The organism is Nostoc sp. ChiVER01 (assembly GCF_034531155.1).
Lineage (GTDB): Bacteria > Cyanobacteriota > Cyanobacteriia > Cyanobacteriales > Nostocaceae > Nostoc.
In genome coordinates this window covers 57672-115342 of sequence record NZ_JAVRBS010000022.1, presented here as the reverse complement: position 1 = coordinate 115342, position 57671 = coordinate 57672, and the positions used below count along the sequence as shown (strand labels likewise).

55 protein-coding genes, 2 pseudogenes and 1 CRISPR repeat array (2 of these 58 cut by a window edge) are annotated in these 57671 nt (G+C 41.2%); of the genes and pseudogenes, 19 read left to right on the top strand and 38 right to left on the bottom strand.

Going from position 1 to position 57671, the window contains the following annotated elements; all coding sequences use genetic code 11:
- From RMY00_RS25320 to RMY00_RS25285, 8 genes and pseudogenes are all read right to left on the bottom strand, one after another.
- Positions 1-1917 carry the 5' end (the start) of a filamentous hemagglutinin N-terminal domain-containing protein gene (locus RMY00_RS25320; protein WP_322650184.1) on the bottom strand. The gene continues 2973 nt to the left of window position 1, outside the view, so only the first 1917 of its 4890 coding nucleotides appear in the window; the start codon lies at positions 1915-1917; its stop codon lies off the left edge, out of view.
- A gap of 139 nt (positions 1918-2056) precedes the next feature.
- Positions 2057-4462 (bottom strand): CHASE2 domain-containing protein, encoded by a 2406-nt coding sequence (locus tag RMY00_RS25315; RefSeq protein ID WP_416212102.1) that lies wholly within the window; start codon positions 4460-4462, stop codon positions 2057-2059.
- 73 nt (positions 4463-4535) lie between these two features.
- Positions 4536-5720 carry a DUF1822 family protein gene (locus RMY00_RS25310; RefSeq protein WP_322650182.1) on the bottom strand — a complete coding sequence of 395 codons (1185 nt, stop codon included), beginning with the start codon at positions 5718-5720 and terminating at the stop codon, positions 4536-4538.
- Between the two features lie 19 nt (positions 5721-5739).
- Positions 5740-6936, bottom strand: a complete 1197-nt coding sequence (locus RMY00_RS25305) for a sigma-70 family RNA polymerase sigma factor (RefSeq protein ID WP_322650181.1) — start codon at positions 6934-6936, stop codon at positions 5740-5742.
- Between the two features lie 352 nt (positions 6937-7288).
- Positions 7289-7477: pseudogene (locus RMY00_RS25300) on the bottom strand (transposase); the annotation flags it as partial.
- Between the two features lie 356 nt (positions 7478-7833).
- Positions 7834-9723, bottom strand: coding sequence for a glutamine--fructose-6-phosphate transaminase (isomerizing) (gene glmS, locus RMY00_RS25295; RefSeq protein WP_322650180.1), 1890 nt, complete (start codon positions 9721-9723; stop codon positions 7834-7836).
- A 384-nt stretch (positions 9724-10107) separates the two neighbouring features.
- Positions 10108-10353, bottom strand: coding sequence for a photosystem I iron-sulfur center protein PsaC (psaC, locus tag RMY00_RS25290; protein WP_012411495.1), 246 nt, complete (start codon positions 10351-10353; stop codon positions 10108-10110).
- 728 nt (positions 10354-11081) lie between these two features.
- The gene (locus RMY00_RS25285) at positions 11082-11318 is read right to left on the bottom strand and encodes a hypothetical protein (protein WP_322650179.1); all 237 of its coding nucleotides are present in this window, start codon (positions 11316-11318) and stop codon (positions 11082-11084) included.
- Positions 11319-11528: 210 nt separating this feature from the next.
- On the opposite strand from RMY00_RS25285, the gene RMY00_RS25280 reads away from it, so the two are divergent.
- Entirely contained in the window at positions 11529-11897 is a 369-nt protein-coding gene (locus RMY00_RS25280) for a Dethiobiotin synthetase (RefSeq protein ID WP_109008224.1), read from the top strand.
- 200 nt (positions 11898-12097) lie between these two features.
- Here the strand turns inward: RMY00_RS25280 and RMY00_RS25275 are convergent, their stop codons facing one another.
- Entirely contained in the window at positions 12098-12709 is a 612-nt protein-coding gene (locus RMY00_RS25275; protein WP_322650203.1) for a hypothetical protein, read from the bottom strand.
- A gap of 233 nt (positions 12710-12942) precedes the next feature.
- Positions 12943-14460: an ABC transporter permease subunit gene (locus tag RMY00_RS25270; protein WP_322650178.1), complete on the bottom strand. Its 1518-nt coding sequence runs from the start codon at positions 14458-14460 to the stop codon at positions 12943-12945.
- A gap of 210 nt (positions 14461-14670) precedes the next feature.
- On the opposite strand from RMY00_RS25270, the gene RMY00_RS25265 reads away from it, so the two are divergent.
- Entirely contained in the window at positions 14671-15432 is a 762-nt protein-coding gene (locus tag RMY00_RS25265) for an amino acid ABC transporter ATP-binding protein (RefSeq protein WP_322650177.1), read from the top strand.
- 63 nt (positions 15433-15495) lie between these two features.
- Here RMY00_RS25265 and RMY00_RS25260 read toward each other — a convergent pair whose 3' ends face one another.
- Both RMY00_RS25260 and lipB read right to left on the bottom strand, forming a co-directional pair.
- On the bottom strand, positions 15496-15696 hold the full coding sequence (locus RMY00_RS25260; protein WP_322650176.1) for a hypothetical protein: 201 nt from the start codon (positions 15694-15696) through the stop codon (positions 15496-15498).
- A gap of 183 nt (positions 15697-15879) precedes the next feature.
- The gene (gene lipB / locus RMY00_RS25255) at positions 15880-16560 is read right to left on the bottom strand and encodes a lipoyl(octanoyl) transferase LipB (RefSeq protein WP_416212100.1); all 681 of its coding nucleotides are present in this window, start codon (positions 16558-16560) and stop codon (positions 15880-15882) included.
- Between the two features lie 612 nt (positions 16561-17172).
- Between lipB and hpf the strand changes: the two genes are divergently transcribed.
- Positions 17173-17817, top strand: a complete 645-nt coding sequence (gene hpf / locus RMY00_RS25250) for a ribosome hibernation-promoting factor, HPF/YfiA family (RefSeq protein WP_322650175.1) — start codon at positions 17173-17175, stop codon at positions 17815-17817.
- 75 nt (positions 17818-17892) lie between these two features.
- Here the strand turns inward: hpf and RMY00_RS25245 are convergent, their stop codons facing one another.
- Complete coding sequence (locus tag RMY00_RS25245; RefSeq protein WP_322650174.1) at positions 17893-18348, bottom strand: peroxiredoxin; 456 nt, start codon at positions 18346-18348, stop codon at positions 17893-17895.
- A 122-nt stretch (positions 18349-18470) separates the two neighbouring features.
- Here RMY00_RS25245 and RMY00_RS25240 point away from each other — a divergent pair, with 122 nt between their 5' ends.
- The 4 genes from RMY00_RS25240 to RMY00_RS25225 all read left to right on the top strand — a co-directional run bounded on the left by RMY00_RS25240 (position 18471) and on the right by RMY00_RS25225 (position 21946).
- Positions 18471-18704 (top strand): hypothetical protein, encoded by a 234-nt coding sequence (locus tag RMY00_RS25240; RefSeq protein WP_322650173.1) that lies wholly within the window; start codon positions 18471-18473, stop codon positions 18702-18704.
- 27 nt (positions 18705-18731) lie between these two features.
- A complete protein-coding gene (locus RMY00_RS25235; protein WP_322650172.1) occupies positions 18732-19859 on the top strand; it encodes an acyltransferase family protein in 1128 nt (375 codons plus the stop codon).
- A 152-nt stretch (positions 19860-20011) separates the two neighbouring features.
- Positions 20012-20713, top strand: a complete 702-nt coding sequence (locus RMY00_RS25230) for a CAP domain-containing protein (RefSeq protein WP_322650171.1) — start codon at positions 20012-20014, stop codon at positions 20711-20713.
- A gap of 525 nt (positions 20714-21238) precedes the next feature.
- Complete coding sequence (locus RMY00_RS25225) at positions 21239-21946, top strand: CAP domain-containing protein (protein WP_322650170.1); 708 nt, start codon at positions 21239-21241, stop codon at positions 21944-21946.
- Positions 21947-22041: 95 nt separating this feature from the next.
- Here the strand turns inward: RMY00_RS25225 and RMY00_RS25220 are convergent, their stop codons facing one another.
- Together RMY00_RS25220 and RMY00_RS25215 are read right to left on the bottom strand one after the other, a co-directional pair.
- Positions 22042-23424, bottom strand: a complete 1383-nt coding sequence (locus RMY00_RS25220) for a carotenoid oxygenase family protein (protein WP_322650169.1) — start codon at positions 23422-23424, stop codon at positions 22042-22044.
- 394 nt (positions 23425-23818) lie between these two features.
- Positions 23819-24385 carry a PadR family transcriptional regulator gene (locus RMY00_RS25215; RefSeq protein WP_322650168.1) on the bottom strand — a complete coding sequence of 189 codons (567 nt, stop codon included), beginning with the start codon at positions 24383-24385 and terminating at the stop codon, positions 23819-23821.
- A gap of 400 nt (positions 24386-24785) precedes the next feature.
- On the opposite strand from RMY00_RS25215, the gene RMY00_RS25210 reads away from it, so the two are divergent.
- Positions 24786-25199 carry a hypothetical protein gene (locus RMY00_RS25210; RefSeq protein WP_322650167.1) on the top strand — a complete coding sequence of 138 codons (414 nt, stop codon included), beginning with the start codon at positions 24786-24788 and terminating at the stop codon, positions 25197-25199.
- Positions 25200-25391: 192 nt separating this feature from the next.
- Here the strand turns inward: RMY00_RS25210 and RMY00_RS25205 are convergent, their stop codons facing one another.
- From RMY00_RS25205 to RMY00_RS25170, 8 genes are all read right to left on the bottom strand, one after another.
- Positions 25392-26585, bottom strand: coding sequence for an NADH:flavin oxidoreductase/NADH oxidase (locus tag RMY00_RS25205; protein WP_322650166.1), 1194 nt, complete (start codon positions 26583-26585; stop codon positions 25392-25394).
- A gap of 555 nt (positions 26586-27140) precedes the next feature.
- Positions 27141-29669 (bottom strand): DUF4347 domain-containing protein, encoded by a 2529-nt coding sequence (locus RMY00_RS25200; protein ID WP_322650165.1) that lies wholly within the window; start codon positions 29667-29669, stop codon positions 27141-27143.
- A 472-nt stretch (positions 29670-30141) separates the two neighbouring features.
- Positions 30142-30351, bottom strand: a complete 210-nt coding sequence (locus RMY00_RS25195; RefSeq protein ID WP_322650164.1) for a hypothetical protein — start codon at positions 30349-30351, stop codon at positions 30142-30144.
- A gap of 160 nt (positions 30352-30511) precedes the next feature.
- A complete protein-coding gene (locus RMY00_RS25190; RefSeq protein ID WP_322650163.1) occupies positions 30512-31228 on the bottom strand; it encodes a molybdopterin-dependent oxidoreductase in 717 nt (238 codons plus the stop codon).
- 8 nt (positions 31229-31236) lie between these two features.
- Positions 31237-31833: a cytochrome b/b6 domain-containing protein gene (locus RMY00_RS25185; RefSeq protein ID WP_322650162.1), complete on the bottom strand. Its 597-nt coding sequence runs from the start codon at positions 31831-31833 to the stop codon at positions 31237-31239.
- 101 nt (positions 31834-31934) lie between these two features.
- The gene (locus tag RMY00_RS25180; RefSeq protein ID WP_322650161.1) at positions 31935-32627 is read right to left on the bottom strand and encodes a cytochrome c biogenesis CcdA family protein; all 693 of its coding nucleotides are present in this window, start codon (positions 32625-32627) and stop codon (positions 31935-31937) included.
- An 8-nt stretch (positions 32628-32635) separates the two neighbouring features.
- Positions 32636-33244: a thioredoxin family protein gene (locus RMY00_RS25175; RefSeq protein WP_322650160.1), complete on the bottom strand. Its 609-nt coding sequence runs from the start codon at positions 33242-33244 to the stop codon at positions 32636-32638.
- A gap of 115 nt (positions 33245-33359) precedes the next feature.
- The gene (locus RMY00_RS25170) at positions 33360-33668 is read right to left on the bottom strand and encodes a hypothetical protein (protein ID WP_322650159.1); all 309 of its coding nucleotides are present in this window, start codon (positions 33666-33668) and stop codon (positions 33360-33362) included.
- A 437-nt stretch (positions 33669-34105) separates the two neighbouring features.
- On the opposite strand from RMY00_RS25170, the gene RMY00_RS25165 reads away from it, so the two are divergent.
- The gene (locus RMY00_RS25165; RefSeq protein ID WP_322650158.1) at positions 34106-34318 is read left to right on the top strand and encodes a hypothetical protein; all 213 of its coding nucleotides are present in this window, start codon (positions 34106-34108) and stop codon (positions 34316-34318) included.
- 32 nt (positions 34319-34350) lie between these two features.
- Here RMY00_RS25165 and rpmA read toward each other — a convergent pair whose 3' ends face one another.
- Both rpmA and rplU read right to left on the bottom strand, forming a co-directional pair.
- Positions 34351-34647 (bottom strand): 50S ribosomal protein L27, encoded by a 297-nt coding sequence (gene rpmA / locus RMY00_RS25160; RefSeq protein ID WP_322650157.1) that lies wholly within the window; start codon positions 34645-34647, stop codon positions 34351-34353.
- A 27-nt stretch (positions 34648-34674) separates the two neighbouring features.
- On the bottom strand, positions 34675-35082 hold the full coding sequence (gene rplU, locus RMY00_RS25155; protein WP_322650156.1) for a 50S ribosomal protein L21: 408 nt from the start codon (positions 35080-35082) through the stop codon (positions 34675-34677).
- A 451-nt stretch (positions 35083-35533) separates the two neighbouring features.
- Here rplU and RMY00_RS25150 point away from each other — a divergent pair, with 451 nt between their 5' ends.
- Entirely contained in the window at positions 35534-35767 is a 234-nt protein-coding gene (locus RMY00_RS25150) for a Nif11-like leader peptide family natural product precursor (RefSeq protein WP_109008244.1), read from the top strand.
- A gap of 258 nt (positions 35768-36025) precedes the next feature.
- Positions 36026-37114 carry a DNA polymerase beta superfamily protein gene (locus RMY00_RS25145; protein WP_322650155.1) on the top strand — a complete coding sequence of 363 codons (1089 nt, stop codon included), beginning with the start codon at positions 36026-36028 and terminating at the stop codon, positions 37112-37114.
- A gap of 83 nt (positions 37115-37197) precedes the next feature.
- Here the strand turns inward: RMY00_RS25145 and RMY00_RS25140 are convergent, their stop codons facing one another.
- Entirely contained in the window at positions 37198-37494 is a 297-nt protein-coding gene (locus RMY00_RS25140) for a hypothetical protein (RefSeq protein ID WP_322650154.1), read from the bottom strand.
- Between the two features lie 99 nt (positions 37495-37593).
- Complete coding sequence (bchI, locus tag RMY00_RS25135; RefSeq protein ID WP_322650153.1) at positions 37594-38718, bottom strand: magnesium chelatase ATPase subunit I; 1125 nt, start codon at positions 38716-38718, stop codon at positions 37594-37596.
- Between the two features lie 443 nt (positions 38719-39161).
- Between bchI and RMY00_RS25130 the strand changes: the two genes are divergently transcribed.
- Positions 39162-40358 (top strand): glycoside hydrolase family 10 protein, encoded by a 1197-nt coding sequence (locus RMY00_RS25130; protein ID WP_322650152.1) that lies wholly within the window; start codon positions 39162-39164, stop codon positions 40356-40358.
- Between the two features lie 215 nt (positions 40359-40573).
- On the opposite strand, the gene RMY00_RS25125 is transcribed toward RMY00_RS25130, so the two are convergent.
- From RMY00_RS25125 to RMY00_RS25115, 3 genes are read right to left on the bottom strand one after another with little or no spacing between them, the layout of a single operon-like run.
- Entirely contained in the window at positions 40574-40798 is a 225-nt protein-coding gene (locus RMY00_RS25125) for a PIN domain-containing protein (protein WP_416212099.1), read from the bottom strand.
- A gap of 18 nt (positions 40799-40816) precedes the next feature.
- Positions 40817-40981 (bottom strand): hypothetical protein, encoded by a 165-nt coding sequence (locus RMY00_RS25120; RefSeq protein ID WP_322650150.1) that lies wholly within the window; start codon positions 40979-40981, stop codon positions 40817-40819.
- Positions 40962-41222 (bottom strand): hypothetical protein, encoded by a 261-nt coding sequence (locus tag RMY00_RS25115; RefSeq protein WP_322650149.1) that lies wholly within the window; start codon positions 41220-41222, stop codon positions 40962-40964. Before RMY00_RS25115 ends, RMY00_RS25120 begins: the two co-directional genes overlap by 20 nt.
- A 323-nt stretch (positions 41223-41545) precedes the next feature.
- Here RMY00_RS25115 and RMY00_RS25110 point away from each other — a divergent pair, with 323 nt between their 5' ends.
- Together RMY00_RS25110 and RMY00_RS25105 are read left to right on the top strand one after the other, a co-directional pair.
- Positions 41546-42604 (top strand): DEAD/DEAH box helicase, encoded by a 1059-nt coding sequence (locus RMY00_RS25110; RefSeq protein ID WP_322650148.1) that lies wholly within the window; start codon positions 41546-41548, stop codon positions 42602-42604.
- Entirely contained in the window at positions 42582-42713 is a 132-nt protein-coding gene (locus RMY00_RS25105) for an HNH endonuclease signature motif containing protein (protein WP_322650147.1), read from the top strand. Before RMY00_RS25110 ends, RMY00_RS25105 begins: the two co-directional genes overlap by 23 nt.
- A gap of 144 nt (positions 42714-42857) precedes the next feature.
- Here RMY00_RS25105 and RMY00_RS25100 read toward each other — a convergent pair.
- Positions 42858-43123: pseudogene (locus tag RMY00_RS25100) on the bottom strand (ribbon-helix-helix domain-containing protein).
- A gap of 79 nt (positions 43124-43202) precedes the next feature.
- On the opposite strand from RMY00_RS25100, the gene RMY00_RS25095 reads away from it, so the two are divergent.
- Positions 43203-43421 (top strand): hypothetical protein, encoded by a 219-nt coding sequence (locus tag RMY00_RS25095; protein ID WP_322650146.1) that lies wholly within the window; start codon positions 43203-43205, stop codon positions 43419-43421.
- A gap of 98 nt (positions 43422-43519) precedes the next feature.
- Here RMY00_RS25095 and RMY00_RS25090 read toward each other — a convergent pair whose 3' ends face one another.
- On the bottom strand, positions 43520-44257 hold the full coding sequence (locus RMY00_RS25090; RefSeq protein ID WP_322650145.1) for a Ycf66 family protein: 738 nt from the start codon (positions 44255-44257) through the stop codon (positions 43520-43522).
- Between the two features lie 215 nt (positions 44258-44472).
- Between RMY00_RS25090 and gndA the strand changes: the two genes are divergently transcribed.
- Positions 44473-45903: an NADP-dependent phosphogluconate dehydrogenase gene (gene gndA / locus RMY00_RS25085; protein ID WP_322650144.1), complete on the top strand. Its 1431-nt coding sequence runs from the start codon at positions 44473-44475 to the stop codon at positions 45901-45903.
- 131 nt (positions 45904-46034) lie between these two features.
- On the opposite strand, the gene RMY00_RS25080 is transcribed toward gndA, so the two are convergent.
- Positions 46035-47174 (bottom strand): protein kinase domain-containing protein, encoded by a 1140-nt coding sequence (locus RMY00_RS25080; RefSeq protein WP_322650143.1) that lies wholly within the window; start codon positions 47172-47174, stop codon positions 46035-46037.
- Positions 47175-47360: 186 nt separating this feature from the next.
- Here RMY00_RS25080 and RMY00_RS25075 point away from each other — a divergent pair, with 186 nt between their 5' ends.
- Positions 47361-47831, top strand: coding sequence for an EamA family transporter (locus RMY00_RS25075; protein WP_322650142.1), 471 nt, complete (start codon positions 47361-47363; stop codon positions 47829-47831).
- 209 nt (positions 47832-48040) lie between these two features.
- Here RMY00_RS25075 and cax read toward each other — a convergent pair whose 3' ends face one another.
- The gene (gene cax, locus RMY00_RS25070) at positions 48041-49132 is read right to left on the bottom strand and encodes a calcium/proton exchanger (RefSeq protein ID WP_322650141.1); all 1092 of its coding nucleotides are present in this window, start codon (positions 49130-49132) and stop codon (positions 48041-48043) included.
- Positions 49133-49657: 525 nt separating this feature from the next.
- On the opposite strand from cax, the gene RMY00_RS25065 reads away from it, so the two are divergent.
- Complete coding sequence (locus tag RMY00_RS25065) at positions 49658-52429, top strand: DUF3536 domain-containing protein (protein WP_322650140.1); 2772 nt, start codon at positions 49658-49660, stop codon at positions 52427-52429.
- 212 nt (positions 52430-52641) lie between these two features.
- Here the strand turns inward: RMY00_RS25065 and RMY00_RS25060 are convergent, their stop codons facing one another.
- The 4 genes from RMY00_RS25060 to RMY00_RS25045 all read right to left on the bottom strand — a co-directional run bounded on the left by RMY00_RS25060 (position 52642) and on the right by RMY00_RS25045 (position 54858).
- Positions 52642-52887: a hypothetical protein gene (locus RMY00_RS25060; protein WP_322650139.1), complete on the bottom strand. Its 246-nt coding sequence runs from the start codon at positions 52885-52887 to the stop codon at positions 52642-52644.
- 35 nt (positions 52888-52922) lie between these two features.
- Entirely contained in the window at positions 52923-53168 is a 246-nt protein-coding gene (locus tag RMY00_RS25055; RefSeq protein ID WP_322650138.1) for an HNH endonuclease, read from the bottom strand.
- A gap of 7 nt (positions 53169-53175) precedes the next feature.
- Positions 53176-54273 carry a Gfo/Idh/MocA family oxidoreductase gene (locus RMY00_RS25050; RefSeq protein ID WP_322650137.1) on the bottom strand — a complete coding sequence of 366 codons (1098 nt, stop codon included), beginning with the start codon at positions 54271-54273 and terminating at the stop codon, positions 53176-53178.
- A gap of 117 nt (positions 54274-54390) precedes the next feature.
- A complete protein-coding gene (locus RMY00_RS25045) occupies positions 54391-54858 on the bottom strand; it encodes a DUF4870 domain-containing protein (protein ID WP_322650136.1) in 468 nt (155 codons plus the stop codon).
- A gap of 312 nt (positions 54859-55170) precedes the next feature.
- Here RMY00_RS25045 and RMY00_RS25040 point away from each other — a divergent pair, with 312 nt between their 5' ends.
- The gene (locus RMY00_RS25040; protein WP_322650135.1) at positions 55171-56679 is read left to right on the top strand and encodes a BamA/TamA family outer membrane protein; all 1509 of its coding nucleotides are present in this window, start codon (positions 55171-55173) and stop codon (positions 56677-56679) included.
- Between the two features lie 309 nt (positions 56680-56988).
- A CRISPR array of direct repeats spans positions 56989-57671; the repeat unit is 37 nt; unit sequence ATTGCAATTCATTAAAATCCCTATTAGGGATTGAAAC; it runs 1321 nt beyond the window's last position.

Here is a 57671-nt window from a genome sequence, read left to right as displayed (position 1 = left end):
AATACTATTTTTGGCTGTAAAAACAATTTTTCCTGCATTCCCTGTTCCATTTGAACCGTCGGTAATTTCGGATATGATAAATCCTTTAGTTGTATCAATAGCTCCGGCGTCACTGTTGAGGGTGATGTCCCCACCATCGCCAGTACCCTTTGCTTGTGACAGGAGCTGACTTGTTGTAATATTGTTAAAGGCAGAGAGGTAAATTGCGCCACCATCACCGTTGCGAGACTCAGTGAATAAAGTTCCTTTAGTTGTATCAATTTCTCCATTAGAGCTAGTGAGTTGAATACTGCTACCATTTCCTTGTTCGGCACTAGCATCTAACTCAGCGGTTTGAATATTATCTTTGGCTTTAAAAACAATTTCTCCTGCACGCCCTGTTCCATTTGAACCTTCGCTAATTTGGGATCTGACAGTTCCCCTAGTTGTATCAATAGCTCCTGCAATACTTTTGAGGGTGATGTTCCCACCTTTGCCAGTACCCCTGGCTTCTGAATTCATACCGCCCGTAGTAATATTGCCGTTGGTAGCTTTTAAACTAATGTCACCTCCATTATTCGCGCCATTAATTGTAACTAGCTCTTGTCCATTGGTTTCAATCGCTCCAGCACTGTTAATCTCAATCTTGCCCCCATTGGTTATAATTTTTTGAGTACTCACATCCCCAGATGCCGTCGTTAAGCTAACTATCCCGCCAGTTCCATTAAACGGCTCTAAGCGCAGATTTCCACTTATCGTCATTCCCTCTAGCACAGTTCCACTACTAAAGACAGGTACTGAGCCATAATTAATACCACCATAAGCTAGAATATTCTGCCCAGAACGCATAATTAACGCTGTACTCTTGCTTAAAGTTGCAGTATTTTGTCCAACAGGTAAAGCACTAGTATCCGGGCTAGTAATATTTATATCACCCCCAAAGCGAATATTACCCTTACTTTCGACTAACAACGATGCCCCTGTATAGTTAGCTGCAACGTCCACGTCGCCATTGCTACTAATTATTGGGTCATAAAGGCTCATAAAGTTTGCCAGTCGCCCTGATATACTCTTAAGCAAAAAATTCCCACCACTGGCAAAACGAGCATCAAGAGAAATAATTCCATCACTGATTAAGCTAAAATCACCGCCACTCACAAACGGTGTTTGCGTTGGATGATTCAGGGCTAAAATGTCAATTCCTTGATTTCCCCCAATTATGAAATTACTACCTGCTTGAGCTAAAAACGGAGTCTTCACACTGTCTCGCACTCGCACTGTATCAGTAGCTTGCAGTGTTAAATTTCTTCCTGCTTTTAGCTGTCCCTGCAAATCAAGTTTGTCAGCTACTAATGTCAAATCTTGCGGAGGTGCTAAATTTCCGGTATTGGTAATAGTCGCCCCTGACTGACTTGTTCCATATTGCAACCCTGGTGTAATGTTTACCGTCAATAATGGCGGTGCTTGGGGATTAGTAGCACTGAAGGTACTGCCATTAGAAAACTTGAAACTGCTTGCTGTAGTTGCAGAAAACGATCCACCAATATCTAAGCGGGCATTTTGTCCAAAAACAATACCATTGGGATTAAGTAAGAATAGATTTGCTGTGCCGTTAGCGCGAATTAAGCCATCAATATTAGAAATTGACTTACCTGTTACTCGTGTCAAAATGTTCTGAATATCAGGTGCATTATTGAAGAAAGCGGTACTGCCATTGAAAACTGAGAATTCTTCAAAGCTGTGGAAGAGATTAGCGCCTCTTGTAGTTCCACCCTCAATAACTCTGGTATTACCCTCTAATCTCACATTAGAATTATTTGGCAAAGTTCCATCTGGCGTAATTTGAGCAACTGAGATATTTGCATATAAGGGAATGGCGCTGACAATTGCAATTCCTAAACCTTGTAACCAATCCAAACGCGCAGTTATAAAAGACATTGCACTCTCCTATAGAAAAGGAAATTTAGCTTGTCAGCCGAAATCTTCGTAGAAGTATAAAACAAGAATTTAGTTAGGAAATTAATTTAGATGTCATATCAATAAAATTGACGTTATTTTTTGCTTGTAAAGGAAAATTTTATTCAACTAAAGGTCGTGGAACCGTGAAAAATTCCTGACGGCGTTGAATTAATACAACAACACCGCTTGCAACCACAGCAATAACTGAGGGAATAAGTGGCAGCCATAGACCTTGTTTTAAAAGAGCGATCGCACAAACTCCATATAAAGTGACAACTGTCACAAAGATGGTGCATCCCTTATGTGAGAGCGAACGAATGCGCCAAATAATCAGACTCCCAACTACAGACCAGCTGCATATCCAGAGAATATCGCCCCAAAAAGGCAAAACCCAAAGAATTGGACGTTCGTCTAAAACTGCGCTCAAAACTTGGCTAACCATTTGCGCTTGTATAAATATGCCTGGTATTTCCTGATAAGGTTGCTGTACAGCAGAGTAGGGAGTTGACCAAGTATCGCTGATAGTGTTAGCTGTCACTCCGATGAGAACTACCTTATCTTTGAGCAAATCAAAGTTAACTTTATCACTCAATACATCTGCTAAAGAAACTCTTTGGTAATCTGTATTACGGTAGTTGATAAGTATTTGAAATCCCCCTAAATCAACACTTTGTTGATAGCCACCACTGCGACCTGGTTTTAAGCGTTTAAATACTTTAGAACCAAATTGTATGTAATCTTGATTCAAATCAGGTTGAATACTTTCGTAAGATAAATAACGAGCAGCTAATTGCAACGAAAGTGAGTAAGGCGTTGCACAAGCAGACGAAAGCTCTTGTGCCATCATCATAAGTTGGCGACGAACAATACCATCTGGATCTTGGACTGCATCAGTAAAACCCTGACGTTCTATAGGGACTGCAAGAGGTGGTTTAACACCTTCGGGGTCGTGTTTACCATCTCTACCTTTACAGACAGCTACTATATTTTTTTTGCTCAGTTCAGTAGCAAGTTGTATCGGCTTTGATTCATTTGAGGGGTCAGCAAAATCTCTATAAATATCCAGTCCAATGACTCGTGGTTGATACTTTTGTAATTTGTTGAGTAATTGAGCTAATGTACTATCCGAAATAGATTTCACTCCTGTGGTCGTCTCTTGTCGGGATTGAATATCTTTTTCGGTAACTTCAACAACCAGCAATCTTGAATCTAAATCTTCCTTTGGTTGCAGGACGAAGATTTGGTTAAAAGTTTGCAGTTCAGCCTTTTCAAAAAACCCCAGGTATCTCAGACCTATCGTTGAAAGATTCACAATAGCAGTACTCAGCAGTACAGTCCAAAGTTTGCACTTTCGAGTTGCAATTGTGCTTTTCATCTTTTGAGTTGAAATTATGCTCTGAGCCGAAACTTCGCCACGAGTCTCGGTGTCACCCCAACCACCGCGCAGTTCTTGCCAAGTTATCGGAACAGTTGTAGGATTCTGGCAAATCACTGGCAACCAACTAGCACAAGGGAAGTCATTTTCCAATCCCTGAAGTCTTTCCCGCGCTTCTCGCACAGCCAGATAAAATGCCTTTCCACCCGCAAAAGCGACAAGGAAGTTTTTCAAAAACTCCTGTGCTACTAAATCTGGTACCCCTTCCCGCATTACAATCATTTGGGGAATGTTCAAATCAGCCAAATTTCGTGCCAAACCAATTCCATCACAGGAGTTGAAAATTGCCAGTTTTAAACCGCGTGTAATTGCTGTCTTCAGTGCATTTTTAAATTGGTAAATTGTTAGACTTTCTGTTTGATTGATGTGAATTTCCCCTACTTCCCCATTTGCAATACTAGCGCTATGTCCGGCAAAAAACAGAACATCCCAATTTTGAGTCCACAGTTGCTCGTCAAGTTCTTTTCGTGTAGGTTGGATAAGAAACGTAGTTTGAGTATCTATTAAATTTTGCAACCAAGAACGGTCTTTATCAATATCAATACCAAAACTATTACCGAGAATTGCTAAAATTTTGACTCGATCTGTGGAAGATTTTTGCACTACTTGCGGAGATGCATACTCATGATTGCTCAAAGCTAATTCAGCTTTCGGGTAATGCTCAAAAAAATCCCATAGATGCCAAGGTAGCCGATGTAGTAAAGTTATGTTTGTTTCAACAATAACTCTAATTTCATCATCTCGGCTAAGTAAAGTTCTTAACTGTCGTTCAATATTTTGGAAGGGTTCAGATTTCAACCAAGTATTTATATGTATTCGTAATTGATGACACACTTCATCGAAATCATTCACAGAAATATTGGTAATATCTTGTGAATGCACTTTTATACGTTGATTGCTGCCCAAACGTTGATGGACAGCTTCGTAGAGTAACTTCCATCTTCTGTATATATCGGAAAGTTCTGGTACTGCTGGCAGACTTCCTGTTATTTTAAATAATTGGTTGTTGTGCCAAAGTTGAGCCGTGACAACAGGAAATCCTTGATTTAAGTCTCCTCCCAAAAAGCTGAAGATAACTAGCTTACTCATTTTTTGTTTATTATTTGTCATTTGTCCTTTGTTGTTTGTCCTTATCCAATGATTAATGACCAATGACCGATGACTAAATAACAAAATTTTCTGTAATCTGGTAACTATCAAAAGCAATTTGGATGCTAAAACATTCTCCTACTTCTCCATCAAAGCGTTTTAATTGTATATAGTTATCTTGTTCTCTTGCTTGCACTTGCTGAATGATTTCCTTCGATTCTAAAAGTAAAGCTAACTTTATATTAACAGGTAGATAGAACTCTTCATTAGCAGGATGTAGTTGTACGCGAATACTAACTTGTTGGTTATCCTCTGGTATTAAGGCAACTAATAGCACCACTTTTTGAGACTCTATTTCCATTCCCAAATCAATCAGCTTGGCTCGTTTGATACTACTAACACCGAACCCAGAGCTACTCCTGAAATTAGAAGCTAGACTATTGGAATTGAAAAACAAAAATGTTTCTATTGCTTCCCAAGCATTATCGTATATACCTTCTAGCCAAAAACTGAGATTCACTCTCGCTTGGGAAGATTGTGGCTGCTGCCTTTGTTGATACAAGCGTTGCCGCCATTGCTCATTCTCTAGTAGCGCTCCCCAAGTTTTAAATGGCACTGCTAATCTAGAGAAACGAAAAGAGGCATTGCCTAACCGTTGCACAAGATTTTCTGCTTGCTTGGTAGATAATTGTGGTAATGGAGCTACAGCCGCTTTCATCTCTTCTTCTCTGCAAAATTGGTAACTCAAAGAGAAAGCATTGAGGTCTTTTGTCAAATGCTGTGCATCTATACAATAAGTTCTATCCACTGAGTCATAGTGAGCCAGAGATTTTAGTTCTTTATGGGTTGTGTAACCCCAAATTCTTACCCAATCGCTATTCGGTTTGATTTGCACTGCTAAATAGTAGTCTGCTGCCCAACTAAGAATATCTACCCATTCCTGAGGGACTTCTAACTCGCTATCATCAATTGCTTCACTGGGGATTAGCACGACTCGCTTCCCCTCTAACAAAATTGCTGTGCCATTGACAAATTCCCAGAAAGCTGGCGTACCAGGGAAACTGTACCAAACACTTGCTTTAGGAAAATCTTCAGTTGAGATCCAATCCAAGAACGCATGGAGACAAATTTGATTTATGTAAGCGCACCAGCGACTACTAGGCGTGGCATAAACTTGGCTTTGCTGCCAGGATTGCGCCTGAATTGCTGGTGATATTTCTGACAACCATTCTCTTGGATCTGCAAACGCGCAAGTCATTTTTACTACTTTATGAAAACTACAGATTTATGTTGTACTTACGATACTGGTTTCTCAACCATTCTTCCAAAGCAAAACTCATATCTTTAATTTGGTTGGAGTTGACAGAAATATTCAAATCCTGGCTCCACTTAATCAGCGCTGCTAGTATTGATTCTCTACCTTTAACCAGTCTACGAGACACCGTAGGCTGACTCATTTGCAACTGTTGCATAATTTGCTGCTGAGTTAGTTCCTGTTCGTAATAAAGCTTAAGTACTTCTTGGGATTTTACATCCATATTCTGTAAAGCTTTTAACATGACATTAGACATCTGAGATATTTGGTTTTGTCGATTTTGGATATCCTCTTCGGCTATCATATTAGCCATTGGCTCCTGGGAGGATGGGTCTGGCAAATCAAATGTTACTGTCGTGTCATCATTTTGCTCGAAAGCATTTAGAGATTTCACAGGTGGAAACAAATAAGCTCGCACGTAGAGAGCTGTCTGGGTTAACCACTGTTCAATTGTCTCGGCGTTGCGTTGCTCAGTAGGTTGAGTGATTTGGCTTTGGCGTTGGTAATTGTATAGGTTAGCAATAGCTTCCCAAAGCTGACGATTCGGTTCTGGTAACTGACTGTTACCTCCTAGTTGCTTTTGGACGTACAGTTCGTTGAAACAAGTCCAAGCTAAACGATATTGAGCAATTGCACTTTGTGATAATCCAGCTTCATTAAGAGCTTCACTAAGCAGCTTTTTGCTCACTTTGCGTAACAATGCCCAATTGGTGCAAATATCAGCTTCCCTGCGTTGACGTAAAATATCTCTCAGCCGACTGGGTATTGCCATCATGGCGTAAGCTTTTAAGCTAGAAGATTTTTCTAGGTTGAAGTCTTTAAGAATTGTTTCGACTTCTGCGATCGCCATTTGGAAGTAATCAGCAAGTATGTATTGGCTGAAATTAAATTTAGCAAATGTTTTTGAAGCCGCCCAATAACATGGTTCTTGTAAATAAGCTAACAAATGCATCAAAGCAAGGTTATCAAACCCAGAGCGCCATTGCTTGTACCAGTAAAGCGCCCAAAAGTTTTCTGATTTAAGTGCTGATGACGAACGCTCCAAGTGATTTTGGATATTTCTATACAGTTTGGGATCGGTCGACCATTTGCTGAATCTGCCTCTTTCCAACTGCACGAATGTTGAAAACATATCCGTAATTTCTTGGCGAGGACGCATAAGCAATTTAAAATATAAATTGAAGTGGGACTGAAGCAACTAAGTAGATAGGCACAAATAAATATAACTATCTAAAGAAAACTAAAACGCCTAAAAGTCTTTACCTTCGGCATAGCTGCTTTGTCTCAAGGATAACTATCTACATATACCTATTTATCACCTATCTTTAAGATATTATCCTACATCAGTAACATTACTAAGCTTACAGAGCATAACAATTTCTCAGTTTCAACTCTTTCTCCAATTCGGTAAAAATACATCAATATCTGACTTTCCCGTTCAGTCTCAAAAAGCTTGCTCACAAGGGATTTATAGAAAAGCACAGTAGAGCGCAGAACTTTTGTATAGTAAACTTTTCAACCGTTTTTACCGACTGACTATCTGCGGCGAACGCGGTAGCTTGTGTTGATTTACCCAGTTTTGTGCGAACTTGACCGCGCAGGGTATGGTTTAGTTTTTTCCAGACTCACTTGCGCTGCCATTTGCGGTAGTAACTGTAAACTGTTGAACTGGGTGGAAACTCCCCTGGAAGCATATTCCATGCACGAGTATATGCTTTCTTTGTTAACGATGTAATGTCTGCATCTTCATCACTAGAAACAACTACTTGTTCAGCACATTCCTTTGCTTTAGCAGGTTCTACTTCCAACTTCAAAAGCTCAAGAATTACATAATTTAGCTTCGCTGATACTTTCTGATGAATCTCTTGCTTTCTGGCCTTCCTTCAAGTAACGCTCAAACTTGGCTTGCGTCCAATCTAGCTTGCTTCTAGCCATAAAAACTCCTGTAGATGCTTATCATATACACCTACAGGATAAATTGTACAACTTTTTTATACATATATTGTATAACTTTTTTATTTGTTATACGACTTTTTTATTGTTGTACAGTATAACTTTACTCGACAGTTACTGATTTTGCCAAATTTCTTGGCTGATCGACATCCAAACCGCGACGGGCGGCAATGTGATAAGCCAATAATTGCAAAGGTACAACTGTGAGAATTGGAGAAAGTAATTCTTCTACATGAGAGACGGGAAGAAGATCGTTAAAGATTTCCGCAGCTTCGCCATCGGTGACGGGAGTCACGCCAATTAAGCGAGAATCTCTGGCTTTGGCTTCTTGGGCATTAGAAATAACTTTTTCGTAAATACTACCAGGGATTGCGATCGCAACTACTGGTACTTTCGCATCTAAAAGTGCGATCGGGCCATGTTTCATCTCTCCAGCCGGATACCCTTCGGCATGAATATAACTGATTTCTTTTAATTTCAACGCCCCTTCTAAAGCAATAGGAAAGTTAATTCCCCTTCCCAGAAAAATGAAATCTTTGGTTTCAGCGAATTCGTGGGCTAGCTGTTCGGTTAAATGTTCCTGACTTTCCAAAGTTGCCTCAATTTCTTTAGGAATTTGCCGCAACCCATTAATAATTTTCTCTAAAATATCTTTTGAAACTGTCTGACGACGAGCTGCTAAATCCAATGCCAATGCATAAAATGCCATCAGTTGGGCAGTGAAAGTTTTTGTCGCTGCTACGCCAATTTCAATTCCCGCTAGAGTACTGATAACATGCGGTACTAGATGACCAAGGCTACTTTCGGGGCGATTGGTAATGCCCAATAGTCGCGCTTGATATTTGGGTTCTTTCCCCTGACGACGTTCTTTTTCCATTGCCAAAGCTGCTAGGGTATCGGCGGTTTCACCTGATTGGGTAACGCCGATAATCAACGTGTTAGATGTCAATGGTGATGGTGCATAACGATACTCAGAAGCGTAATGCACTTGAGTTGAAATTCCTGCTAGTTGTTCGATTAAATATTTTCCAATCAATGCTGCGTGCCAACTCGTACCACAGGCGAGGATCTGAATTTGTTCTAAATCGTTGTATAAATCCGCAGGTAAACCAAGATTGATTGGCGATTCAGTTGATTCGGCTGGATTAAAGTAAGCGTCTAAACTAGCTCTTACTACCCCTGGTTGCTCATGGATTTCTTTGAGCATGAAGTGTTTGAATCCCTGCTTTTCTACCATTGCGGGATTGAAGTTAAGCAGCCGGGGTTGTTTTTTCAACCTGTCGCCAGCAAAATTGTAAATCTCAACGCCCAAAGGAGTAAGGCGGGCAATTTCGCCATTTTCCAGAGGTAGCATCGCACGCGTGTAGGCAACGATCGCTGGCGTGTCAGACGCACAAAAGAACTCCCCTTGCCCAAAACCAATTACCAAAGGTGCTTGCTGGCGAACCACAATCAATTCATCAGGATAGTCAGCAGAAACAACTGCGATCGCAAATGCCCCGTGCAAGCGGTTAACTGCTTGGCGAATTCCTTCTAGAAAGGGGGATAAGGAAGATGAGGCAGATGAAGGAGGAAGATTCTTTAAAAATTCGGCTATAAGATGGGGAATTACTTCTGTATCGGTTTCAGAAAGAAACTGGTGTCCTTTTCCTTTGAGTTCCTCGCGTAACTCGCGGTAATTTTCGATAATGCCATTTTGCACCACTGCGACTCGCTTTGCCGTATCCATGTGAGGATGGGCATTGTACTCTTCTGGTTTACCATGAGTTGCCCAACGAGTGTGACCAATACCAATTTGGGCAGGGGTTTCTATTTGTTCGAGTTTAGAACGCAAGTTATGCAATTTGCCCTTTGCCCGCACACAATTAACCTCACCTTCCCAAACAGTAGCGATTCCGGCGGAATCATAGCCCCTATACTCTAGTTTTTCTAGCCCCGCCAGTAAAATGTCTGTCGCCGCTTGAGTGCCTATATATCCAACGATTCCGCACATTGTTCACACCGCTTCTTTTTCAGGATGATTAGATCCAGTATAGTTGGTAGCACAAAGTAGCATTTTTGCAAACAAAAAAGGGAGTAAATTACTCCCTCTGCCACTAGGTATTTTTAAAGATGCTTGCTATTAAGAGACTTTTAAAGTTTTGAACACTGAGGTCTGAGTTCTGAGTTCCATTAGCGTAGCAGGGCGTAGCCCGTGCTGAGTGAAGAATCAAGAAATTGTTTTTTTGATTTACTTCTTTTGCTTCTGGACTCAAGACTCAGAACTCAGGGAGAACTTTGAGCAAAGCAAAGGCTTGCGCCTCAACCCTTCTAGAAGAACGGTTAGGCAGTAGCCCCGCATTGCAATCAAAAGTTCGGGGACTTAGCACTGAGCTTTTTAGTAAGCCAGACCCATACTGCGAGTTGTTTCAGCGCCCAGGTAAACCCGGATGCTCAAAAAGTCGGTGGGACAAGCGGTTTCGCAGCGCTTACAGCCCACGCAGTCTTCTGTACGGGGTGAAGAGGCAATTTGAGCGGCTTTACAGCCGTCCCAAGGAACCATCTCTAGTACATCAGTAGGGCAAGCGCGGACGCATTGGGTGCAACCAATGCAGGTATCGTAGATTTTTACGGTATGAGACATTGAAAAAACCGCTCCTTTCGAGGTGTTCTTCTCTGCGAAAGAATCATAATCAACGCATAGTTTACCGCAGTGGTTGATAAGCTGTAATCAAAAGGCTACATAACTTCAAACAATGTAATGAGCACATTGATAAGTGGTTTTGCGAGATCGTCTCTATTGCTTATTAATTAGCAACATTATAAAAACGTATTTACCACATTGACATACCATAGCAAAGATGAATAGTAAAGATAATGAAATAAAAGTCAATCTAAAAGGCTAACACCGCAAAGCGGAAGTTAAAAGCCAAAAAGAAAAAGTCAACAGTACTATAAAATAAGCTCTCTAGGGATTTTAAAAGGTTGCTCTATTTTCGTTGTAGTGTACTAGATATAGAAATTATCTATGGTATTTATTGATGAGCAACTATGACAATCCTAAATCAGTTGTGAAAATTACTATATCTATGGAGTTTTTTCCAGCCAAAAATTTGACAATAAATCGAGAACTCAAATCAGTCCTTGACATATAGCTTTTGGCTCTACAGGTTCATATTGAAGATGAAGTTAGTCAAAATTCTTTTAAAACCTCATTTCCAGCTTCTGGCTTGTGTCGCAAGTCTTAAGTCGGAAGCTTACCCATCAAGCATTCCCAGTCTCTGACTGGGAACGAGAGAAACGAGATAATCCATAAAAACTGTATATTTAACTTTTTAAATCTGACAAACTCATAATTTTTACTTTTCTACATTAGAGAATTTCTGAAATTGCAAACTCATCAGTTATAGCAGCAATTTCTACTGGAATCTTTGCCTCATTAACTATCACTCCCAGTTGTTCTTCTGGATGTTTGGCATTAGGGAATTTATCTTTTGTATACTCACTTTCTCGGATTTGCCGAGCAATACTTTCTAGCAGCCAAAGTTGTTCTTCCACAGACAAAGCACGGACGGAGCGCTCAATTTCTAGTAAATTTGGTGATATCATTTTGCTTCTGATTCTCAGAGGTACATATTTTTCAAAGATATTATATTCAGTGTATCTGCAAAAGTATGGAGCATCGCACATCCCCCATCATTTTCCCCAAGTTTATCTTTTCATAAATCATAAGGGATTGTTACAAATAACCAAAAGCCAGTTTGATGACTTTTTAATTAGGTATTCCTGCTGAAGCAGAATGTACGCTAAACTGGCTACATGAATTACGAAACAGCTCGGAAACTCCTCATAGATCAGACAAGCACAACCGAGGAAAACCCAGATGCGCTGTTGACGCGTATGAAACAGGGAAAACCACCGGTACCCGGTCAGATCACCTCAATTTTGTTGGCATTGAAAGTGGTGTTTGAAGCCCTCAAAGATGCAAAGAGCCTAGATCGAGAGCTGGCTTTGACCCTTTTTCAGTTAAGCATTAAGGCGCAACAGCTGTTTGCCGCAGGGCGTAAAGCGGGGGTTGATTGGCCGCCACTACTAAAGGAAGATTTACTACGAATTTCCTTAGCATCTGAAAGTATCTTTTCGGGTACATGGCAAACTCTTGCTCCTATAGGGTTGGGGAAGTTGTAGAATACTGATTCAGTCATTTTTAAACGAGAAGGGATGAGGGGGAAATCAATTCAAAATTTAAAATGACGCTCGCGGACTCGCTCATAGCGTTGCCATGCCGTTGGCGGAGCCTCTCGGAGAGAAGGCTTTACGCTGCGCTAACAAAATTCAAACATTTTAGAACTTCTGCCCAATGCCCCATTCCCAATGCCCGATGCTTATTACCGAGTTTGCAGTTCCCTTTCTAATTTGTCTAGATCAGTTTTGAGCAAAATGGTCATTTGACCAGTAAAAGCTTTGCCAGTCTTGGGTTGAGCAATTTCCACCCAGTATACATAGCGATCGCCTACTCGTAATTCTCCCTTTAAAGCTTCCCGAATTGGAGTTTTGGCAAGACGCGCCGAGTTCACTAAGTTTTCGTTGGGATACTCGTACACAACTTGGGCGCGATCGTAATCTTGATAAATCTCTAAGCCATAAATCACCCGCAAAGATTCCTGGAGACGCGTAAATGTCATGCCGTTAATGGCATCATACATGGCAATGCGCTCACTCCGAATTGTGCTACGGTCTTTGGAAAATTCCACCCTACCGGGAGGTAATACCGATGCTTGAAAAGTGAATCGTTGAGCAGCTGTATCAGTCTTTTGCACAAATAATTCCTCTCCACTTCTGGGACGGAGTGTGGGATGTGCTTTAATCCAAGTGCCTACTTCTTCTGTACTTTGCCCTGGTAAAGCATTGGCTTGAGAATCAAAAAGCGTTCCCACACACAGCCCGGTTGCTAGAGAAAAAGGCAAAATCAAACAGTTAAGCAGAGATTTTTTGAGCATTTTGCTGTTGAGGGTTTTCATGGAAATTTTCCTGTTAGAGAGTAACCATAGTCTTCCCCTTTTTCAGCAAGATTATTTCAAGCGTCAACCCAACTTAATACATTTAAAAATCTTAATTATCATGGCTCTATCATAGAAAAAGCCAAAAAATAGAATCGTTATGAGTAAAGCCTTATGAGGTTAGGTTTTACGACTATGTGAAATGGAGAAATCATAATATCACTCAAAGATTATTAAGCATCGTACTTTCTGTGCCGTTTGACTGGATTCATCCACACTTCTAAACGACTAAATGCTTGTGAAGAAAGTAAAGTCAAACATAAATAAACCAACGCCACCGCCGCATAAATTTCAAAAGCGCGATAGTTATCAGCGACAATTAACTGTCCTTTGCGAAACAATTCTTCAAAACCAATCACTGCAACTAAGCTTGTATCTTTCAACAAACTAATAAATTCATTACCTAAGGGTGGAATCATCCGTCGAAAAGCTTGAGGGAAAATTATATAACTCATTGTTTGTACAGAACTCAAACCTAATGACTGTGCGGCTTCTGCTTGTCCTGGTTCAATTGATTGAATCCCCGCACGAACAACTTCGGCAATGTAGGCGGCACTATTTAAACTTAAAGCAATTACCCCAGCAGTTAGGCGATCAAAACTAAATGTCAAACCAAGCTCTTGCAAAATTGCAGGTAATCCAAAGTAAATCATAAAAATTTGCACTAACAAAGGTGTTCCCCGGAAAAAATCTACATACGCCCTCGCCACCCAACGCACAGGTGCAATATGAGAAAGGCGGACAATACCAATCAGGGAACCTCCAATTAAACCAAACACTACAGAAAGTATCGTCAATTGCAACGTTACCAACACACCTTGTAATAAAGTTGGAAAAGCTTGCAAAATCACGCCAAATGAGGTAAATATTTTAGGCGCGTTATTGTTATTTTGATTCTCAAATAGTGATTTAGCTGGTAATGATGGCGGTTCAACTTTAAACCATTTCTGGTAAATTTGGGAATAAGTGCCATTTTCCAGTACCCTATCCAAGCCTTTATTTATCAATGTCAAATTCGGCGAGTTTTTCGGTGTAGCAATTCCATAAAACTCCTCTGTCAGCAATTTTTGTACTATTTTAATTCCCTGAAGATTGCCCGTATTAATGGCATATACAGTCATAGGTGCATCATTAATTACTGCATCCACATTGCCATTGAGCAATTCTTGCAAGGCTATGGGCGCAGAATCAAAGCTGCGAATTTGCGCCCCAGGAATACTTTTAGCCTTTCCAGCCCCAGTTGTACCAATTTGTACAGCAATTTTTTTATTTTTGAGGCTGTCAAAACCAGTAATATCTTTATTGTCTGCACGAATTGCGATCGCTAACCCAGACTTAAAATAAGGACGGGAAAAAGAAATAGTTTTCGCCCTCTCCTCCGTAATCGTGATGGAACTAATCGCCGCATCTACCGTTTTGGCTCCTAAAGCTGAGATAATGCCATCAAAAGGCAGACTTTTAAAATTGAATTTAAAGTTAGCAGCAACCGCGATCGCATTCATCACCTCAACAGAAAAACCTTGTAACTCACCACTTTCTTTTTGAAACTCAAAAGGTGGAAACGTCGGATCAGTAGCAATTTGCAGAGTTTTACCCGCGCTAGAGTTCACAGCACAGCCAGCTAGTAACAAACAGCTAAAACCTACAACCACACACCAGCGCAGCCAACGCCCAAAATCAAATTTAGCCATATTGTTTTCTCTTCCTCTCTGCGCCCTTGGCACGGCAGTTGCTTCAAGTCGGCAAAGCCGCCCAACGCACTGCCTCGTCTTGGCGGTTCGTTCAAGTTATATGCAACTGTTCAATCTCCCGCCAAGAAATTAATTCTGAGGCGTTTTTACGACCGCTGCACGTCTACTTTAAAACCTTACAATCAACTGTAGAGCAGTTTGACATAAGTAATGAACAATACCATCCCCGCCATTATTTTTGAGAATATCGAAAAAAACTTTGGTTCCCTCAAAGTCCTCAAAGGAATCACAGGCGAAATCAACCGGGGAGAAGTCGTCGCAGTTATCGGTTCCTCCGGCTGTGGTAAAAGTACCCTACTACGCTGCTTCAACCGCCTAGAAACTATTGACAAAGGGCGTTTAATCATCAACGGAATTAACTTATCTAGGCCTACTCTCAACTATAGCCAAGTGCGCCAACTACGAACACAAGTAGGGATGGTGTTTCAACAGTTCAACCTGTTTCCCCATCTCAGCGTCATAGAAAATATGACACTTGCACCTGAGAAAGTCTTGGGTAAAACACCGAAAGAAAGCGCCCAAATAGCAAGGTTATATCTCGAAAAAGTTGGCTTATCTGAAAAAGCCTCTGCTTATCCCGAACAACTTTCTGGCGGACAAAAGCAACGAGTAGCGATCGCTCGTAGTTTATGCATGAATCCTCAAATCATGCTATTTGACGAACCCACCAGCGCCTTAGATCCTGAACTCGTGGGCGAAGTTTTGCAAGTGATGCAACAATTGGCATCTGAAGGGATGACAATGGTAGTTGTCACCCATGAAATGCAATTCGCAAAAGAAGTAGCCCATCAGGTGATATTTTTAGATAACGGTATTGTGACAGAACAAGGCCCAGCTTATGAACTGCTGACTAATCCCCAAAGCGATCGCCTACGTCTTTTCCTCAGTCGCCTTCAAATAATTCGTAATTGAGCATTTGCTTATTTCTGCCTCTGCCTTCCCACTCCCCACTTCCCATTCCCTACTCCCTACAATTCAAAGATACTCACGCAAGAACTCAAAGGGATCATCTTCCCAACAAGGTTCAGGTATCAGCCAAAACAAACTACTGTGGATATCAGCTTCAATCTCATCAACGTCATCTCTATCAAATAGTTCTATCAAAGCTGTCCAATCACGTTCTCTCAAAGACGTTAAAGATGGGGGATATACCTGGAGATTATTTGAGTAATTCACGCGCAAAGTTGTGGTTGACAGCCGTAAAAATTTAGTATAAAAATTTGTAAATAATCAGATTTTAGCTTTGAGAACCTTAATTAAATAGTTATTTTCATACTATTAAATATGGGCTACCCTCATCAGTGTCTCACAATTTAAGTAGGACTGCTATAGTATTTATTACATAATTACAAGCTGAATTTACTCATACCGGAAAAATTCTTGAGGCTGCGACTCGACTAATTCCACACCAAAGACTTCAGCAAAAGACTGTGCTATGTAAAAACGCACTTCTTCGCAGGTGATACCTGGAATCCATTCGGCTAAACTGCCTACAGGTCTATCAGAAATACCGCAGGGTACAATGCGCTCAAAGCCTGTCATGTCTGGACAAACATTTAATGCAAAGCCGTGCATGGTAATCCAACGACTGACTTTAATACCAATAGCTGCAACTTTTCGCCCTTGTAACCAAACGCCAGTAAAAGCCGGAATTCTTTCTCCCTGCAACCCATAAACTGCCAATACCCGAATTATGACTTCTTCGAGTTGGCGTAAATACCAATGGAGGTCTTTACGATAACGTTGCAGATTTAAAATTGGATACCCTACCAATTGACCAGGACAATGGTAAGTAACCTCGCCGCCCCGTTCAATTCGATGCACATCATATTGACCTTTGTCAATGTCAAATTTGAGAAAATCTGAGTTGCTTCCTTGTCCCAAAGTGTAGACGGGTGGATGTTCTAGCAAAATTAACACGTCATCTAGACTGGGATTATGGATACGCTCAGTCAGGAGCGATCGCTGCCATCTATGAGCTTCTAAGTAAGGCATTAATCCTTGGTTATATAGCAAACAACGGTTCTTGTGGGTTTCCATACTATGGATTATGCCAAAAATCAACTGCATTAAGGGCGGAATATATTTCAAATTACAGGATTGGAGTCAAAACATGTCAAGATTTGCAAAGGATTTTAAAGGAAAGTCAAGGGAACATGCATTAGAAAATACAAAGTGCTAGCTTGAATATACAACCTCAATAATAGGTTTTTAGGAGGAATTCTCTGCAATAAGCATCATGCCAAGACGATAAAGACGAATGTACTGGCTGATGACTCTCATAACATTAGTTTGCATTTCAAATAGAATCAAATTGGCACAAAGACTTGTATTATTGAACAAAAGCAAGCAAAGTTTAACCGAACACAGAAGGAGCAACTATCAAAAGTTCTGTAAGCGTTGTTTTAACAATGCTAAATTTTCCTCACCAAAGAATTCTAGGTGGATATCCAATTGGATATCAGCGCAGAGATGAAGAGGAAAATCAAGGGTATAATGAGCGATAACCCAGGTGCAATAAGCTTAGACACAGCTTACCAGCAGTACATAGAAAAAGTTCACAATTTGTTTTGGCGGGAGTAATAAACCTTACCGCAATTTCTTTTCATACAAAGCAAATTCACACATTAAATATTCAGTGGGAGAGTTTACATGAAGCTTGTCATCCACGGCAAAAATATTGAAATTACCGATGCGATTCGGGAATATGTACATCAAAAGATTGAAAAAGCAGTTAGTCACTTTCAGAGCCTTACAAATGAAGTAGATGTGCATCTTAGCGTAGCCCGTAATCCTCGAATTAATACAAGACAAGCGGCTGAAGTAACTATTTACGCTAATGGTAGCGTTATCCGTGCCGAGGAAAGCAGCGAAAACCTCTATGCCAGTATTGACTTAGTTGCAGATAAAATTGCCCGTCAACTGCGGAAATACAAAGAACGGCGTCAAGACCATAAAACTCAATCCCAACCAGAAGAAGTAGTTGTTGTAGAATCGGTAGTTACAGATTTAATTGGCGATCGCACCCCTGAATTACCCAACGAAGTCGTCCGCACCAAATATTTTTCCATGCCGCCGATGACTCTTGCAGAAGCCTTGGAACAACTACAACTCGTAGGGCATGACTTTTATATGTTCCGTAATTCTGAAACTGGAGAGATTAATGTAATTTACGAACGCAACCACGGCGGTTATGGCGTGATCCATCCCCGTAATGCTAACGGCCATACTAACGGCAAGAATGGTAAAGCAACCCATGCCAATATTGCGATGCAGGAAAAATCGCACTCTAAATAGGGAGTAGGGACTGGGGACTGGGTACTAGGAAAGAGTTTATTAATCCCCAGTACCCAATCCCTAGTTCCCAATCCTTCATTTCGCAATCTGTTGCAAAGTTTTCAGTGCTTCCTCTACATGACCTTTAAAGTTAAACATTGAATCAAAGACGTATTGCACAACTCCTTGTTGGTCAATGACGTAAGTAACGCGACCAGGGAATAAGCCAAAGGCTGCTGTTGCGCCATATAGCTTCCGTACTTGGTCGCCTTTGTCAGTTAACAGCGTAAAAGGTAGATTGTATTTCGCAGCAAATTTTTGGTGAGATTCGGTAGAGTCAGCACTCACGCCGACAACTTCAGCGCCAGCACTTTTAAACACTTCATACTGATCGCGAAAGGCGCAGGATTCAGCAGTACATCCGGGTGTGTCATCTTTGGGGTAAAAATATAGGACAACATTTTTGCCGCGAAAATCTTGCAGGCTAATTGTTGAGCCGTTTTGAGCAGGTAAAGTGAAATTAGGAGCAGTATCTCCAACTTTGATTGGCATAGCGAGTTGTGGTAATTACTTAACAAAATTTTACCTTGTATCTAAGTTTATAAATTTTGTTTGATTACTTGCATCAAGCGGGGTAACTTAGTACAGCTTTGCGTAAAATCGTAGCGTTTTTAATGCAAGGGGACGCGTTGGCATTGCAAGTCGATGCGTTTGCATTGCAAGTCGATGCATTGGCATTGTTAGTCGATGCGTTGGCATGGCAAGTCGATGCATTGGCATTGCAAGTCGATGCGTTGGCATTGCAAGTCGATGTGTTGGCATTGCAAGTCGATGCGTTGGCATTGTTAGTCGATGCGTTGGCATTGCTAAATTTAATTAGCTACGAATTAATGAAATGCTGTACTTAGATACTCATTTAACATAAAATTCCGCTTATGCGCCTGACTTCACTGGATGTTTTTCGCGGCATTACCATTGCTGCAATGATTCTCGTCAATATGGCGGGAGTCGCAGATGATGTATATCCTCCCTTAGCCCACGCCGATTGGCACGGTTGCACACCAACTGATTTGGTATTTCCTTTTTTTCTCTTCATTGTTGGTGTAGCGATGACTTTCTCGCTGTCAAAATACACCGAAGATAACAAAACAACCTCAACTATTTACTGGCGCATCTTACGCCGCGCAGCCATTCTCTTTGCCTTGGGATTACTACTAAATGGCTTTTGGAATCAAGGTATTTGGACTTTTGACTTGAGTAGTATCCGCATTATGGGAGTGTTACAGCGCATCAGCATTACCTATCTGCTAGCTTCCTTGATAGTTCTCAATCTTCCGCGTAAAGGACAATGGATACTAGCAGGCGTGCTACTTATCGGCTACTGGCTAATAATGATGTACGTACCAGTCCCAGAATATGGCGCAGGAGTTTTGACACGAGAAGGTAATTTCGGTGCTTATATTGACCGTCTGATTATTCCCAAAGCACATCTATATAAAGGTGATAGTTTCAACTTTATGGGAGATCCAGAGGGACTGTTCAGTACTATTCCTGCGATAGTAAGCGTCCTCGCTGGCTACTTTACTGGTCAATGGATACGAAGTCAACCTGTACAGTCACGCACAAGTATTGGGTTAGCATTATTTGGAGTTGGTTGTTTAATTATTGGTTGGGCGTGGGGGTGGACATTTCCCATTAACAAAAAGCTGTGGACAAGTTCTTATGTAGTTTTTACCAGTGGTTGGGCGTTACTTTTGCTAGCCGCTTGTTATGAACTCATCGAAGTCCGGGCGAATCGTCGCTGGAGTAAACCTTTTGAAATTATGGGCTTAAATGCGATCGCTCTTTTTGTTCCATCCGTTTTATTGATTAAAATCTTAGTGAAAACCACTATTGGCACAGGCAAAGATGCTCCCAGTACCTACAATTGGATTTATCAGAATTTTTTCGCATCTTGGGCGGGAGTTCTGAATGGTTCCTTATTATTTGCCCTTGTCACCGTGTTGTTGTGGTGGGCTATTGGTGTTCTGATGTATCGCCAACGCTGGTTTCTCAAAGTGTAAATTTGCAAGCAGGCATCAGAAAATGAAAAAATTTTGGTTGTTCTTTACATTTCAGTGTTACTGAGGTTACAAGATGCCACAGAAGCGTTTGCAGATTTATTTTGTCTAATTCACTCAAACTATTAATTCACAGAAAAAATGTGAGGTAATGGATGCGTCGCCTTAAATTTTGGGTATTTTTGCCAATTGGGTTGATATTTGGCTGCTCAGATCAACTCTTTCAATCTAATCGGTCTGTAGCTTACTCTAACCCAGCATTAGTTCCACAAACTAATCCGACTTTATCAAAAGTGAGTTACCTTTCATCGTTGGAACAAGAGGTAATTGTTGAAACAAATAAGGTACGAACAAATCCTAAGTCATATCTCCCGATTTTGGAAAACTATAGAAAGCGCTTTGAAGGAAACCTAGTAAAAGTTTCCAATAATACTTATTGGCAAACTCAAGAAGGAGTCAAAGCAGTTGATGAGGCGATCGCATTTTTGCAATCAGCACCTCCTGTAGGAGCATTGAGTCCATCCAAGGGTATGTCTTTAGGAGCAAAAGACCATGTTAAAGACCAAGGGCCAAAAGGTACTACAGGTCATGATGGTAGCGATGGTAGTACTCCCTTTACTCGCATCAGCCGCTATGGTAGATGGCAAACAACCGCAGGCGAAAATATCATTTATGGCTTTAACACTGCTCAAGATATCGTCATGCAATTAATTATTGATGATAGTGTGCGCGATCGCAGTCATCGAAAAAACATTTTTAACGGCGCTTTTAAAGTATCTGGTGTTGCTTATGGAACTCACAAATTATATAGAACAATTTGTGTAATTAATTACGCTGATGGGTATAGGGATAAATAATCGCAGTTGGGCAGTGACGACAAATATCGAAGGTTTTGAGTTATTGTACTTACAAAGCAGGCATATTGAAGAAGAATTCAGAAGTCAGAATTCAGCAGTCAGAATTAATCAGTCGGGGATTCAGACCGGCGCAGGAATTGAAGACCTCCAAATCTCCGATTTGGAGGGGGTTTTAGACCCGTTTATTCATCCGCTAAATCGATTCAGAATTCATACTGAATTCTGGCTCCTGACTTCTGAATTCTCTTTGATAAATTTAAAATCTTTTTTGTGCTTTACGTTTCAGTGTTAGCTAGGTTACAACAAGTATTAAGTAATCTTTTTTAACACTCAAGGAACAAAGATGATCCCAGTGTTATCTATAATCTTGATCAACTCATTTCTGTTCTTGTTAGGGGAATGATCCAAGTTCTGATGTTTGACAATTCTGAATAAAGAAGCGTCTACAAACTTCTGTGTGTGTTGAAAATTATTATTTCTTTTAATTCACTAAATTAATCCATAGAAAAAATTGTGAGGTAATAAATGCATCGCATTAAATTTTGGGTACTTTTGCCAGTAGCCCTGATTTTCGGTTGCTCAAATCAACTGTTGCAATCTAACCCTTCTGTAGCAAATTCTAACCCAGCAGTAGTTAAACCTAGCAGTCCAACTTTATTAGCAAAGGCGAGTTATCTTTCACCGCTAGAACAACAGGTAATTGTTGAAACAAATAAGGTACGAACAAATCCCAAGTCATATCTCCCGATTTTGGAAAACTATAGAAAGCGCTTTGAAGGGAACCGAGTCAAAATTTCTAATAATACCTATTTGCGAACTCAAGAAGGAGTTAGAGCAGTTGATGAGGCGATCGCATTTTTGAAATCAACACGTCCTGTAGGGGCGTTGAATGCATCAAAGGGTATGTCTTTAGGAGCAAAAGACCATGTTAAAGATCAAGGGCCAAAAGGTGCTCTAGGTCATAATGGTAGCGATGGTAGCAACCCCTTTACTCGCATCAACCGCTATGGTAGATGGCAAACAACCGCAGGCGAAAATATTAGTTATGGCCCAAACACCGCCCAAGATATTGTTATGCAGTTAATTATTGATGATGGTGTGCGCGATCGCGGTCATCGAACAAACATTTTTAACGGCGCTTTTAAAGTATCTGGTGTTGCTTATGGAACTCACAAATTATATAGAACAATTTGTGTAATTGATTACGCTGGTGGGTATAGGGAAAAAGCGTAAACGTGAGTTGCACTAACCTCTCCCTGGTTCTGCTATGCAAAACCAGGGAGAGGTCTTTTTATAATAATTGCTGACTGTAAAAGCGAAGTGATCGACTATTCCCCTGCAACCCAAGTACCATGAAATCCATAAGGCACTCGTTGAGGAATTATCACCCGCGCTACAGGTTCAGCCGTTATATCTTGGGCATTCACCACTACCAATTCTGAAGTGTTTGAATTCTCATCGTGAATGAAAGTCATCAACCAGCCATCATCCTCAGCAGTTGCACCAGGACGTGGTGCAAACACAGCTTCACCGCTATAGCGCCCTTGTCCGAATTTATGGGTTTGGGACTTTCCATTGCTGAAGTCGTACTTAATGATACCTTCAAATAAAGGTAGGGGAGTATTCGCCATTTTGTTAGTGTAACCATATCGGTTTTGCCGCCCCAATAGGTTTTCGTTAACGCGGGGAAATTCTGAAGCTACATCATCCAACATTTCTTCACGTACTGTCCCTGTGTTGAGGTTAAATCGCCAGCGATATAAGCGCGGGATATTTCCTTCTGGATCGGGTTGCGAATCACTAGAAATCAACACAGTAGTAGAATTCATGCGACAGGCAATCAGCACTACTTCGTCTCCCTCTTCGTAAGCGTTGAGGGTATGGAAGACATAGCAAGCAGGACTCTCAAACCATCGGATATTACTGTTGTTACCATGACGTGGTAGAATGCCGAAACGACTAGAGCGATCGCGCTCAAACATCATTACAGGTTCTCCCCGTTGTGCTCTTTCTGGGTTAATAGTCAACGGCAAATCCATAAAAATAGTGTAGTTTTCAGTAATGGCGAAATCGTGCATCATGACCCCCATTGGCAGGTCAATTGGCACTGTCCACAACAATTCGCCTTGTGCTGAAACCACACTATATTGCAGGTACGGTGGCGCAAACACAGAGTAGCCAAAAAACATCATTTCGCCCGTCACTGCATCTACCTTGGGATGGGCTGTGAAGGCAGAAACCAGCTTGCCATTGTAGGTATACTCGCCAATAGTTTCTAATTCAGGAAGTTTGATGGCGTAAGGTTTACCCCCCTCATTTAACGCTAACATCTGGCCCGCGTGCCACACTAAGGCAGTATTGGCAGTATTTTTGTAGCCACCGTGGGAGTTATCCATTTGTGGTGGTTCTAAAAATCCACTCCAGAGAGCCTTACCCGCTTCTCGTTCTTTTTTCCATCCGGCTGTCTGGACGTAACGGTTGCGATAGGTAGCTACGCCGTTGCTAATTTGCACACCATGCAACATCCCATCCCCATCAAACCAGTGATATTCACCGATGGGTTTCCATTGAGGATTAGGGCCATTTCGGACAAACATCCCTGATAAGTCAAAGGGTAATTCACCAATGACTGGCAACTTGTCGGTGGTGATTTCTTCATGAACTGGAGCAAAATTACGATCAAGATACGGATTGATTGCTGTTGTTACCATTGCCTTGATTTATCAAAGTTACAGAAAAACGAGCTAGAGCCAACGGCTTCCTCTTTTTGAGATGCTAGCGCAAAGATTCTGGTGAAAACGCCCCACGGTTCAGTTAAGGAAATTTATTCGTTGAGGCGGGCAGGGGAGCAGGGGATGCAGGGGAAGCAGGGGGGAAATAAAAGCTTATCTGAACCGTATTGCCCCATACCCAGATTTCTCACCACATCTCTCAAAACCTTGAGCAGGTGAGCAGAGGAGAGTTCAATGTGCCAAGTTCAATCCCCTCTGCCCCCCTGCCCCTCTGCAATCCCTACGCTGCTTACCCTTCAGCTTAACTTAGTGCCATTCCCCTTTACCCGATTCCGAGTTAAAAATGCAAAACCCGAGAAGTATTGAGGGTGTATCAATGAATCTGATAATTTGATGTATAAGGCTTTTGGTGACTGATAACATTGAGTGCTATCTTCAACCAATCAATATAAGTCTGTTCTCTTCGGATCACCAACTCCAGCACCAGCCTTTGCATTACTTGCTCACGGTTGGCAGACTCATCACCAAGTGATGGCAAATCGATGGTTTCACATTCAGCAAGCTTTTTGCTTCGAGCCGCTAATTGTTGCTCTAGTAAGTAAATAATAGTTTCATTGGACAACTGATCTGCAAAATGCAACTGGACTAGCATTGGTTCTCGGATAGTTGGCAAGGGTTGATGAGTTCCAAGCCATCGGGCAAATTCGGCTTTCCCTGATTTTGTTACGCTGTAGACTTTGCGGTTGGGGCGATCGCGCCCAATCTCAATTGTACAGGTAATCCAGCCTTGCTCAACTAGCTTATCGAGAGTTCTGTAAATTTGTGCCTGGTCTGCTGGCCACAAATGAGCAATGCATTGATCAAAGCAGCTCGTTTTGAGGTCATAGCCCGTCATTTCCTGCTGCTGAAGAAGACCTAGAATTACGTATGCTAGCGACATTAAGACAGTTTTCCCATAATTGATATTTTCTCGATAGATTCCACACTATGTACTTCTTATAAGTTTATGCTAATATATGAGTAATCAAATATAAGATACTACAGTTATAAAAAGATATGTTGATTGTCATGCGTCTTAACAAGGAAACCGAATACATGAACTGAGGTTGAGCAGATAGCTAATGATGCTGTTTATACAAGACAGTGAGGAAGTGACGATGTATGTTGAGTAGCGCTCCCGTATACCTACGGGGATCTTGCTACGCCATCATTGGATATGCTTCTCATCGCTAGCGTATCACTCAACAAACCAGTTGTTCGCTAAAGTCTATTCGTGGTGAATACTGACGCAGCAATCATTTAAGCCATTCAAGACTATCGTAACGAAAGGATGGGTAACATTGACTTCTAATACACTTTCACAAAGAATACGCCAACATCAATATCTGCGTGATTTACGAAATAAATTACTCCATCTTCACAAGATGTTGTTAGATACAGAACGTATTGCCTACGAACAGGTTAGTGGACGAGTATCAAGCGGAGAACTACTTCAGTTAGTTATCGCTCATGAACAATTTGCTTGGCTACATCGCATTTCCGAGATGGTTGTGCAAGTTGATGAAATGCTCGAAGCAGATGAACCGATAGCAATGGAGGATTTTGAAAAGTTGATTGCTGATGTCCGCACGTTGATTATACCGTTAGAGACGGGCAATACCTTCGAGAGAAAGTATTACAACGCTCTTCAGCGCGAACCTGCTGCTGTGTTGGCACATGCGGAAATATCAAGATTTCTCACGTCTAAGGTTTAAGGTAGCCTTGTCAAGACGACATGGCAAGACTTGGGGCTTAAGCCCCAAGTCTCGAATAACCTCTCATATGAATCATGTCTGTTTGATAAGTAATTAAGCGGACATGATATCAGTTTAAACACAAGTCGATTATGATCGCAGCGTTGCAATCTCAAACTTTACCATTGCGATCGCAACACCTGCTGTTCACATTTATTTCCCTTGTCTCCGTTGTTTAACTGCATACCCGTAGGGCAAAGCCCAGTTAGGTTCCTCATCCAAATGGGAACGCGCATGAATCGACCAATATGGATCGCGGAGCATTTCTCGACCGATGAGAACTAAATCCGCACATCCACGAGTAATTACTTGGTTGGCATACTCAGCCTCCTTTATCATCCCCACAGCCCCAGTCCTAATTCCAGCCTCTTCTCGGATTTTGGCAGCAAAAGGCACTTGATAACCTGTCTGCACGGGAATCCTGGCATGAGGGACTAAGCCTCCTGTGGAAACATCGATTAAATCAACGCCTAATTCCTTTAGTTCGCGGGATAATATCACTGACTGCTTGAGATCCCAACCTCCCTCCACCCAGTCGGTAGCAGAGAGGCGCACAAAAAGCGGCATCCCGCTTGGCAGAATCTCTCGGATTCGTCTTGTCACTTCCAGTAACAAACGCATTCGGTTCTCCAACGAATCTCCATAACCATCTGTTCGTTGATTACTTAGCGGCGAAAGAAAGGAATGCAGTAGGTATCCATGAGCCGCGTGGATTTCGATAATCTGAAAGCCTGCTTGAACGGCACGTTGGGCTGTGGCAACGAAAGCTTCAATCACCTCTTCAATCCCAACCTCATTGAGGGCTATGGGAATGGGGCCGCCCTCTTGAAACGGAGTTGGGCTTGGCCCGATTACAGGCCAACCGCCTTCTTCAGGTGTCAACGGTTTACCACCCAGCCAGGGAACATTGCAACTCGCCTTCCGGCCAGCATGGGCTAATTGAATCGCTGCGATCGCTCCTTGCTCACGAAGAAAACGAACAATTCTAGCTAGTGGCTCGATATGCATGTCGTCCCAAAGACCAAGATCGCCAGGAGTAATTCGCCCTTGGGCTGTCACGGCTGTAGCTTCGACTACAATCAGATGAGTGCCTCCAGTAGCCCGACTTCCCAAATGGACAAAATGCCAATCATTTGCGAATCCATTCTCTGCCGAATATTGACACATTGGTGACATTGCGATGCGATCGGGCAGGGTGATATCTCGAATTTTCAGTGGACTAAACAAGTCCACTTCTGGTACATCCGAGTCGTGCAGACTTGTTGATTGACAACCGGGTGAATCTATGAATTCTAATTCGGTCTGGGCTGGAGATGATGGTAAGGTACTTAGATTCTCTGTAGTCATGCTATTACTTTTCCGTGCTTTGTGGACTAAAACTCGTGTCCTTTGTTAGCTCGTCAAAATCAATTCTAGATAAAGAGTTTCAGATATTGGGTGTTTGATTTTTTGTCTACTTCCCAAACGATTTTTAACTAATTCCCATAATTTCCCATCCCTCTATAGTGTAAAGATGTAAGAACCTATCCGACTATTCTAAAAATCCCTACTTCTTTTCGTAAAATGTGCTTGACCTGGAATTCTCCCTTGTGATAATTCCAGGGAGTGTGGGAAGACATAAAATAAGCTCAGATGGGGGATAAAAATCTCGCTTCTTCCCACCCCTCCCCCACTCTCTTGTGAGAAATCCGAATTTTACTCCTGGCAACTCCTTCTGTTAGTAGTTTACTTAGGACTTGTGTGTACACCGTAGCTTAAAAAATGGGGGGAACCGGAATCAAAGTCCCCCTTTTTAAGTGGAGCAAGTGGCATGAATTTAGAGGGATTTAGAACTTTTGATCCCGACAAGAAGACTCTTCAAACATCCTCTTACCCTATTCACAATGATTATCATTATTGTTCTTATCCGATATTGTTTGTTAATTTGACTTGCACGATCATATCGTTGTAATCTTTGTCACCACCATTTGCTAAATCTTCAAAACCAAAACTGTTATTTCCCAACAATCGAATATGGTCTACTTTATCTGAGTTAGCACCTAAGAATGAGAAGTAAACATCCAGATTGGCATTACCATTCTGAATTGCGTCGGGTTTACCATTAACAATAATAAATGGTGCAAACAAAGAATCAGTCTCGAAAGTGCCAGTGTAATTTACTTTAGCTTGATTATTCACAGTCAAGTCAATTCCCACAACACGTCTAGCCACAGCAGCTTCAGTGTAACCAGTTTGTCCAACAAGAATGTCAGCCTTTCCATCACTGTTAGTGTCAATTCCACCATTTTCATCAGCAATTTTATAGAAGCCAACATAGTTGTTATATATTGCTTCTCTGTTGACTATAAATTCAGCTTTTACTGGTTCTGTTACACTATCTAAATCAATCAGTTCACCTTGATATTTTCCTTGCAGACCAGTGCCTAAAGATGTCTCTTCATTGGTTGGCTGAATATCTACAACCAAATTCTGGAAGTTAACAGAAAACCCTTTTTCTTGTTCTGTATTGTTAGTTATAGTTGAGGAAAAAGAGACATTTGACAAAGAGGTTTTTCCGGACAGTATAGCTTGAGTTGTACTGTCGGATACCAGATAAAATCTCAGTTTGGTATTAGAGTCAAATTCTAATATGTTTATCAGGTCTGTGGGATTGAAACCATTAGGTAGATTGGCAAGAGTGGAAAAAACCACCTTTGAACGCGAAAGAGCCGCTTGCGTATAGCCTTCTGCGCCAGGAGCTATGCCATTAATTCTACCTTCTTCATCGTCAACGGTAAATACATTCAGTTCATTTACCTTGTCAGAGGTATTGTTTTTAATCTTGATTGAGAGTTTTCCTTGATCATCTTCATCTTCATTGTTCGCGTTAGTATTGACGCTAAAAATATCGCCTGTAGTATTTATCAACAGGGTAGAATCGACAGTAGGAATTGTAGGAGTCTCCTGGGCAACCGTCGTGAGTGTAAACACATCAGTAGCTATAGCTTCAGCACTATCTGTAGCGGTGACTTTGATGTTGAGAGTACCTACATCCTGATTCGTAGGAGTGCCACTGAAGGTATTGGTAGTAGGATTGAAGTTCAACCAAGTGGGTAGTGAGTCATCATTTTCCAGAGTTGCAGTGTAGGTAAGGATGTCTTCGGTATCTGCATCACTGAAAGTATCAGCATCAAAAGTAAAGCTGAAAGCTGTATCTTCTTCAGCTGTTTGATCCGCGATCGCAGTTTGTAAAGTGGGTGGGGTATTTAACTCTCCCGTCGCCCCTAAAAAGGCTAAATACCCTGTGGAAGCTGTTTTCTCAAGTGTGATACTCTCAAGCGTCTTAGTTGCATCCGCTGAGACCCTTACCCCAAATATCGCCGGATCATTAGCATTTTCAAAGCCAGTCCCATCAGCCTTACTACGGTCTAAGCCATCAATTAAATAGTAAAGAGTTGTTGATGGGGTAATTTCGTTAAACCAGTCGGGAATTGTTTGGCTATCAGTTGTTTGCGTTGTCCCATCACTATAGTTCAAGGTCAAACGGACATTACTGCTTGCTTCTGTTGAAGTTAAGGCCAAATGCACATAAGCATACTGACCACTCGAAACATTAAACGTAAAATTCCCAGTAGAAGTTGTAATTAGACGAGCATTATTGCCGTTTTCACTGTTTCTATAACTGAGTTGAATATCTGGATTGAAGCTAGTAGCCCCAAAAAATCCGTCATCTGGCAGTCCATTACCCAAAGTACTATTGGTAAAAGTAGCGAAGGATTGGGTTATCAAAGCAAAGTTTTTCCCATCAATCGCTGTTTGGATGGTGTCAGTGACACCTCCGGTACGGTTGACAATGACATCAGCATCAAAGACTGATGCAACATCAAATGGGACTGTGGAGCCTAATATACCTGGATAATTTGCTATTGCCTGATCGCTAAAAGCGAGTTGGGGTTTAATCTCACCCATAGTCACTTCTAAATCCCAATTTCCTCCTAATTCTGTATTACCTGTTTTTGAAGCGGAAGCAGCAATTTTAGCACCCATTAAGGAATGTAGTTTGTAGAGAAATTCCTCTCCCGCATCACCAGCAGCAACATTACAACCGTATAAAAGTAAATTGAGATTTTCTCTTGAACATCCCTGTAGCTGGGGCACATAATCTTTTAAGGTATCAAGGCTAAGTTGGCTATTACCTAAATACAGACATCCAGGCGCACCGTGAGAAACAATGTGAACTGTCTTTATATTCTGGCGTTGTTTTAATGCTTCTGTAATTTGCTCTACGCCGTCTCGTTGTGCTGACAGAATCACAGTTTCAACACTAGGAAAAGTTCCTTTTAGAAGAATTTCTGCGTTACTGACAAGAGTATCGATAAACAGGATTTGTACTGTAGAGCTATCTGTATATGTAAAAGTAGATGCACTGCTGATTATGGGATTCAAAGACATGACAAATTCCTCACAACTACTTGTTTTACGTAACTAATAGCAAATCAAAAGTATTCATCTCAGCAATTCTGTCAAAAAATTAAAGTTCAAACTCCTACCTTATATGCAGCTGAAAAATCACGTCTTATTTTTCTTTATCTACAGTAATGGAAGAGTAGTATAGGACTACAATTTTATTTTTGAGAACATCTTGAGATTGAAAAGCCTGTTTGATAACGGTTTTCTCTGAAATGTTGTTGAACAACTCAGATATGAATTCTATCATCATACAGGGTTTAACATACTATTAACTGTTAATTAAGAGCATTAAATCTAGCATGTTGCTTACTAAAGCAGTATTTTTACTGTAAATACTCTTGAAACTATAGCAATCCGAATTGAAACGTGAGAAAATACTGAGATTAAAAATACGTACTTTAAAGCCTTTCAGCGTTTTTCTCTCTCACGAATGATTTAGGATTGCTATATGAACCTATCCCACTGATAATGTTTTGTTAATCCAGATGTGGATAGTAGCAAGGTCAATGTATGGGTCAAAGTAAACCTTTTGACGTTCCCATCTGACAACGAGACGGCGCTTAAGAGCGTTGATACCAAGCAAAACAACGCTCCTGCTGAAATCTAAGAACAGAGATTTTGATGTGTCTTCCTCTGTTTTTCTTGGTTTTCCAGACTCGCGCATGGGATTTGAGGACGAATACCTCGTTTACATAGGTCAGCACGTTTTTGTTTCGAGTCGTACCCTTTATCAGCAGCCAACACCTTGATTCGTTTACGTGGTCTGCCGCATTTTAATGTTTTGAGTTGGACTTTAGTAAAATTTTCCCCTGTCCCCTGCCCCCTCATAGCCCTGCAAACCACTCATAGCCCTGATCCTCCCAATAGCCTTTACGAGGTAACAAATTGCTGACGAATGTAATTTGAGTTACCCATTTACTTTGCTTGTAGCCCAGTTTAATTGGGGATGCTAGGCGTATGGGCGCACCATTATCAACTGATAAAGGTTGTCCATTCTTTTGATAAGCCATGAGAGTTTGGGGATGTATAGCAGAGGCAAGATCCCAGCTTTCATAGTAGCCATCAGCAGATTTGAAGTAGACATAGCGGACGTTTGACTTAGGCTGTACCAGTGCTACCAAGTCTCGTAATCGCACACCTCCCCATTGAGCGATCGCAGCCCAGCCTTCAACACAAACATGGCGAATTACCATTGAAGTCAAGGGGAGTTTTTGAATATCTGCCATACTCAATTGCATGGTGTTACTAACTTCGCCATCAATCGTCAGGCGAAACTGTACTGGATCAATTTGCGGCGTAAAGTCAAAGGTATTAATTAGCAATTTGTCTGGTTCTATGGCACTAACAGGAAATTCTGGTACTGGTTTTTGACTTAGCAGGAGTGCTTCAAGACTTTGATTTAGTGGCTCAGATATTTGCCGCAGATTATCTGAGAACAAATTTGTCCCACAGCCACCTAAAAGAAAGCCTAACCCTGAAAGTCCAGATACTTGCAGTAACCGGCGACGGGATAGGGTGCGTTTGGGAAGAATCAGACTCATAAGTACCTCTACAGGAACATAGACTTAACTAGACGGATGCTTCCTACCTTCAGGGCAAGTAAGGAATGAGCAATTGTAAACAGTATGACTGTGGGAACAGTGATAAAGTGAACAGTGCGTAGAGTTTGCCAATTACCAAACAGCCCGGAAAGCCAATGCAGTTGAGCAGGTTTGTACATCGCCAGACCACTCAAGATTGCCAGCAGCAGCACTGGAATAATAGCAGTATAGACTAGCCGATGCCATGCGTAGTTTTTGCGCTTTGGGTTCTGGCTGACTTGCAATGCTTTTAAATCACCGCCATCGGCAAAGCGACGCTGCCAACGACGAGTTACAAAGATATAAAGTCCATACCAAAGTAAGTTCAGCGAAAACAGCCACATAGCAGCAAAATGCCAATGTCTGCCACCCGCTAACCAACCTCCTAGCAACAGAAGGTCAGGAAAATGCCAACCTTCACGCCCTCCAAATACCGGATTGGCATTATAGATTTGCAGTCCGCTAGCGATCATTAAAATGAGACTGATGATATTAATCCAGTGAAAGATTTTTGATAAAAAAGTCTGACTTGGGGTTGACCAGACTTTGCGTTTAGATGAGTTCATACCAATTTTGGATTTTGAATTTTGGATTTTAGATTTTTAGATTGTTCCCAGTTAGACTTTCGGATTGGGTCTTGTAATCCAAAATCTAAAATTGGCACGTTTCACAGACGTTGAGTAGGAAAAAACGGAGCCAGCCAAAGTTGCACCTGGACATCCCAACCGAGAAGAATAGCAATTGCTGTGGCCGCGATCGCTACGCCACCAATCCTCTGCAACGTTGCACTATGGGAGCGGAGATTAAGGATTCGTTGGCTGAGTACTCGCCCACCGTAGGCGATCGCTAAAAGAGGCAAACCTGCTCCGATTCCATAAGCAAGCAGTAGCCAAAATGCACCTATGACTTGATGATTAACTGCTGCTAGGACTAAAACACCTCCCAAAACTGGCCCAGCACAGGGAGTCCATAAAAGCCCCAACTGAGTACCTAACCAGAACTCTCCCATAAGTCCGATTCGCGGGGTTTTCTTAGCCCAATTGCTGACCGGAAAATAAGAAAATATTCGGTAACTCCAGGTAGGGAAAATTGCGAGTAATCCCAGAAATAAAAGGAGTGCGATCGCGCCATTCCTTAATAAATTAGCCAAACCTGTAAACCAGCTTGCTGTTACACCTAGTAAACTACCAGCCAGTGCAAAACCAGTGATTAATCCCCCTAACAGTGCTACTGGGCCGTAGATGTGGGATTGGAGGGATCGCCCCAACAGCACAGGCAAAATTGGTAAAACACAGGGTGAAAGCACATTCAGAACTCCCCCCAGTAAAGCCAGACTCATTGACAAAGTAGAAGTTGTCATAATTCCTTCTACCCCAATAGCTGGCGGATAGTTTGCTCTATTTTTTCGTATGCCCCTTCACCAATATGGTCATATTGTAGTAAACCTTGGCGATCGGCTAAAAACGTATGGGGCCAATACTGATTTTCGTAAGCGTTCCAGGTTTTGTACTCGTTATCAACCGGAACTGGATAGGTAATTTGGTGTTGTCGTAGTGCCTTTTTTATATTGTTTGCGTCTCGCTCAAAGGCAAACTCTGGTGTGTGGATGCCAATCACCTTGAGTCCTTCTGACTCATACTGTCGATGCCATCTAGTAATGTAGGGCAGAGTACGCTGGCAGTTAATACAAGCAAAAGTCCAAAACTGTATTAGAACAACACTGCCTTTGAGGTCAGCAATTGATAAAGGGGTAGAATTAAGCCACTGATTAATACCCTGAAACTCTGGCATACTCTTATCTGCCGGAGTTTTAACTGTAATAGTTTCCAAGTCTTGCGTATTATTACTTTTTGCAGGAGAGATAGAAGGGGCATCCACTTTTCTGAAGTTGGAAAATGTTGTGGCTGCACCGATTCCGACAATCCCCAACCCAAGATAAAAAAGCAACTGACGCCGACGAAGTAGGTTGTGATTCATCAGAATTTCTCCTGTTGAGGTCAAAGCGCCAAAGTATAAGGATTGGATCAAGATTTTCTTGGTAAGCAGCCCTTATACTTAGTACAAGAAAAGTGAGATGTAAGGCTAGTTATGGCTAAGGCTTGGTGGAAGGTGAGGATTGCTTCATCGCATCGCCAGCTTTGTCTTTACTCATCGCATCGCCAGCCTTATCTTTGCCCATCGCATCGCCAGCCTTATCTTTGCTCATTGCATCGCCAGCTTTGTCTTTACTCATCGCATCGCCAGCCTTATCTTTGCTCATTGCATCGCCAGCTTTGTCTTTACTCATCGCAGGAGAGGCTTCAGGAGCAATTTGATTGTTGCTTGCAGGACTGCTAGAGCAAGCAGTGAGACTAGTGGTTAAGCTTAAACCAGCAATTAAACAAAGTATTTTCCAGTTCATAGTCTTCTTTCATCCTTTAGATAGTTGTTTTTGTATTGATTCAAGGGAAATTAAGCTACAAGTAGATTCATAAAGGCTATTGAAATAAAGAAGATACCTTCTTGTAGAAAACTCCATCAGACTTTTGCTACTGATGTTTGAGTTATCCGGAACATCCAAAGTATCTCAGTTCTCTCTGAGAGCTTATTGAAACGAAGCCATGATTTTCATAAATTTATCCCTTGAGAAAATTTAGTTAATTCTCAGCATTTTCTCAGGTATTCATGGTAGCTCAAAGCTAGAACCTAATTTAGATATTCTCTCAGCCGAACCTCATTCTGAAATGAATGAACGCAGGTTAGCATAATAAGCAATGTCTTTATTGCACTTATGTTATCGTGATTAGACCCAAAAGACTACATCGTTTAATCCAAAGACTTTCAGTATAAATATATCTCTTGCTGGCTATCTTGAACTTTGGAAAATTTAGTGCAATCATCCGAAAGCTCACAAAAATTGCCTACGATAACAAGCTACCGAATCCAATTTCTTTGTGTAATATTTTGTTATTGAAGAATATCTGCGCTTTGATGCTCCTAACCGTAATCTATGGGCAACAGAGGAACAAAGCGACTTTTAATCAACTGCTGGGATATGCGATCGCTAACTAGCAATTAGGGTGGGTAACAGCCCACCCTACACTCTAACTTGCTACGGTCTCAGCAGGGGCTGCCTCAGCAGCAGTTATGGGTAAATAAACACTAACTTTTTTACGGGTTTTGCCCTTTCTCTCAAACATTACAACACCGTCGATTAAGGCAAACAGAGTGTCATCGCTACCAATACCGACATTGTTACCAGGGTGGAATTTTGTGCCGCGCTGACGCACAAGAATATTTCCTGCACGTACAACTTGACCGCCATAACGCTTGACACCTAGACGTTGGGCATTAGAATCACGACCGTTGCGTGTACTACCTGTTCCTTTCTTATGAGCCATGATTTCCTCTTGTGTATCTTCTTATTATTATTCAGCAGCAGTTTCAACTTCTTCGGCAGGAGTCTCATCTAAAACGGGGGTTTCCTTCTCAGTTTCTCCTTCAAAAGCAAATACTTCGCCATTAAGAGTGATGGAGTCAATCATAAGTCTGGTAATTTCCTGACGATGCCCCCGCTTTTTGCGGGTTTTCTTTTTAGGCTTCATCTTGTATACCAAGACTTTACGACCTCTGTAATGTCGCATTACAGTCCCTTCTACAGTCGCACCTGTCACTAGTGGCTGTCCAATGGTAACTTCACCATCGTGCTGCACGAGTAATACAGAGTCTATTGTAACTTTTTCATCTGGTTCAGTCGCAAGCAGTTCAATATCGTAAAACCGGCCTGGCTCTACTCGTATTTGTTTGCCGCCAGTTTCAATAATCGCGTAGGTCATGGAATTGTCCTTGAGGTTGCCGTACAGGTAGCTGGTTTTTATCTCGTGTAGAGGGCATTTGCCAGCTTTTGTAATATGTCTACCTGATCCGAGCAGGAATTAGACAGACAATCTAATATTGTATTTTATGAGCAGGTGCTAAGTCAAGCTTTTATTTGCCAAAAGCTTTATGGCTGAATCACCCACCCAAAGAATGTAAACTGCATTTACAATTAAACACCAATATTATTTAGTTAAAGACTGCTTCCATCTTAGGGTTGAGTTTTACAAATTAGTAGAAATATTTAGACTAAAACTTATATTTTTTTATCAGAATCTACACAATCTTCTACTTTGTTTTAAAATTAAATTTACACTCTAAATAGTAAAGGTTCTTCACAAAATTTAGTGATTCCACAGGAGTCAAGTTACTAAATTGAAACCTGATATTTAAAACAGGAGATCAACTGTCATGACACAGCAAAATGCTACCCGACTTTTTGAAGCTGTAAAAAAAGATCAAGCGCTACAGCAAAGACTCAAAGCAACAGCTAATCCCGAAGCCTTCGTCAAGATTGCTCAAGAGCGTGGCTATGATTTCAGCGTTGAAGAACTGGACAGTGAAATCAACAAATTGTCTGAAGAAGATTTAGCCGCCATTATTAATCCAGGATGGGGAAATAGACGGCACATTAATCCTAGATAATTCTTGTTCTAGGAAAGCCAAAATATAGGAACAACTAAATTAACAAGTTTTGCTCCTTAAGGGGATATCGTTGCATCATCTCCTTTAGGGGCATTTTTGTTAAACTAAGCAACTTTTGGTATTAGTCAGTGGTCATTAGTCAATGGTCATTATTGGTCAAGAGTTAGAAATTCTTCCCTTGGCTCCTCTGCATCTACATTCCCTATTTCTCATCGGCTGAACTCATGAGTTAGGATGGCAATATTTTAATCAGGTGATATGAAAAGAATAGAAGTTGAGCAAAGAACTATCTTAATTGGTTTAGCAGGTAGCCACGGCTATGGTTTAAATCGTCCTGATTCAGACTTTGATTATCGAGGAGTATTTATCGCACCCAAAAGGTATTACTTAGGGTTTGATCACATAGAACAAAAAGATTCTGGTTGGGATGAACCAGGAATATTTCCATTTATTGATGGCAACAAAGACACAGTTATATATGAATTAAGAAAAATCCTTCAGTTATTAGCAGGTGCTAATCCCAATGTTCTAGAATTGCTCTGGTTAAGTAACTATCCTTTTTTAAGCGCAGTCGGACAGCATTTAATTAATCATAAACAGTTATTTTTGAGCAAGAAAGTAAAACATACTTACACTGGTTATGCTTTTGCCCAAATCAAAAAAATGGAAACTCATCGCAAATGGTTGTTAAAGCCACCGCAAAAAAAGCCAATACCATCTGACTTTGCCATAGAAGACGAAGCACCCCTCAGCAAAGATGAGCTAAATGCTTTTTTAGAATATCTTTATAACTTAATCAGAGGACGGATTGAATTTTTGGAAGAAGCGGAACAATTATACCAATTGCTGACGGCAGATATTGATTTTAAAGGTGTGTTGAAACAATACACTTTGCCAGATGAAACTTTGGAATATACCCAAAAGTTAACCAATAGCCGTAAAGATTTTATTCGCCTGCTTCAGAAAAGCCAAAGTTATCAAATAGCTTTAAGAGAATGGAAAGCTTACTTATCTTGGCAGGAAAATAGGAATCCGGCTAGAGCAGAAATGGAAAGAAAATCGGGTTTTGACCTCAAACATGGAATGCACTGCATTAGATTGTTACGCAGTGGAGTAGAAATATTGCGGCGGGGTGAAGTGATTGTAGATAGGAGAATAGCTGGTGATTTTGAGGATTTAAAAGCTATTTTAAAGGGTGAGTATTCTTATGAGGAGGTGATGAAAAAAGCAGAAGATTTGGTCGCTGAAATGGAAATTGTTTACGAACAATCTGCTTTGCCTCACAAACCTGATTTAGAGCAAATTAATGAGTTGTGCATGGAATTAGTGGAAATACAGAGTTGGTAAGTTGTTAGGCATTGGGCATGGGGCATAGGAAATTATTGATTAAGTTTCTTTGCTATTCCCTATTCCCTATTCCCCACTCCCCATTAAAGAGCATACATTAAATCAGCAAAACCATAGAGGCTGATAATGAGCAATAACGATGCTGTGAGTTGGGTAACTCGCGTCTGGGGTGAGGGCGCGATCGCTTCCCGCACTAAGATAGAAATAGATGCCCCAACTACTAAGCTCAAGCCTAAAATTAAATAGGGTCTGTCTGGTAAAATACTAGCTATTGCCAGCATAGCGATCGCTAATAAGAGCATCAATAATTCTACAAATCTGGGCGGGTTGTATTGGCTAGATAGAACAAAGCTGTGAAACCAAAAAGACCAAAATCTCATAATCAGTTTTGAATGCTAAATATTGAGTTAGACTCTGGCAATTTTAGATTTTGAATTGAAGGAAAAATCCAAAATCCAAAATCTAAAATCCAAAATTAATTAGCTCCTAGCCCCTAATTTTTGACCTGTGCCGTTTTTTTGTGCAATATCACCTTCTGGTAGTTCGACGCCAAAGACGCGGCTAAAAACTTTGGCGACTTTGTAGCCAGAATCAATCGATTCTAAAGGGTCTTTCCGTAGCCTGTGACGCAAGCATAGCGTAATTACGCGGTGGATATCATCTACTGTAACTTCTGTACGTCCTTCATAAGCTGTTAAGGCTTTGGCGGCGCGGTTACTAACAATGTCACCCCGCAAACCATCTACATCCAGTTCTGAGCAGACTTCAGAAATTTTCACCCGCAGTTCATAGTCAATTTTCACTTCTGGTAAAAGCTGTTGAGCATTGACAATTTGTTGTTGTAGTGCTTCTTGCTGGGGTTTGTAGTTTTCGAGAAATGCTGGAGGATTTTGGTCAAAATCCGCCCGTTGTTCCACGATTTGCACCCGCAAGCCTGGTTCTTTTACGGTGTGAATTTCTGCGTGCATCCCAAAGCGATCAAGCAATTGCGGGCGTAGTTCGCCTTCTTCTGGGTTTCCAGAACCCACAAGAACAAAACGGGCTGGGTGACGGATAGAAATACCTTCCCGTTCTACAGTGTTCCATCCACTCGCGGCGGAATCTAGTAGCACGTCTACAAGGTGGTCATCTAGCAAGTTGACTTCATCCACATAGAGAATGCCTCGATTAGCCTTTGCTAGCAGTCCCGGTTCAAAGGCTTTGACACCTTCAGATAAAGCTTTCTCAATGTCGATTGTGCCACAAACTCGGTCTTCTGTAGCTCCTAGTGGCAGGTCTACCATTTGGACTTTTTTGTGAGCTACAGGAATTTCCGCCCCTTGTTCTAACAATTGGCGGACTTCATCGCTCATCAAGTCGGGGTCGCTAGGTTCACTATTGAAGGGGTCATTGGCAACCACAGAAATTTCTGGCAGTAGATCTGCCAGCGCCCGGATAGTTGTGGATTTCCCGGTGCCGCGATCGCCCATGATCATTACACCACCAATTTTGGGGTCAATCACGTTCAATAGGAGCGCCAGTTTCATTTCTTCCTGGCCCACAATTGCCGTAAAAGGAAATACCACGCGACGCGCACTTGCCGTGGATTGAGCAGTTGGACTCACTAAATTACCTTAACAATATTTTTCTTATTACAGTTCTCTATTGTGACACAGGTGGGGTGTGGGGGAGTGAGAAGATTGGGGGCAGGGGGCAGGGTGCAGGGAGACAAGGGGACAAGGCGACAAGGGGACAAGGGGACTTAAATCAGAACTTGCAACCAGTGTTTCCCCTTGTCCCCAATTCTCAAGAGTCCCCAAGTCCTCTTTCCCATGCTCAATACCCCATTCCAATATCTATTGGGCACAAATGCCTACTAGTTGCGTCTAACTATCTTAATTTGTCTGCTTTAGTTTTTCTGGTGCAAAAGTTCCAGAAGCAGGGAACGAACAACTACCAACTCATCAATTCTGTACTAAGCATAAATACTTGTAGACTAATGGTTAGTGAATTAAATCATCAAAACGAGCAATGGCATGTGTGGGTAGTTAATGCATCATTCAAATTTATGAAATCATCTTTTATTGTTCAAAATTGGCGACGACTACTCAAATCTTTTTTTCCAATTCTCATTTTAATATCCTTTTTTACTGTATTGTTGGTGGACAGTTTCACTCCTGCGATCGCACAGATACCCCGTCCGGAAATTCGCGGGGTTTGGATGACCACTAATGATTTTGATACCCTCAAAAATCGAGACAAAGTAAAGGATGCCGTAAGTCAATTACGACGGCTGAACTTTAACACAATTTATCCTGTGGTGTGGAATTCTGGCTATGTGATGTATCCTAGTGCGATCGCACAACGTGCAGGTATTCAACCTTTTGTCTACAAAGGTTCAGATGGACATGATATTCTAGCAGACCTGATTAACCAAGCCCATCGCCAAGGATTGCTGGTAATTCCCTGGTTTGAGTTTGGTTTCATGGCTCCCCCAACCTCAGAATTGGCAATGAATTATCCTGATTGGTTTACACAAAAGCGGGATGGTAGCCAAACTTCAATCAGTGCGGCTGGAGAGGTGATGTGGCTCAATCCATTCCATCCAAAAGTGCAACAGTTTATCACCAATCTAGTCCTAGAAACTGTCACCCAATATGATGCCGATGGCATTCAGTTTGATGATCACATGAGTTTGCCTCACGAATTTGGCTACGACCAATATACAATTGCTTTGTACACCAAAGAAACGAAGAATCGTCCCCCAACTAATTCCCAAGATGTGGCATGGGTAAAGTGGCGGGCAGAGAAAATTACAGCGTTCATGGTACAACTTAACCAAGCTGTGAAGCAGAGAAAACCTCAGGCGATTTTCTCTGTTTCTCCTAATTACTATGATTTTGCTTACAAGTTTCACCTGCAAGATTGGCTGAGTTGGATACGGCAAAATATTGTGGACGAGTTAATCGTGCAAATTTATCGTCCGGATCTGCAAAGTTTTGTGGCTAATATTTCTCGCCAAGAAATTCAAGAAGCGCAAAAAATAATTCCAACTGGAATTGGCGTTATGACAGGGTTACGAAATAATCCAGTTCCCATGCAGCAAATTAAGTCTCAGGTGCGGGCTGCCCAAGAACGCGGTTTAGGCGTAACTTTCTTTTATTATGAAAGTCTATGGAACGATGCTATAGAACCTTTAAATGAGCGCCAAGCTGGATTTGCAACTCTCTTTCGCTCTCCCGCACTCCGCGCCAAAGTTGAATAAATTTTCTGTTGAAGATTATATTCTTGTACTATCAATTAAGGTTTTGACATCTAATTGGTAGTGCTTTGCCTGTTGCAAAGGCTCAGATTCTCGGCTTATTTTAAAAGTCGGGAATCTTGTTATAACTACTTTAGATGTGTGCTTCTATCGATTCTAATGGTACTGCGATCGCTGCATAAAATAGACATGATAACCTTTATTGCAATCAAAGCACTTTAAGCTTGACTCCAATCTTGTAACTCTAGTGCTTCAACTCTATCGAAATGACGCTGATTATGAGTAATCATAACTAGATTATTGGCAATGGCAACCCCAGCAATGAGCAAGTCAATATCGTCGATGGGAATCCCTTGGAGGCGCAAGTTTGCGTAGATATCTGCGGATAGGGTGACTGATTGTTCAGTAAGGGGCAATACAGTATTTTGGGCGACAAATTCCAAAAATAAGGTGAGTTGCTTTTAGGCATCACGGTGCTTTAAGCCACTGAGAATTTCGTAATAAGTGATAATACTAATGTTGATTTGACGATAGGTTATCAAGTAAGTCTGAAACTGAGCTACTACATTGGTATTGCCTCGGAAGAACAAAGACAAAATATCAGTATCAATCAATGCTGGTTTCACGGTTTCGTCTTTGAGAAAATGCTTGCTGACGACGGATAATAATCTCGTCTGAAAATTCGCCGTATGCTTCATCTGACATATCGCTCCAGCAACCTGCAAACTGCATGATAGCAGGGTTATGGCTGTTAGCTTCTGAGCTAAGTCTAAATCCGTGAATTATCTCATAGAGTTGTGCTAACTTAGCATCTGGGATTTGCTGCACTTCTTTTAAAACTTTAATTCTCCATTCAGAATCCTGCATTACCTAATCTCTCCTAATTTTACAATTTTTAATTTTAATATAACTAACGCATTCTCCACGACTAAAGTTGCGGGATTTTAGTAAGCTGTCGCACATCATTATTGTACTTTTTAGAGCCTAAAACTTTCAAAAGAGCGATCGCCTGAATTAAAGTCTTTATTCATACATTTAATCAATCCTACATAAATATCTTAGTAACTAGTTAGACGTCATATAGGTTTGGGAATACTGACAACTAGGGTAATGAATTGCTGTAATCCGTTGATTTGAAGCTAGTTACAGCTTTTCCTCTAAAGCACAGTCTTTCTAGGATTTTACTTATTATGACAACTGTTCAAGTTACATACGCAGGTCTAATCGAAGTTAAAAGGGGTGAGACTCCCAAAGAACTATACTCCCACCAAAACGAAGCAATCAAAGCACTGAATGAAATCAATAAAGATGCCTTTGAAGGCTTGCTAGTTCTACCTACGGGTGGCGGAAAAACTTTAACGGCAGTTCACTGGCTACTACGTAATTTTATTAACAAAAATAAAAAGGTTCTGTGGATTGCTCATCGTCATGAACTACTTGACCAAGCACTTGAGACACTTCAACTTAGTGCCTATTCATCATTGTTGAGCAATGTATCAGGATTTAGATACCGGATTATCTCCGGTCATACTAAACACGATCGACCTGTAAACATTGAAAAGACTGATGACATCATCATTGCCAGTAAAGATAGTCTAAACAGTGGGCTTGATCACTTGTTGAAAAACTGGGTTGGTCACTTACAGGAAGTTCTTTTGGTTGTAGATGAAGCGCATCATGCAACAGCTAAGACCTATCGTAAATTGATTAATGCTGTCAAGAATAATCTAAAAAAACGAGGTCATAATAACGGCTTTAAAATGCTGGGACTAACGGCTACCCCTTTCAGAATAGATGAGAGTGAGAAGAGTTTGCTAAAGTTAGTTTTTCCAAATGATATTATCTTTTCCGAACATCTGAGAAATTTAATCGCCAAGGGAATTCTTGCTGAACCGATTTTTGAAAACTTAAAAACGAGCATAGAAATCAAGCAAAAGTTGAATGAATTGAATGCAAGGCAAATCAAAAATATCGAAGATTTTGACAGGCTGCCAAAGGACATTGCTGAGAAGATTGCTCAATCTAGTACGCGTAACAATCAAATTGTTGATCATTATATTAACAATAGGGGAAAATACAAGCAAATTCTATTATTTGCAATTGATGTAGAACACGCAATAACTTTAAACGCACTGTTTAAGGCTAAAAAAATTAATTCTGATTTTGTTGTATCTTCAGTTAAAGATTTAACTACAGGTGCTACATTTTCTGCCAAGGAAAACTCAGATGCGGAGAGATTTCCAAATTGATCACATTAAACCGATGTCTCAGGGTGGTTTAACTACCATCGATAATTTGCAATTGCTGACACGTAAAGCTCATGTAGAGAAAACCCGTATAGAGAATACAAGACGATAGTCTTTGAGGGATATCTCTGTATTCGTAGGTAATCTAAATCTTTCTGGTTTGGCAGGGTTCAAATATATGGTGTCACTCAAAAGAGACTTATGACCTTAACCCTGAACTTGCCACCAGAATTAGAACACTATCTTGCACAAGAAGCTAAACAGCAACGGCTTTCTGTTGGCGTAATTTTTCTGACAGTCGCGCCATCACCACTTCACCATCTATTACGTCTCCACGTTCGATAGAAGCAAGCCCAACAGCTATTTTTTTATGGGTTTCATCTTCCCATCCCTGATAACCCTTCTCCCATTCTTCCAGCAGTTTCAATGCTTTAGCAATTACATCTTCAGCATTTCATATCTACCTGTAGCAATTCGGGTTTGTATAAATTGCTCGTATTCTGCCTTAAGTTGGATGTTCATAATTGTTATTCCTAGTTAGTTAAGAGCCTTCTCTAAACTATGCTCTAAAATTTATCTAAATTTATTAAAGCCTTAACTTATGCTTCTTACCGAACTCATACCGCTAGTTACAGAATTATCCCAAACTGATAAACTCTTACTAATGCATTTATTGGCAGCCGAATTGTTGAAGGAACCAAATTTAGTCCCATTGGATGCTCAGGACAAAGTAACAAGTCTTGGCTTATATGATTCTTTTGAAGCTGCTGCTGTTTTAGGGAAGGCATTAGCAGAAGAAAAAGCGGCGAAACATGGTTGATAAAGTTAGATTCGCATTTACTGAGGTAAACCCGGAACTTGCTGATAGAAATAGTGAAACCCAACATTATATTAGGCTAACGCTGGATTTCACTACATTCAACTAGCTTGATTAGGTGGTATTTCTTCCGGTGATACTTCTGCCGGGGGGGCAAGTACTGCATCCGGCGCAATTTCTTCTACGGGAATCGGTTGCTTATCCTCAATTTCAAAATCTGCTTGCGCTGCTTCCACCAACTCAGGAGATGGGGGATGTGGTGGAATCGCTTCCGGTACACTCTCGGTTTTAGCTTCGGTGTCAGTAGTAACTGTCTCCTCTGCTGGTTGTTCTGGTATAGCAGTAGTTTTGTCGATAATCTCAACAGCAGGTTTCTCTGCTATTACAGAAGTAATGTCTTCTGGTTTGGGGGTTGTGGGTGTCTTTTTACTCACAGTCTGTTGCACCTTGTCTTTCACGCCATTGAAGGTGCTACCAAGACCTTTTTGCAACTGCCCCAGCCGTTCCTGAAGGGAGAACTTATTTACTTGTTCCTGAATGCCAGTTTTCACCGTTTCAGGACTGGGTACTTGGGTTTGTTGTGCTTGGGGGGCCAGTTGGCGACGTAATGATAGAGTTTGCCAGCCAAACCAGACCAAAAGAGCCACACTAGCCACATGACCCAGCAACAAACCCCCAGTAATGCGTGGTGCAAACACCCATAAGACTAAAGCATAGAAAAGTCCTACACCACTCCAGATAAAGTCATTCTTGCGGTGGATTTCTGGAAAAAAGAAAGCTGCTATGTAAATGGCTAAACTACCAAAACCAACCACCAAAGCTAGGACAAATGCCAGCATTATTTGGTTACTCCTTACTGCGTCCTTTGACTATTTAAATTTTGCAAATTTTGTAAGTCAATTGTTGATTTAGATACAAATTAAAATTAATTAACCGTGTTAGTTGTGGATTTTTGTCATTTATTCAAGTCTTAAGGTCTTCTTTAGGAGAGAAGGGAAAATATCGGACTACCCTTAAAGTAAAAGGATCTGCAAGAGTTAGCCAGAAATTTTTTATGACACTACAAAGCTTTGGTGTGATTGGATTAGCCGTTATGGGTGAGAACATCGCTCTAAACGTGGAGCGCAATGGCTTCCCAATTGCAGTTTACAACCGCTCCCGAGAAAAAACGGATGCGTTTATGGCGCAGCGTGCTACAGGACGGAACGTCAAAGCCGCCTTTACTTTGGAAGAATTCGTTGCCTTATTGGAACGTCCCCGCAAAATCCTAGTAATGGTGCAAGCTGGTAAACCAGTGGATGCGGTGATTGCTCAACTCAAACCCTTGTTAGAGGAAGGCGATATCATTATCGACGGTGGCAACTCTTGGTTTGAAGATACGGAACGCCGCACTCAAGAATTAGAACCGGCTGGGCTTCGGTATCTTGGTATGGGTGTCAGTGGTGGTGAAGAAGGAGCGCTAAATGGGCCTTCGCTGATGCCTGGAGGTACAACAAGCTCTTACGAGTTTCTATCACCAATTTTCAACAAAATTGCTGCCCAAGTCGATGATGGCCCTTGTGTAACCTATATTGGCCCTGGTGGTTCTGGCCACTATGTCAAAATGGTACACAACGGCATTGAGTACGGCGATATGCAGCTAATTGCTGAAGCCTACGACTTACTGAAAAATGTTGCTGGATTAGACCATAATCAGCTACATGAGGTGTTTGCTGAGTGGAACACCACCGATGAACTCGATTCATTTTTGATTGAGATTACGAAGAATATCTTCCCATATATTGACCCTGAAACAAAAAAACCCCTGGTGGATTTGATTGTTGACGCAGCAGGTCAAAAGGGAACTGGACGCTGGACTGTACAAACTGCATTGGAATTGGGAGTTGCTATTCCTACAATTACAGCAGCAGTTAATGCCCGGATTATATCTTCGATTAAAGAGGAGCGGGTTGCAGCATCTAAAGCCCTTACAGGCCCCAGTGGCAAGTATGACGGGCAAACCAAGGACTTTATCAACAAAGTCCGTGATGCTCTTTATTGCTCAAAAATCTGTTCTTATGCTCAAGGGATGGCGTTGCTATCCACAGCTTCAAAAACATATAACTGGAATTTGGATCTGGGCGAAATGGCGCGGATTTGGAAAGGTGGTTGTATTATTCGCGCTCGCTTTTTGAATAAGATTAAGAAGGCTTTTAGCGAAAATCCAGCTTTGCCTAACTTGCTGTTAGCTCCCGAATTTAAGCAGACAATTCTCGACAGACAGACTGCTTGGCGGGAAGTGATTGCTACAGCTGCAACACTGGGAATTCCAGTACCCGCATTTAGCGCATCCTTGGATTATTTTGACAGCTATCGCCGCGATCGCCTACCTCAAAACCTAACTCAAGCACAACGCGACTACTTCGGCGCACATACCTACCTGCGTCTTGATAAGCCCGGAACTTTCCACACTGAATGGGTACCTATTGCTGAAGCTAAGAAGTAAATTTTCACACATCTACACCAGGTTATTGTGAAAAGTTAAAAAGTTTCAGAATACAGTTTTAAGGGTGGCTCTGAGTTTCAGAGTCACTTTCTTTTTAATACTGATTTAAAAGTTAAGTAAATTGATTAATTTTAGGGATTGTTATTACCAAGATATTTGGCTTTTAATTCTTCTAATTCTTGATCTATTTCATTTTTACTAGAAGGCTGAGATATAGGGTTTGGTGGTTGTATTTTATTTGGTTGAGGTTTGTTACTACCCAAAAACTGGGTTTTCATTTGTTCTAATTCTAGATCAATTTGACTAGGAGATGGTGATACAAAAGCAGATGGAGAATTAGGTGACGATTGAGGAATAGGTTTTGGTGAAATCGCTGGTGTGGCTGCTACTTGTGACTGTTGATTTAAATCTTTGAGAACTTCATCTACTGTTTGATAACGCCGAATTGGAATACTTTCTAACATTTTGTTAAGAATGCGACTTAACTGATTACTAACAGGAGTTTTCAAGTATTGTTGCCATACCCAAGTATCGTTGTTGGTATCATAGGAATCGAAGGGCGATCGCTTAGTTAATAAATTAATACAAGTAGCACCCAAACTGTAAATATCGCTGGCGAAAACAGCCCTACCTCTCATTTGCTCAGGGGCAACATATTCTGGACTACCAATACTTGTACCAGTTTGATTTAAGGCGGCGCCAGTGGCAGATTTAGCAGCACCAAAATCTACTAAAACTAGTTTGCTATCACCGCTACGTAAAATAATATTTTCTGGCTTAATATCGCGGTGAATTACGTGTCTAGCATGACAAAATTGCAATACTGACAATAAATCATTTAATAGTTGCCGGATTTGGATTTCATTGAAAGCACCTCTATGTGCTAATTCCTGGGCTAAGTTTTGCCCGTCAATAAACTCTTGTACAAGATACTGCCGGTCGTCTTGGGTAAAATATGCTAGTAGTTCGGGAATTTGGGGATGTTTGCCCAGTTCATCTAACTGCACTGCTTCTTGGTTAAATAACTCTACGGCTTTGGCAAGAGTGTTAGTGCCTTGGGCTTGGGGATAAAATTGCTTAATTACGCAGCGTGGTTTTGAAGGTTTATCTTCATCCACAGCTAAGAAAGTTTTGCCAAAACCACCTTGTCCGATTGGTTTGATAGCACGGTAACGTTCTTTGAGGAGTAACTTAGAACCGCAAATCCGGCAAAACTTGACATCATTCGGATTTTCCGGCTTGGGACAATGAGGATTAAGGCAGTAGCTCATATAGGCGATCGCTCTTATATGTTTTTATTTTCTCCTGTCCCAGGCAAAAGGGGGTAATTAACAGATTTTAAATTTTGGATTTTGGATTTGTGTCACCCACAAAAGGAATGTGACTTGGATTTAAGACTTGTCTGTAAATCAACGATCGTAGTTTGTATGCAGTAATTTAATTTAACATGAGCCTAAATGACATTGCTAATTTTGACTGGTGAATCAAGAGGGAAGATGGAAAGCAACAGCAAAACGTGGTGGATATATGCATTGTTTTCGGCTGGCTTTGCAGCATTGACAACTATCTTTGCCAAAATTGGGGTAGAAAATGTGAACCCTAATTTAGCAACAGCAATCCGAACTGTTGTTATCTTGGTAGTTGCTTGGGGGATTGTATTTTTTCAGGGAAACGCAGTTAATATCTTAGTCATTCCCCAAAAAACGATAATTTTCTTATTATTATCTGGACTAGCTACAGGTTTATCATGGATTTTTTACTTCCAAGCTTTACAAGCCGGAAAAGCTTCCCTGATTGCACCAATTGATAAATCAAGCTTAGTATTAGTTTTATTGTTTTCAGTGATTTTTCTGGGAGAACCATTAACCTGGACGATTATTTTAGGAACTGGGTTGATAGTCATAGGTACTTTAGTTTTAATCATTTAAAGTCTTAACTAAGACTGGGAATTTTATCTTCTCCATTAAGTTCTGCGGTTTTTTAGTGAGAAAGAAGAGTTTTTTGTCTTTTGGGGTTAGAAAAACTATTGCTGATATCTGGTGTAGAAAATCTAAAATCTAAAATTGGCTCTGTCATGACTCACGCTCGAGTGCGATCGCTTGCTTTGGGTTAAACTATGAGCGATCGCACTGCTAAACTACCCCATACCTTCCATAACTGGATGGAAGTAGAAGGCAAAACCCAACACTGTATAAGCAGCTAATAACAAAGTGCCTTCGAGCCAATTAGACTTACCATCAGAACTAATACTGTTTGCAATCAACACTGACACAACCACAGCAACTAATTCAAAGGGTTTGAAATCCAAATCCATTGGTTGTCCGAATATCCGCCCTGCTATAACTAACACGGGTGCGACAAATAGGGCAATCTGCATACTTGATCCCACAGCTACCGAAAGGGAAAGATCCATCTTATCTTTCATCGCTACGGTGACTGCTGTGGCGTGTTCAGCTGCGTTACCGACGATGGGAACCAAAATTACCCCTGTAAACAGCGCTGTCAAACCTAGCTGAGATGTGGCCACTTCCAGAGAATCTACTAGCATTTCTGATTCAAGTGCCACTAGCAAGGTACATACTAGCAGCACGCCAACCCACAACATCATATTTGGTTTTTTATGAGGAATCTCCTCTTCTTCTGTCTCCGCAACACCCACATCATATAAATAGGAGTGGGTTTTCATCGAAAATAGCAGCGTTAAGGCATAAACCAAGATTAATACTACAGCAACAGCAATAGAAAGATTTTGGAGTGTTTGTTCGTTAATTCCTTGAGAAGTATAATTCATCGCCGTCGGCATCAAAATGGCAATCACCGCCAAATTCATCGAAGCAGCATTCACCCGCGCCACAATTGGCTGAAATGTCTGTTCTTTGTAGCGCAGTCCTCCTAAAAGCATAGAAAAACCCATCACTAGTAGTAAGTTGCTAATAATCGATCCCGTAATGCTGGCTTTGACTACATCTATTAACCCAGCGTTCAGCGCCACTAGGGCGATAATTAGTTCTGTTGCATTGCCAAATGTGGCATTTAACAAGCCTCCCAATGATGGCCCCACTACAACAGCAATTTCTTCTGTGGCTGTACCCATCCAAGCTGCTAAGGGCAGAATTGCTAATCCAGCTGTAATGAAAACGATCAATTCTCCCCATCCCAGAAGGTGGGCTGCTATAGAAACTGGGATAAATAGTAATAAAACTAGAAGAATAATGTTTTTAGTTGACATCCGTTGTCTTAAGTTGAGGGTATCATTCACAGCGAGCAATCCTAAGTTTTAAGTTTGGAGTGTTGAATTAACAATTACTTTCATATCAGCATTTTCATAGGATACTCTCAACCACCTGTAGAGCAATTCAGAAATTGTACTGTTTTCAGTTCATTGCGCTGTATGTAAAATAAGATTGCGATATAATGAGTTTTTGTAATATTTTGTTGCAAAACTATGAATTTGAGCCAAGATTTTACATCAAAAATGGGGTTTAATTATTAAAAGACAATTAAAATTTTAATTGACTCCCAACAAGAGAAAACCCCTAACTGAGGCTTTGTTCAATGGCTAATTACTTTAAGCCTTCAGGGAAAGGGCTGTGCGATAACGCAGATTTCCCACTACAATAAAACAGCTTTGTCAAAATTTAGTCGGATTCCATAGTTGTTATTTATACCGGATTTTGTGTTCAAACTATTGTAGAAAGGTTTACGCACAATGTTCTCGGTACAACTGTAAGTTTTTTGTTTTGGATAAATATACATGACTTCTGCTGCCCAAATGCCAGCTAGCTCTGGCTCAACGTTAACATTACATTCAGATCCCAATAACACTAAAGAAACCGATCCCTTGAGAAAGGCTAATGGTGTTTATGTGACGGTGCATGGTCATTTTTACCAGCCACCAAGGGAAAACCCTTATCTGGACGCAATTGAACGCCAACCGAGCGCTGCACCTTTCCATGACTGGAATGAGCGGATTCATTGGGAATGCTATCGTCCGAACGCCTTTGCCAGAGTCTTAAATGACCAAGGCGAAGTAGTGGGGATCGTCAACAATTATGAGTATTTCAGTTTTAATATTGGGGCAACGCTGATGTCGTGGCTAGAACGCTACGATGTGGAGGTTTATCAGCGTATTTTAGAGGCGGATGCCAAGAGTAGCGATCGCTTGCATGGTCACGGGAATGCGATCGCGCAAGTATACAATCACATCATCATGCCTCTGGCGAATGAACGCGACAAATATACCCAAATTCGCTGGGGTAAAGAAGACTTCCGCTCCCGCTTTGGTCGCGATCCCGAAGGCATGTGGCTAGCAGAAACTGCTGTAGACTACGCCACCCTAGAAGCTCTTGTTGCTGAGGGTATTCGTTTCATTATCCTTGCACCGTCTCAAGCACTGCGTTGCCGTCCCCTCCCGACTCCAGAACGTCCCCATCCTGAATGGATCGAAGTCGGTGGAAGTCAGATTGATTCCACCCGTCCCTATCGTTGTTATTTGAAGCCCACACTAGACACTTCATCTTCACCTCTGAGTGCGATCAAAGAAGGGAGTAGGGAATTGGGAGTAGGGAATGAGGATAGTAACCACTCCCCACTCCCTAGTACAGACGCGATTAATCGCGTCTCTACCCCTTACATTGATATCTTCTTCTACGATGGCCCGATATCGCGGGACATGGGTTTTAGTGATGTGGTTTATAATTCCAGTCACTTTGCCGGACGTATTGGTTCGGCAGTGCGTGGGGATCATCGTCTGGCCCAGTTAATCTCGGTGGCAACAGATGGGGAAACCTTCGGACACCACAAAAAGGGAACTGAGAAAACTTTAGCCTACGCCTTTACTAAAGAGTTTCCTCAACAGGGTTGGACGGTAACGAACTTTGCCCACTACCTAAGCTTAAATTCTCCTAGTTGGGAAGTGGAATTAAAGTCAGTCACAGCTTGGAGTTGCGCCCACGGTGTCGGCAGATGGGAGGATGATTGTGGTTGCGGTGGAGAAGGCTCAGTTTGGCATCAGAAATGGCGTCGTCCCTTACGAGATTCGCTAAATTGGCTGCGAGATCAACTAACTGAGGTGTATACAGAACATGGTAGACAGTTATTTCGCGATCCCTGGCTAGCACGGGATGAATATATCCAAGTAATGCGCGATCGCTCTGCTACCAATGTCAATCGTTTCCTCGCCCGTCATCAAACCCATAAACTAACAGCAGCAGAACAAGTAGACGCTTTGCGCTTGTTAGAAATGCAGCGTCACGCTTTGTTAATGTTCACTAGTTGCGGTTGGTTTTTTGAAGAAATTTCCCGTCCAGAAGGGACACAAATTCTGCGCTATGCCGCCCGTGCTTTGGAATTGGCAGGGGAAGTGGCAGGTGTGCAGTTGGAAAAAGGCTTCGTCAAACGTCTTGGTTTAGCCCCCAGTAATGTAGATCAGTTTAAACACGGTGCGGAAATTTATCGCCAACTCGTGTTAACTGCCCAACTTGGCTTTAAGCAAGTTGCAGCCCATTATGCCATTACTTCCCTATTTACCAATCACAAACCAGTAGAGGCGCACAATTCCCTACCGAGAAAAGATTCTGCTGACAAACAGTCTCAGCGTTATCATAAGCGGGTTTATTGCTATGCTGCCAATGAGCTAGATTACCAGATGCAACGGATGGGATCGCTAACTCTGGCTGTAGGAAATTTAAAGCTGGTATCAGAGATTACTTGGGAAAGTGAACACTTGGTATTTGCGGTTCTGCATTTGGGAGGCTGGGATTTCCACTGCGGCATTCAGCAATTTACCGGACGGCGTAACTACAGCCAATTAAAAGAAAAGCTGTTTGGGGCGCTAAAACAAGCTAGCGCGGCTCATACTATTTTGGCGATGACACAGCTATTTGGCGAAGAGGCTTTCAACTTACAGAATCTATTTGCTGAAGAACGCCACCGGATTATGGGGCTACTTACTGAGGAAACACTGGCACGTTTAGGACAGTTGTATACCCAAGCGTACCGTGATAATTATGGTGTGCTGATGGCGTTTCATCGAGATGAAATAGCAGTACCGCAAGAATTACAGGTTGCAGCAGATATTGCTTTAGGGCATCGTTGTTTGATGACATTACGATCGCTTGAGCAAGATATCGCTGATCCCCAAAAGAGTTGGAGTCACATCTTAGAATTGGAGGCGATCGCTACTGAAGCAAAACATCTGCGTTGTCGGCTGAATATTCCCGACGGTAAACGGATGTTAGAACAGTTAATTGCGCGATCGCTTTGGCAATTATTGCACGATGCCAATGATAGTTTTAATGCAGATATCCAACTGTTGGAACGATTGATTGATGTTGGGGATCAACTAAATATTCATGTTTCCCTACAGCGATCGCAGGAACTATACTTTAGTTGTCTGCACAGTCAGATAGCGCCGGTGTGTATCACTCCCCTTGGTAATGAAGCAGATAATCAGTGTCTTCAGTTGCTCAAGTTGGGTAAAAAGTTAGCTGTTGATGTCAGCATGATCTCAAGCCAGTTGGGATAGATGTAGGAGCACTACAGTGGTGCATTAGTATCAACTTAAACTAAAAATGCTTGTCCCACATACGTTTTACCCCCCTTAATCCCCCCTTAGAAAGGGGGGAAACAAGAAAATCCGTTCCCTCCCCTTTATAAGGGGAGGGTTAGGGTGGGGTAAAATCTTGGTTAATCAGATAATAAAGTCTGTTTTACTTCAGAATTCCTTTGTAACTTCCTTTACTTCATCTGAGAGCGATCGCAATGGTAGGGATAAAGCCACTCACACCTGAAGAGTCCAAATGTATGTTTCTCAAAAAAGGTTCCTGCATGACGGCTACGTGATATATTGATCCCAGCTTTAGTTTTAACCTCATATAGCCAAGGAAAGGCTATTACTAAAACAGTCATGAAGGTGAAGAGGTAAAGAATTGTAGTTTTAATATTGGCGAATCTTCGGGAATTGCTATTGTAATTTTGAGGCATAGAAATAAGAAACAAATAGCCCACACTATTGTAGCCTAAAGCTCAAAATATCGCTGGAAGCGAGGATCAATGTTGTCTGTTTTCTGCTGATTGCAAGTTAAACAAAGGGTTTGTAAATTGCTGATATCATGTTGACCACCACGGGCAAGGGGAATGATATGGTCGATACTAAGGTTAGTTTCTATAGTAGTTTTACCACAGCTTTGGCATTGGTATTTATCACGTTGAAAAACGTATTTCTTGACTTCTGGCGGGATAGGAATACGGGGAGTTTTGCTCATTTTATTTTTAGTTGCTAAGAAATTCTTCCAAGCTTGGTACATTTATCCAACTTGCATTTTGATGCGATTCATGAGACAAATCCATCAATAACTGAGAATAAATTCCTTCTCGCAACGATGGGATAATTTCCTTATTGCGGTCAATTCCTTGCACCCATTGGTCTACTACGCGGATAAATGCTGAAATGCGCCCATCAGCATAATTTTTCGGAAAAGTTAATCGATTTGGTATTTCTATTTCTGTTAGGGGTTTACCTGGGCGGGAACCCCAAACACGAAAACCATGTATATAATCTTTTTGATTTTCACTACCCACAATTAATGTACCGCGATCGCCATATACTTCTATCCAATGAGTTCTTGGTGCATGAACCACTGCACTGATAGAAAGTTGGCAAGGTGTACCATCTGCTAATTCCAGTGTTAATATACAGTTGTCATCTGTATTCACTGGCTTTGATTCCCCACTAACAGGGTCAACTCGTGTAAGAATAGCAGTAGTTAAATGGGCGTTTAATCTACGGACTGGCCCGAATAACCAGTGAATATAATCGAAAGCGTGGGAACCCAAAGATCCCAATGCACCGCCTCCTTTCTCCTTCTGGGAATACCAATTCCAAGGACGTGAAGTATCAGCACGAGAAGAACCTAACCAATCAATTTTAATTAAGCGTAACTTACCCACATAATCTTCTGACAATAATTCAGCAAACAACTCCCATCCTGGTACAAAGCGAAATTCAAAATCTACAGCTGCAATAACGCTTTTCTCTTTAGCTAATTGATAAAGTTCTTTAGCCTCAACTACATTTAAAGTTATCGGTTTTTCTAATAATAAATGTTTGCCAGCTTGCAATACAGTTTTTGCCATTTCATAGTGCAAAAATGGCGGCGTAGAGATGCTAACTGCTTGCACTTCTGGCAATGCCACAATATCTGTAAGTGAATTAGAGGCGTGGGGAACATTATAAGATTCTGCTATAGCTTTAGCTTTATTTATATCTCGGTGATAAACAGCAACTACCTCAGTCTGAGGATGCGCTTGGAATCCAGGGATGTGGACTTTTTGACCAAATCCAGTGCCTGCGATCGCAATCCCAATCATATTATTATTTACTCCTCTAATTATCCAATTTAATTAACAAAATTATTTCATCTATCATAATCTAAAATATTTATTTAAAAATTGTAGATATTAAATAAAACAGGCTTAATCATGGTTTTATCGTAAAATTCTAATTGTCAAAGGGTAACGATAATGCTCACCATTGTAAGCTTTGATAGAGGCAAAACTCACTACAAACGATTGTAGTACAAGTTTAAATGAAATTAATGATATAAGTATAACTAATAAATTATCTAAAGTGTTTTTTATTTTATCACTTGAAGCATTGGTAGTTACTGCAATACTAAAGCTAGTGAATAATATAACTAAGGATATACCAATAACAAATAAAGTAGATAATGTTAAAGAAATTTGAAAATTTATAGATTCTTTACCTTGGAAATCAATCCAGGGACATTGTGTTTTTTTTAATCTCCAAATTATCAAGGGAGCTAAAAGATTTAAAGGTAAATATAATGGAATACCAATAAATACTAAAAACACCAATAATATCCACCCTAATAAGGCTGATAAATGACACCAGGTTGCCCAGATACGCATTTTTTGTTTAGGTTTTTCTCTCATGGCTTGTTATTTATCAGTGGATTTAGCAAATGATAATTATTTATAAAAAACTAAATAAGAGCTTAAAACCTGAGTATTTCTTTGTCATAGAATTTGGTAAAAGGTTCTATTTTCTAAACTATACCTTTTTCTGACAGCAGCGCAACCTCTAGACCTTTGGGGACTTTTTCAAGAGCGATGGCGGACAGTTTATACTAAGTACTGGCGCAAACAACGGGATTTTGGGATACCCAATAGCAAAGTTCATATGGAACTTACGCATAATACATCCGCTAGAGGTGGTAAACTTAATAACACTAACGAATTTTCAATATGCGAGTTCAAATAACTGTAATTGCAATCGCAGTAATGTTAGTGGGTGGGAAAAATCCAGAGGCTCTTGCAGACTCGCAATCTTGTACTCAGGATGGATCTAGTGCTATTGTTACCCCAGAAGCTCCGAACCGTATAGGAAATTATGCCAAATATGGTGATTACATGGGAGCGACTTCAGGAGATAACCAAACCCTTGAATTTTCCCAAAAAGTTATCAAAGACATCCAAATTCGTTTTGTTAATGGCAAAGGCGAGTTGTTTGATGATAAAGGTCAGCCAATCAAAGGGCGAACTCAGACAGATTTTATCATTGGTTTGCTGAGACTCAAACCTGGTCAGGTATTCCGTGAAGATTTACTTCAAGCAGACTTACAACGATTGAGGAGATTAGAGTCATTTAATCAAGTCAATGTTGAGCGAGAAGAAGATGCTTCTAGCGTTAATATCATCTATAAAATCAAAGAGCGTAGTTTCCCTTCTATAATCTTAGGAGGCGGAAGTAATGATGATGTTGGCCTATACGGACAGGTGGGTTACAGAGATGCAAATATTAGCGGTCTTAACGATAAATTAGATACAACTGTGCAGTTCAGCAGTAAAGATATCCAGTTTGATGGTCAATTCACTAGTCCTTATCGTCTTGGAGAACCAAACCGCTTAGGCTATAGCATTAGAGGTTTTCGTAGTCGAAATATATCAGGAACCTTCAACGAAGATATCAGATTGTCCAACGGCGACAAAGTGCGAGAGGGAAGATTTGGCGGTTCTGTGGCACTTTTAAGAGCTTTTGATGAGTGGGATACATCAGTCGCTCTCAACTATACCCGGATTAGCCTACGCGATCGCGAATATAACGTTGTACAGGTCGATAGATTAGGAAGTCCCCTATCTGTGAGCGGTACTGGCATTGATGATCTATTTACAGTATCATTTGCTGTATCCAGAGATCAACGCGATCGCCGAGACAATCCGACTCAAGGATCAATCCTCACCCTCAGCACAGAACAAGCGATTCCCATTGGACTCGGCAATATTTCCAGCAACCGCCTACAGGGAGACTATATTCAGTATTTACCAGTCAGTTGGATAGGAAATGGTAGACTAACCGACAATCCAGAAATGTTGGCAATTAATTTACAAATTGGTACGACTATTGGAGACTTTCCACCAGCTGATGCCTTTAATATTGGTGGGCTAGATTCTGTCAGAGGTTACGGTTATGGTAAAGTTGCCAGTGGTCGCAGTTATGGTTTAGCTTCTGTTGAATATCGTTTTCCAATATTACAATCAATCGGAGGAGTTCTCTTTACTGACCTCGCCTCTGATTTCGGTTCTAGCGAAACCGTATTAGGAGAACCAGGAGTGCTGCGAAACAAACCTGGAAGTGGCTTTGGTTACGGCTTAGGATTGCGCTTCAAATCATCCTTTGGGTTAATTCGAGGCGACTTAGGAATTAGCGACCAAGGAGAAGTTAGATTTGAAGTTACTACAGGTCAAAAATTTTAACTCAAGGCGAAACCTACGCAGTATTGCATCCGGTGTTATTATTCTCAATTTAAACAATGCGCGGAAGGGTAGGTGTACAAATTCCTCAGCTCCAAAAAAGTGCTTCTATCCCAACTCCAATAAGGCTTTCAAACCATTAGTAGCCTAATCCTCATCCGCGCAACCTCTGAAATGCTTATCAATACACAATTTCAGCCTTTAAACTTTCCTAATACTCTTTCCAAACAAATTCTCTAATGCTATGATTGCTTTTAACTCGCGCAACCGCACCTTGAAAACTAAATATAGCTTAGGTTTCCGGCTCCCGCCATTGCAATTCATTAAAATCCCTATTAGGGATTGAAACAGATTTAGCGGAAACGATTGCCCCACTTTATAATGATTGCAATTCATTAAAATCCCTATTAGGGATTGAAACATACAGCTTCAACGGCTGCATCAAAACTTTGGTAATTGCAATTCATTAAAATCCCTATTAGGGATTGAAACTTGCAGACATGCTTAGGGGGTCGTTTGCTTGATGCTGCATTGCAATTCATTAAAATCCCTATTAGGGATTGAAACTGTTTATACCACGGATACGGGTACGGATTACGCAAATTGCAATTCATTAAAATCCCTATTAGGGATTGAAACAATCTGAAACTGACAATTCATTATTTTGGTTCTGAATTGCAATTCATTAAAATCCCTATTAGGGATTGAAACATGCTTTACCGAAAGCTTACTTACAAAAGTGCTTGATTGCAATTCATTAAAATCCCTATTAGGGATTGAAACTGGGGAAAATTTTTCTGATAAATATCGCAAGTGCGTGAATCATTGCAATTCATTAAAATCCCTATTAGGGATTGAAACTGATGACAGCTCCGGCTACTCCTTCTCCCGAATAGCATTGCAATTCATTAAAATCCCTATTAGGGATTGAAACAAAAGCAAGTAAAAGTATCACTAAATCGCGGTGCGGCGAGATGAATTGCAATTCATTAAAA

Coding starts and splice junctions, on each gene's coding strand:
- gndA (WP_322650144.1), top strand. CDS start 44,473: ATGACACTACAAAGCTTTGGTGTGATTGGATTAGCCGTTATGGGTGAG.
- RMY00_RS25170 (WP_322650159.1), bottom strand. CDS start 33,668: ATGAACTGGAAAATACTTTGTTTAATTGCTGGTTTAAGCTTAACCACT.
- RMY00_RS25080 (WP_322650143.1), bottom strand. CDS start 47,174: ATGAGCTACTGCCTTAATCCTCATTGTCCCAAGCCGGAAAATCCGAAT.
- RMY00_RS25230 (WP_322650171.1), top strand. CDS start 20,012: ATGCGTCGCCTTAAATTTTGGGTATTTTTGCCAATTGGGTTGATATTT.
- RMY00_RS25245 (WP_322650174.1), bottom strand. CDS start 18,348: ATGCCAATCAAAGTTGGAGATACTGCTCCTAATTTCACTTTACCTGCT.
- RMY00_RS25240 (WP_322650173.1), top strand. CDS start 18,471: ATGCAAGGGGACGCGTTGGCATTGCAAGTCGATGCGTTTGCATTGCAA.
- RMY00_RS25235 (WP_322650172.1), top strand. CDS start 18,732: ATGCGCCTGACTTCACTGGATGTTTTTCGCGGCATTACCATTGCTGCA.
- RMY00_RS25150 (WP_109008244.1), top strand. CDS start 35,534: ATGACACAGCAAAATGCTACCCGACTTTTTGAAGCTGTAAAAAAAGAT.
- RMY00_RS25190 (WP_322650163.1), bottom strand. CDS start 31,228: ATGAGTCTGATTCTTCCCAAACGCACCCTATCCCGTCGCCGGTTACTG.
- RMY00_RS25275 (WP_322650203.1), bottom strand. CDS start 12,709: ATGCTCAAAAAATCTCTGCTTAACTGTTTGATTTTGCCTTTTTCTCTA.
- RMY00_RS25065 (WP_322650140.1), top strand. CDS start 49,658: ATGACTTCTGCTGCCCAAATGCCAGCTAGCTCTGGCTCAACGTTAACA.
- RMY00_RS25215 (WP_322650168.1), bottom strand. CDS start 24,385: ATGTCGCTAGCATACGTAATTCTAGGTCTTCTTCAGCAGCAGGAAATG.
- RMY00_RS25095 (WP_322650146.1), top strand. CDS start 43,203: ATGCTTCTTACCGAACTCATACCGCTAGTTACAGAATTATCCCAAACT.
- cax (WP_322650141.1), bottom strand. CDS start 49,132: ATGTCAACTAAAAACATTATTCTTCTAGTTTTATTACTATTTATCCCA.
- hpf (WP_322650175.1), top strand. CDS start 17,173: ATGAAGCTTGTCATCCACGGCAAAAATATTGAAATTACCGATGCGATT.
- RMY00_RS25105 (WP_322650147.1), top strand. CDS start 42,582: ATGCGGAGAGATTTCCAAATTGATCACATTAAACCGATGTCTCAGGGT.
- lipB (WP_416212100.1), bottom strand. CDS start 16,560: ATGGAAACCCACAAGAACCGTTGTTTGCTATATAACCAAGGATTAATG.
- RMY00_RS25145 (WP_322650155.1), top strand. CDS start 36,026: ATGAAAAGAATAGAAGTTGAGCAAAGAACTATCTTAATTGGTTTAGCA.
- RMY00_RS25045 (WP_322650136.1), bottom strand. CDS start 54,858: ATGAGAGAAAAACCTAAACAAAAAATGCGTATCTGGGCAACCTGGTGT.
- glmS (WP_322650180.1), bottom strand. CDS start 9,723: ATGTGCGGAATCGTTGGATATATAGGCACTCAAGCGGCGACAGACATT.
- RMY00_RS25055 (WP_322650138.1), bottom strand. CDS start 53,168: ATGAGCAAAACTCCCCGTATTCCTATCCCGCCAGAAGTCAAGAAATAC.
- RMY00_RS25040 (WP_322650135.1), top strand. CDS start 55,171: ATGCGAGTTCAAATAACTGTAATTGCAATCGCAGTAATGTTAGTGGGT.
- RMY00_RS25115 (WP_322650149.1), bottom strand. CDS start 41,222: ATGCAGGATTCTGAATGGAGAATTAAAGTTTTAAAAGAAGTGCAGCAA.
- RMY00_RS25175 (WP_322650160.1), bottom strand. CDS start 33,244: ATGAATCACAACCTACTTCGTCGGCGTCAGTTGCTTTTTTATCTTGGG.
- psaC (WP_012411495.1), bottom strand. CDS start 10,353: ATGTCTCATACCGTAAAAATCTACGATACCTGCATTGGTTGCACCCAA.
- RMY00_RS25310 (WP_322650182.1), bottom strand. CDS start 5,720: ATGACTTGCGCGTTTGCAGATCCAAGAGAATGGTTGTCAGAAATATCA.
- RMY00_RS25140 (WP_322650154.1), bottom strand. CDS start 37,494: ATGAGATTTTGGTCTTTTTGGTTTCACAGCTTTGTTCTATCTAGCCAA.
- RMY00_RS25180 (WP_322650161.1), bottom strand. CDS start 32,627: ATGACAACTTCTACTTTGTCAATGAGTCTGGCTTTACTGGGGGGAGTT.
- RMY00_RS25205 (WP_322650166.1), bottom strand. CDS start 26,585: ATGACTACAGAGAATCTAAGTACCTTACCATCATCTCCAGCCCAGACC.
- RMY00_RS25060 (WP_322650139.1), bottom strand. CDS start 52,887: ATGCCTCAAAATTACAATAGCAATTCCCGAAGATTCGCCAATATTAAA.
- rplU (WP_322650156.1), bottom strand. CDS start 35,082: ATGACCTACGCGATTATTGAAACTGGCGGCAAACAAATACGAGTAGAG.
- RMY00_RS25090 (WP_322650145.1), bottom strand. CDS start 44,257: ATGCTGGCATTTGTCCTAGCTTTGGTGGTTGGTTTTGGTAGTTTAGCC.
- RMY00_RS25315 (WP_416212102.1), bottom strand. CDS start 4,462: ATGAGTAAGCTAGTTATCTTCAGCTTTTTGGGAGGAGACTTAAATCAA.
- RMY00_RS25220 (WP_322650169.1), bottom strand. CDS start 23,424: ATGGTAACAACAGCAATCAATCCGTATCTTGATCGTAATTTTGCTCCA.
- RMY00_RS25285 (WP_322650179.1), bottom strand. CDS start 11,318: ATGATATCACCAAATTTACTAGAAATTGAGCGCTCCGTCCGTGCTTTG.
- RMY00_RS25265 (WP_322650177.1), top strand. CDS start 14,671: ATGAACAATACCATCCCCGCCATTATTTTTGAGAATATCGAAAAAAAC.
- rpmA (WP_322650157.1), bottom strand. CDS start 34,647: ATGGCTCATAAGAAAGGAACAGGTAGTACACGCAACGGTCGTGATTCT.
- RMY00_RS25280 (WP_109008224.1), top strand. CDS start 11,529: ATGAATTACGAAACAGCTCGGAAACTCCTCATAGATCAGACAAGCACA.
- RMY00_RS25305 (WP_322650181.1), bottom strand. CDS start 6,936: ATGCGTCCTCGCCAAGAAATTACGGATATGTTTTCAACATTCGTGCAG.
- RMY00_RS25185 (WP_322650162.1), bottom strand. CDS start 31,833: ATGAACTCATCTAAACGCAAAGTCTGGTCAACCCCAAGTCAGACTTTT.
- RMY00_RS25130 (WP_322650152.1), top strand. CDS start 39,162: ATGAAATCATCTTTTATTGTTCAAAATTGGCGACGACTACTCAAATCT.
- RMY00_RS25270 (WP_322650178.1), bottom strand. CDS start 14,460: ATGGCTAAATTTGATTTTGGGCGTTGGCTGCGCTGGTGTGTGGTTGTA.
- RMY00_RS25050 (WP_322650137.1), bottom strand. CDS start 54,273: ATGATTGGGATTGCGATCGCAGGCACTGGATTTGGTCAAAAAGTCCAC.
- RMY00_RS25110 (WP_322650148.1), top strand. CDS start 41,546: ATGACAACTGTTCAAGTTACATACGCAGGTCTAATCGAAGTTAAAAGG.
- RMY00_RS25200 (WP_322650165.1), bottom strand. CDS start 29,669: ATGTCTTTGAATCCCATAATCAGCAGTGCATCTACTTTTACATATACA.
- RMY00_RS25075 (WP_322650142.1), top strand. CDS start 47,361: ATGACATTGCTAATTTTGACTGGTGAATCAAGAGGGAAGATGGAAAGC.
- RMY00_RS25225 (WP_322650170.1), top strand. CDS start 21,239: ATGCATCGCATTAAATTTTGGGTACTTTTGCCAGTAGCCCTGATTTTC.
- RMY00_RS25195 (WP_322650164.1), bottom strand. CDS start 30,351: ATGCGCGAGTCTGGAAAACCAAGAAAAACAGAGGAAGACACATCAAAA.